Here is a 54540-nt window from a genome sequence, read left to right on the forward strand (position 1 = left end):
CGCGACAAGCTCGCAAGGCCTTGCGCCCTCCCCTGCGACGGAACCCCCAAATGCTGCCCCACGCACGAACCGACGTCGGAAAGTCGCCGCTGAAAAAACGCAGGGCGTTGAAAGGGCAAAGAAAGACGGGAGAAGTCGTCAGGACTTCGTACCCCATTGCGCCGCATCGGAGCGCGGACCTCCAGGTCCGCGTGCTGCGGTCGAGAGGGCTTCGCGGACCTGGAGGTCCGCGCTCCTTTGGGCGCCTGGAAAGAACGGGCAGCGCTTCAGCCCCTCTCCCGCCGGGAGAAGGAAGGGTGGGCCGGTGCGCCGGCCATGACGTCACTTCATGCGCCAGGTCGCGCCGTCGGGGCCGTCCATGACGACGACGTTGAGGGCGTTCAGGCGGTCGCGGATGCGGTCGGCGGCGGGCCAGTCCTTGGCGGCGCGGGCGGCGGCCCGTTCCTGCAGCAACTGTTCGACCTCGGCGCGCAGGGCGTCGTCGACGTCGCCTTCCAGCCAGGCGGCGGGGTCGGACAGGAGCACGCCCAGCAGGTCGGCCGCGGCGATCAGCTGGCCCTTTGCGACGGCGACGGCGGCGTGATCGCCGGAAGTCATGCCGCGCTCGATCTCGCTGGACAGGGCGAACAGGCTGGCCATGGCGCCGGGCGTGTTCAGGTCGTCCTGGATCGCCTTGAGGAAGTCGGCGGGGGGTTCGTCGCCGTCGGCCTGGACCGCGACGGCGCGATGCAAGGCGCCGTAGAGGCGGTCGAGGTTCTTCTTCGACTGGTCGAGCAACGACTGGTTCCAGTCCAGCGGCTGGCGATAGTGCGCCGACAGCAGGGCCCAGCGGACGACCTCGCCCGGCAGGGACTGGACAAGGTCGTGCAGCAAAAGGACGTTGCCGATCGACTTGGACATCTTCTCGGCGTCGACGGTCAGGAAGCCGTTGTGCATCCAGTATCTGGCGTACTCGCCGTGCGCATCCGGCCCGTGGGCGTGGCCGTGGGCGCAGACGCCCTGGGCGATCTCGTTCTCATGGTGCGGGAAGACCAGGTCGATGCCGCCGCCGTGGATGTCGATGGGCAGACCCAGATTCTCCTCGATCATGGCCGAGCATTCGATGTGCCAGCCGGGGCGGCCGTCCCCCCAAGGGCTGGGCCATGAGGGCTCGTCCGCCTTCGACGGTTTCCACAGGACGAAGTCGTGGGCGTTCTTCTTGTAGGGGGCCACCTCGACCCGGGCGCCGGCGATCATGTCGTCCAGGTTGCGGCCCGACAGACGGCCGTAGTTGGGATAGCTGGAGACGTCGAACAGGACGTGGCCCTCGGCCGCATAGGCGCAGCCGGCGTCGACGATGGCGGCGATCTGCTTCACGATCGCGTCCATGTGGTCGGTGACGTGGGGGGCGAGGTCGGGCGGGGCGACGTTCAGGCGCGCCATGTCGTCAAGATAATGCGCCTCGTACTTCGCGGTGATCTGGCCGATCGGCACGCCCAGGGCGGCGGCGCGCTGGTTGATCTTGTCGTCCACGTCGGTGACGTTGCGGGCGTAGATCACCTTGTCCGCGCCATAGGCCCGGCGCAGCAGGCGGACCAGGACGTCGAACACCACCGGCGGGCGGGCGTTGCCGATGTGGGCGTGGTCATAGACGGTCGGGCCGCAGACGTAGAGCGTCACCCGGTTCGGGTCGCGCGGTTCGAAGACGCGCTTTTCGCGGTGCAGGGTGTCGTAGAGGACCAGCGACATATTGTTGCGACGATCGTGGGTTTTCTTGCGGGACGGAGGGGGTCGCCCATATAGCGGTCCAGCGTCGCCGACCGAAAGGGCGGGCGACGCCTTCTTTGAGGGAGCGCGGCACGCGTCATTTCCGGGACCTTCGTCCCGGCGCCACTAGGCCGCTGAAACGATCCATGAGCTCAAGCCCCGTCGTCCCCGCTCTGGTGAGCGTCAACGACTCGCCCGCCCGCCCCAGCCGCGAGGAGGCCCTGAAGGCCGTGCGGACCCTGCTGGCCTGGGCCGGGGACGATCCCGACCGCGAGGGGCTGAAGGACACGCCCAAGCGCGTGGTCGACGCCTATGCCGAGTGGTTCGAGGGCTATGACGCCGATCCGGGCAAGGAACTGAGCCGCACGTTCGAGGACGTGCAGGGCTATGACGACATGGTCCTGCTGCGCGAGATCGAGGTGGAGAGCCACTGCGAGCACCACATGGCGCCGTTCCTGGGCAAGGCCTACGTCGCCTACATGCCGGACGAGAAGGTGGTCGGCATCTCCAAGCTGGCGCGGGTGGTGGAGATCTTCTCCAAGCGGCTGCAGACGCAGGAAGTGCTGACGAATCAGATCGCCGAGGCGATCGAGACGCATCTGGCGCCCAAGGGCACGGCCATCCTGATCGACGCCGAGCACCAGTGCATGACGACCCGCGGCGTGCACCATCGCCACGTTTCGACCATCACCACGCGGTTCACTGGCGTCTTCAAGGACGACCCGGCCCTGAAGGACCGGTTCCTGCGCCTGGCGCGCGGCTGAAAGTTCGCCCCTGGGGGTAAACCGGTCGAAGGGAACCGACGGAGACCCGAGACCGCTTTACAAGCGGCGCCGGGTCGGCCAAAGCCGTCCGGAAGTTTCAGCACGCCCCTTCGCGGGGCACGACATGGAGACGCGACGCATGGGCGCGAAACTGGCCGGACCGACCGGCGGCAAGACGGTCGATCAGAACAGCGACATCAACGTCACGCCGTTCGTGGACATCATGCTGGTGCTGCTGATCATCTTCATGGTGGCGGCTCCGCTCGCCACCGTGTCGATCCGTCTGGACCTGCCGCCGCCGAACCCGAGCGTGGTCGAGGACTTCGAAGAGCCGGTCTACATCACCATCCAGGAATCCGGCTCGCTGTTCATCGCCAGCCAGCAAACGACGCTGGAGACCCTGCCCGCCGACGTGTGCGCGGCCCTGGGCGGCGGGAACTGCCGCGAGGAGCGCCTGTTCATCCGCGCCGACGCCGAGGTGAAGTACAACAGCTTCATGGAAGTGATGAACAATCTGCAGGAGAACGGCTTCTTCAAGGTCGGCCTGCTGAACGAAGACATCGAATAGGATCGGGCCGACGCCTGACCGACCAAGGGCCGCTTCCCGCACGGGCAGCGGCCCTTTTCGCATCCGGAGACCGGCATGACGGCCGAGGAGATCGACGCCCTGATCATGGCCTTGCCCGGGGCCGAGCAGAGCACGGCCTATGGCCAGCCGTGCTGGCGGATCGCCGGGAAATTCTTCACCCGGCTGAGGTCCGAGGACGACAGTCTGGCTGTGGACGTGGGCTCCATCGAGCGGCGCGACATGCTGGTGGAAATGGAGCCGACCACGTTTCACCTGACGGATCACTATCGCGGCTACGCCTATGTGCTGATCCGCATCGCCGAGGTTGATCGGGGCTGGCTGGAAGCGGAACTGAAGACGCGATGGCGCAAGGTCGCGCCGGCGGCGCTGCGCAAGGCGCATCCAGACTTGACCTGACGCCGCGTCATGCGGGCATAAGAGTTCGTTGCTGAAAAGGACGGCCCCATGCCGCCGCAACCTCAAGACCTGACGATCCCGGCTCGAGACGGGTTTCCGCTGGCGGCGCGGCTGTTCCCGGCGGAGCGGCCGCGGGCGGCGGTGATGATCAGTTCGGGCACCGGGTTTCCGCTGGGGTTCTACGACCGGTTCGCGCGGCACATGGCCGGGCGCGGGCTGACGGCGCTGACCTACGACTTTCGCGGCATCGCCGGGTCGCGGCCGGACGATCTGGCGGCCATGGAGATGGACTATCCGGACTGGGGCCGGCTGGACATGCCGGCGGCCCTGGACGCGCTGGCCGAGGCGGCGCCGGGACTGCCGATCGGGCACGTGGGGCACAGCGTGGGCGGACACTTCGCGGGGTTCATGGACAACCACGCCCGCATCGACCGGCACGCCTTCGTCTCGGTGGGCTCGGGCTACTGGGGCAAGCACCACCGCAGCTACAATCCGCTGGAGCTGTTCTTCTGGTTCGGGTTCGGGCCGCTGGACCTGGCGCGCCGCGGCTATGTGAAGAGCGGGCGGCTGTGGCGGGGGGCGGACCTGCCGCGCGGGGTGTTCGAGACCTGGCGGCGGTGGTGCCTGAACCCCCGCTATTTCGCCGACGAGCTGGAGGGGCGGCTGGCGCCGAACCGGTTCGCGGAGGTGACGGCGCCGATCCGCAGCTGGATCTTCACCGACGACCCGATCGCCAATCCCCGCACGGGGCCGGACATGCTGGCGATCTATCCGCACGCGCCGAGCGAGATCGTGCTGCGAAGGCCCGGCGACTACGGGGTCGCGCGCATCGGGCACGAGGGCGCGTTCCGGCGCGGGCTGGAGCCGCTGTGGGACGAGATCGCGGACTGGCTGGTTGAACCGGCGGAGCGGCGTCCCACCTGAGGCGTTCCCCTCCTCTCCCCGATCCGGAGCGCCCCATGACCGACCAGCCCGCCGCCCACGTGGACGGCCACGACATCCCCCTGCTGGGGTTCGGCACCTGGATGCTGGAGCCGGACGACGCGCGGCGGATGGTGCGCGCGGCGCTGCGGATCGGATACCGCCACATCGACACGGCCTGGATCTACAGGAACGAGGCGGCGGTGGGGGCCGGCATCCGCGACGCGATCGACGAGGGTCTGGTCCGGCGCGAGGACGTCTGGCTGACGACCAAGATCTGGACGGCGCATTTCGGGCACGACGCCCTGCTTCGCCAGGCGGAGGAGTCCGCCGCCAGCCTGGGGACGACGCCGGACCTGTTGCTGCTGCATTGGCCCAAGACCTCGCCGGCGTGGGAGGAGACGCTGGGGGCGCTGAACGCGGCCAAGGCGCGGGGGCTGACGCGGTCGATCGGCCTGTCGAACTTCCCGTCGGCGGAGTGGCGGCGGGCGCAGTCGCTGTCGGAGGCCCGGCTGGTCACGAACCAGGTCGAGCACCACCCCTATCTGAAGCTGACGAAGCTGCTGGAGACGGCGCGGGAGCTGGGGTCGTCGATCACGGCGTGGTCGCCGCTGGCGCAGGGTCAGGTGGCGGACGACGCCACCTTGATCGAGATCGGCCGCGCGCACGGCAAGACGGCGGCGCAGGTGACGCTGCGCTGGCTGATCCAGCAGGGCGTGATCGCCATTCCGCGCACGACCAAGGAGAGCCGGGCGGCGGAGAGCTTCGACGTCTTCGACTTCGAGCTGTCGCCTGAAGAGATGGACCGCGTCCACGCCCTGGCGCGGCCGGACGGGCGATTGGGCGACTGGCTGGACAAGGACTTCCGTTGGGACGACGAATGGGCATGAGCTCGAAACCGGGGACCGACGTCTTTCTGAGAGCCCTGAGGGCCGGGCTGCGCGACGGTCGGCGCGACCGCCGCGCGCTGAAGGTCGGAGCGTGGGCCGGCGTCGCGGCGGGCGTGGCGGTCTGCGTGGCATGGCTGGCGGGCTGAAAGCCGGCGCGATCTGGCGCGGGGCGTTCGCCGGCCTGGGCTGGGCGACGCTGGGGGCACAGTACGTCCTGATGATCGACGGCGTGCCGCCGGCTGAGGTCGCGGGACGCACGCTGAACTTCTTCAGCTATTTCACCATCCTGACCAACCTGCTGGTGGCCTTGGCGATGACGGCGCCGCTGGTGGCCGGGACGGCGGTCGGGCGTTTCGCGGCTTCGAATTCGGTGCGGGCCGCGATCACCCTGTTCGCGGTGGTGGTGGGGGTGGTCTACCATCTGCTGCTGGCCGCGACGTGGAAGCCGACGGGGCTGCAGTGGTGGGTCGATCAGGGCCTGCATACCGTCATGCCGCTGGCCATGCTGGTCGACTGGCTGGTGCTGACGCCGCGGACCCGGCTGGGCTGGCGGGAGCCCCTGAGGTGGCAGATCTTCCCGCTGGCCTACGGCGCCTGGACGCTGTTGCACGGGTCGATCAGCGGGTGGTGGCCGTACTGGTTCGTGGACGTGGACGCCTTGGGAATGGCCGGCGCGGCGGTGAATTTCGGAGGCCTGCTGGTCTTCTTCGCCCTCGTGGGCCTTGCCGTCGTGGCGATCGACCGCAGCCTGGCCGGGCGTGACAGGACGCGCGCCCCCGCCTAAGCCGGGCCATGGCCTATTCGTCCCTGCGCGACTTCATCGACATGCTGGAAGCCGAGGGCGAGCTGGTGCGCGTGCGCGAGCCGGTGTCGACCCATCTGGAGATGACCGAAATCCAGACCCGGCTGCTGCGCAACGGCGGGCCGGCGGTGATGTTCGAGCAGCCGGTGATGCCGGACGGGTCGATCAGCCCCATCCCCTGCCTGGCCAATCTGTTCGGCACGGTGAAGCGCGTGGCCATGGGCGTGACGCTGGAGAAGAAGCGTCGCACGACGCCGGAGGAGCTGCGCGAGGTCGGCGAGCTGCTGGCCTTCCTGCGCAATCCGACGCCGCCGCGGGGGCTGGGCGACGCGATCGAGATGCTGCCGCTGGCGCAGACGGTCATGGCGATGCGGCCCAAGGTCGTGAAGCGCGCGCCGGTGCAGGAGGTGGTGCTGAAGGGCGACCGGATCGACCTGACCCAGCTGCCGATCCAGGGCTGCTGGCCCGGCGAGCCCGCGCCGCTGATCACCTGGGGGCTGGTCGTCACCAAGGGGCCGTCGGAGGCGCGGGAGGACGACTTCAACCTGGGCATCTATCGCATGCAGGTGCTGGGCAAGGACCGGGCGATCATGCGCTGGCTGGCCCATCGCGGCGGGGCCCAGCATTATGCCCGGCACAAGAAGGCGGGCAGGCGCGAGCCGCTGCCGTGCGCCGTGGTGCTGGGGGCCGATCCGGGCACGATCCTGGCGGCGGTGACGCCGGTGCCGGACACCCTGTCGGAGTATCAGTTCGCCGGGCTGATGCGCGGGGCCAAGGCCGAACTGGTGCCGTGCAAGACCGTGCCGCTGATGGTCCCCGCCCAAGCCGAGATCGTGCTGGAGGGCCACGTCCTGCTGGACGAACACGCGCCCGAGGGGCCGTATGGCGATCACACCGGCTACTACAACTCGGTCGAGACCTTCCCGGTGTTCCAGGTCAGCGCGATCACCATGCGGCGCGACCCGATCTATCTGACCACCTTCACCGGCCGGCCGCCGGACGAGCCCAGCGTGCTGGGCGAGGCGCTGAACGAGGTGTTCATCCCCCTGCTGCAGCAGCAGTTCCCCGAGATCGTCGACTTCTGGCTGCCGCCCGAGGGGTGCAGCTATCGCATCGCCGTGGTGTCGATGAAGAAGGCCTATCCGGGTCACGCCAAGCGGGTGATGCTGGGCGTCTGGAGCTATCTGCGCCAGTTCATGTACACCAAGTGGGTCATCGTGGTGGATCACGACGTGAACGCCCGCGACTGGAAAGACGTGATGTGGGCCATCTCGACGAAGATGGACCCGGCGCGGGACGTCACGGTGATCGAGAACACGCCGATCGACTATCTGGACTTCGCGTCGCCGGAGAGCGGGCTGGGCTCCAAGATCGGCCTGGACGCCACCGACAAGCTGGAGCCCGAGACCAAGCGCGAATGGGGCGAGGTCATCCGCATGGACGCGGACGTCGTGGAGCGGGTGTCGGAGATGTGGGACCGACTGGGATTGCCGGGCGACGCAACGCCGATCTGGGAATGACTCGCGCGAGGGTTGATTTTTTGCCGAACGCCGGTCTCTAGTGTCCAGGACACGGAGGGACGCATGCACACACGAAACATTTTCCTGGCTTGCGCCGCGCTGACCGCGGCATCGTGCGCGACCGCGCCCGATGCCCAGCTCGAGGCGATCGACATTCCCGAAGAAATGGCGGTCGAGTCGCAAGCCTTGGTGCAGACCGCCGCCTACACGGCGACGCCGGACACCTATGTGTACCTGTCCGTGGAAATGGACTTCGGCGGAGCCAACGGAAAGAGGCTGCAGCTTTGTCCTGAACGCGGCGCCGGCATCGACTGGCGCAATTTTCTGCAAGGCGACCGACGCGCCACCGTGGGGTTCAGCGTCACCGGACCCGACGGCGGCGCCCCGATCCGGTTCGAGCCGTTCGTCATCGACAGCAAGGACGCATGGGGAAGACGGGACTGCACGACGGAATTCTATCGCGAAAGCTATCGCTCTCCGCTCCATCTCGTTCGCGTGGGCGACTCACGAGCCTTCCAGGTCCGGACCGCCTCGACGTCGAGGATTCAGCCCACAGCGTCCACGGTCGATCTTCTTTCACGAGCCGGTCGATTGATCGTCGGCGCCAGCAGCACCACCGCGCCGTTCGCCGAGAGGGCGTCGGAGGAACTGAAGACGCAACTCCAGACCACGGGAACCCTGACCAGCCACACCGACGGAGGGCCGCTTCGCCTGGACGGTTCCACCACCTTGGCGCCCATCAAGCACGAGATCGTTTTCCGAAGAACGACCGTATCCGTGACCATCACACCAAGGCTGGTTCAGCGGGCCAGCCTTTTCGTTCAAGGAGCCACCTTTCCGACCACAGGGGCCGTGGCCCCCCGAGCCGACGCCATCCTCAGCACGACGATCATCCCGTCCTCGGAGGGGCAAAGCGCCAGGACCGTCGCGGGCTTCCTCAATGACGAAGCCCGGCCGGCGCTCGATCAAATTCGCGCGGCAGGCGACGCGGGCGCCCTGAACAATCCCTGTCAGGTCATCGCGGGCGAACTCACCGGCAAGGGGCTCACCTCGGTGGATCAGGCGCTGATCCTCTGGGCCGTCATCTCGGAGAACGCCAGCAGAAGCCTGACGGCGGCGGTGCGTGATCAAACGGGCTGCCTGCAATCCCGAAAAGACCTGCTGAAGCGCGCTGGAGTCACGTTGAGCGACCCGCCTGCGGAACCCGAACCCGACCCGATCCAACCGGCGAGCAAGGCCGACTTCGCGGCGGCGATCGCGCCGCTTCCCGAGGACGCGGAAGAGACGAGCTACGACAAGCTGGTGCTGTTCCTGAAAATGCGTCCCGGCTTGGATTCGATCGCCCGGACCCTGTTCCATTATCCGCTTACGGTGTCGGACCCAGACGGACGCATCGTGCGAAGCGGAACCTCCAAGCTGGAACATCCGGATTCATGGATGGCCCGCTGGGCGGCGACGCCGGGGGCGGCGCCCTTCACGAATTTCGGCTGTCACCGCTATCACGATGCGCCCGCGCGCCCGGGCATGGTCCGCTCCACGGCGCGTGCGACCTTCGCCGACGGCTTCCAGGACTACGAAGTCCGGATGACCTACGCGCGGGTGAACGGTGAGACGCGGATCACGGGAATGGAAGTCTTGCGCATCCCCAACCTTGAGGGAGAATTCCGCTGTCGTGACTACCCAGCGCTGGTGCAGGCGCCGTAAATCACAGGGGACGGTGGGGCAGCGAGCGTGAAAGCGCCTTCCGCAGCGGGGGGGCCTGTGAGCGACTTCGAGTTCTTCTTCAGCTTCTACGGCCTGCTGCTGGGCCTGTCGGTGGCGGAGCTGACCGGCGGGTTCGCCCGGCTGCTGCATGAGCGGCATCGGGTGCGGTTCGGCCGGCTGACGCCGCTGCTGGCGCTGTTCGTGGCGCTGGATCTGGCGACGTTCTGGAACCAGGCGTGGCGGTTCTTCCGAGACGCACCTTTCAATCCGGCCCTGCTGCTGGTCGGGCTGACGATCGCCGCCACTTTTTACGTCGCCGCCAGCGTGACCTTTCCGCGCGTCACGGCCGAGGGGGTCGAGACGCGCATCGACCTCGACGAGCACTTCTGGGCGCATCGCCGCGTGGTGTTCGGCTGCGTGCTGGCGGCCAACGCCATGGTCTGGATCCTGTTGGGGCTGCTGTCGCTGAGCGACCCGGCGTGGGCCGCGTTCTGGACGCCGCGGATCGTCATGGGCGTGATCCTGTTCGCCGTCTGCACGGCGACGGCGGCCTTCGCGCCGTGGCGGGGGGCGGTGATCGGAGCGCTGGTGGTCGTGCTGCTCTACACTCTGTGGAACATGGTGCGGGCGGGGTCGCAGCTGATCGCGGCCGGCGCATGGTCGCCGCCCGGCGGCTGACCCTTGCCAGACGGCCGCGTTCGGCCGACGAAGACGCATGCGTGTTCTCCTGATTTCCGCGGCGCTGGCCGCCCTTGCCAGCGCGAGCCCCGCCATGAGCCAGTCCGCTCCGAACGCCGCCCCTTGGGACCAGGACTTCCTGCCGCCCGCGCCGGAGTGGAACGGGGCCAGCCGGTCGCTTATCCGAAGGTCCACCGATCCCTGGGCGACGGATTTCGAGAAGGATCCGGAGCTGAATTTCAGCCCCGATCATGCCGCGACGCGGGCGTGGTTCGACCGGCTGGACGCCTCATCCGACCTGATCCGCATCGAGGCGTTCGGCGTCTCGCCTGAGGGGCGGCCGATCTATGCCGTCATCGCGTCGAAGGACGGGGCGACGCTTGATCCGGCGAAGCCGGTGTTGATGGTCCAGGCGGGCATCCACCCCGGCGAGATCGACGGCAAGGACGCCGGCATGATGCTGCTGCGGGACATCGCCCATTACGGCAAGGCGCACCTGCTGGACGAGGTGAACCTGATCCTGATCCCGATCCTGTCGGTCGACGGTCACGAGCGGGCCGGGCCCTACAGCCGGCCGAACCAGCGGGGCCCGCGCATCCAGGGCTGGCGCAACACGGCGACCAATCAGAACCTGAACCGCGACTACATGAAGGTCGATCAGGAAGAGACGCGGGCCGTGCGCGGCCTGATCCTGAAGTACCGGCCGGACCTGTACGTCGACGTGCACGTGACCGACGGGATGGACTACCAGTACGACATAACCTTCGGATTCAACGGAGAAAGCGGGGCGTACAGCCGCTCCCCGCACAGCTCGGCCTGGCTGAACGACGCCTTCAAGCCGATGATGTACGCGGCGCTGGAAGACGAAGGGCACATCCCCGGCGAGCTGGTGTTCGGGATCGACGGCGAGAACCCGAGGGCCGGGATGTCGGACGGAGGGCTGGGCGAGCGCTTCTCCAACGGATGGGGCGCCGCGGCGCACGTGCCGACCATCCTGATCGAGAACCACAGCCTGAAGCCGTATCGCCAGCGGGTGCTGGGAACCTATGTCTTCATCGAGACGGCGATGCATCTGCTGGAGAAGGACGGCGACGCGCTGCGGGCGGCGATCCTGTCCGACGCGGCGCTGAGGCCGGCGGAGATTCCGGCCAATTTCGAGCCCGATCCGACGCCGCAGCGGACCGTCGCCTTCAAAGGCATCCGCTATGAGACCTATCGATCGGAGTCGTCGGGCCGAGAGGAAATCAGATGGCTCGGCATGCCCGATCCGGAGGCATGGTCCCTGCCCTTCTACGGCTCGCGCCCGACGCTGACGCTGAGCCGGCCCGAGGCCTATTGGGTCCCAGGCCACCGGGCGGACCTGATCGACAGGCTGGCCATCCACGGCGTGCGGATGGAGCGGATCGAGGCGCCGCGGACGGTCGACGTCGACATGCTGCGCCTGATCGATCCGGCGGTCGCGGGGCGCACCAACGAGGGCCACGTGCCGATTTCGGTGAAGACGGTCGAGGTGGAGCGGCGCGACTGGACCTTCCCCGCAGGCTCGGTGCGCGTGCCGACGGACCAGCCGCTGGGCGACGTGGTGGTGCTGCTGCTGGAGCCGCAGTCCAATGAGAGCTTCTTCGCCTGGGGCCTGATCCCCGAGGTGCTGAACCGGGTCGAGTACATCGAAGGCTACGCCATCGCGCCGCTGGCCGACCGCATGCTGGCGGCCGATCCCGCGCTGAAGGCGGAGTTCGAGGCCAAGCTGGCGGCGGAGCCGGAGTTCGCGGCGAACGGCGACGCGCGCCTGCAGTGGTTCTATGAGCGGACGCCCTTCTTCGACGACCGCTTCCGCCTGTATCCGATCGCGAGGGAGACCCGATGAGCGCGCTTCAAGCCGCCGGCCTGTGGGCCGCGCTTCTGATCCTGTGGCTGGTCGCCCTGTCGCTGCGGGTCATGATCGGCCGTCGGACGATGCGGATCGCGCTTGGTGACGGCAAGGCGGGCGAGCTGACGACGCGGTCGCGCGCCTTCGGAAACGCGGCGGAGTATGCGCCGCTGATGATCGGGGCGCTGATCCTGATGGCGCAGCTGGGGGCCAGCCCGACGGAGATCCACGTGGCGGGCGGCGCATTCCTGCTGGGTCGGCTGCTGCATGCGCCCGGCATGGCGATGAAGGCGCCCAACCTGCCGCGGGCGGCAGGGATGGTTCTGACCTGGCTGTCGCTGATCGGCGCGGCGGCCGTGATCCTGATCGCGGTCGCGGGAATGGGCTGAGACCGGTTGCCGGTCGGCCCGCCCCCGTCCATATCGGGGCATGTTCGACGCCGCCCCCGACGACCTTCTGCCCGATCTGATCGCCGCCGCCCGCAAGGCCGGCGCCGACGCCGCCGAGGCCGTTCTGGCGCAGCGGGCGTCGCTGTCCGTCGGCGTGCGCAACGGCGCCCTGGAAGAGGTGGAGCGGGAAGAGAGCCGCGACCTGTCGCTGCGGGTCTTCGTCGGCCGGCGGCAGGCGACCGTCAGCTCGTCCGACCTGTCGCCGGGGACGCGCACGCGGCTGATCGAACGCGTCGTGGCGATGGCGAAGCTGGCGCCGGAAGACCCTTATGCCCGTCTGGCGACGACCGACGAACTGGCGCGGGGCGCCCTGCCCGACCTGGAACTGTTCGATCCTTCGGAGCCGACCCCGGCCGAATTGGAGCGCGCCGCAGTGGAGGCCGAGGCGGCGGCGCTGAGCGTGGAAGGGGTGGCGAAGTCCGAGGGCGGGCACGCCTCGATCAGTTCCAGCCGGTGGCGGCTGGTGACGTCCGAAGGCTTCGACGGCGTGCACCGGGGCAGCGTGTTTTCGCTGGGCGCCTCGGTCATCGCAGAGAAAGACGGGGCGATGGAACGCGGTGGCGAGCACCGCGCCATGAGATGGCTGGCGGACCTGCCCTCGGCGGAGGAGATCGGTCGCGAAGGCGGGCGGCGCGCCGTGCGACGCGTGGGGGCGCGCAAGATCGCCTCGACCACCGCGCCGGTGATCTTCGAGAACCGTGTGGCGACGCAGGTGCTGTCGCCGCTGATCTCGGCCATGGCGGGACCATCGGTGGCGCGGGGCATGAGCTTCGTGAAGGACCGGCTGGGCAAGGCCGTACTGCCGACCGACCAATCAATCATTGATGACCCTTTCCGCCCTCGCGGCCTGGGCTCCACTCCGTTCGACGACGAGGGTCTGCCGGTGACGAGGCGGGCGCTGATCGACGACGGCGCGATCACGACCTGGCTGATGAACCTGTCGTCGGCGGCGCAGCTGGGGATGACGTCCACCGGCCACGCCTCGCGCGGCGGGGCCGGGCCGGCCGGCGTGTCGGGGCACAACCTGCACCTGGCCCCGGGCGCGCGGGATCTGGACGGGCTCATGGCCGACGCGGATCGCGGGCTGCTGGTGACCAGCATGTTCGGGCCGTCGCTGAACGCCGACACCGGCGACTGGTCGGCGGGCGTCTCGGGCTTCTGGTTCGAGGCCGGCGCGATCGCGCATCCGGTGAACGAGGTGACCGTGGCGGGCAATTTGCTGGACCTGTACGCCCGCCTGATCGCCGGGTCGGACCTGGAGTTCAGAGGCAGCTTCAACAGCCCGTCCCTGATGTTCGACGCGGTGGCCATCGCCGGGAAATGAACGGGTTGCGGGCCGATCTTGATCTGATCGTCGAGGCGGCGCGCGAGGCGGGCGAGCTTGCGCTGAGCGAGCGGGCCAAGGGGCTGAACGTCCGGTCCAAGACCGGCGGATCGCCGGTGACGAACGCCGACATGGCCGTCGACGCCCTGCTGAAGGCGCGGCTGCTCGGCGCGAGGCCGGACCATGGCTGGCTGTCGGAGGAGACCGCCGACGGACCGGAGCGGCTGTCGAAGCGGCGCATCTTCGTGGTCGATCCGATCGACGGCACGGTCGCCTACATGAAGGACCGGCCGTGGTGGTGCGTGCCGATCGCGATCGTCGAGGACGGGCGCCCGGTGGCGGCGGTGGTGCATTCGCCCGCGCTGGACGAGACCTTCACCGCGACGGCGGGCGGCGGCGCCTTTCTGAACGGCCGGCCGATCACGGCGTCGGACACGGCCGATCTGGACGACGCGGCGGTGCTGGGCGACGCGCGGCTGTTCGGCGACGCGGCCCTGTGGCCCGAGCCGTGGCCGGCGATGCGGTGGGAGAAGCGCAACGCCCTGGCCTATCGCCTGGCGCTGGTGGCGGCGGGGGCGTTCGACGCGGCCATCGCGCCGACGCCGAAATGGGACTGGGACGTCGCGGCCGGCGCCCTGATCGCCGCGGAGGCCGGGGCGAAGGTGTCGGATCATCACGGACGACTTTGGGTCTTCAACCGCCCCGACCCGCGCCAGGCCGGCCTGGTCTGCGCCGCGCCGGCCCTTTGGCCGTTGATCGTGCGCCGCACGCGGTCCATACCCCTGCCCGCCGACCTCCCCTGACGAGACGCCCGATGACCGAAGCTTCCGACTCCCCCGATCAGCTGCTGCACATCGTCATCGGCGGCGAGCTGCGTCATCTGGACCAGCCCGTGTTCCGCGACCTGTCGCAGGTCGAATTCGTCGGCGCCTTTCCGAACTATGCCGAGGCGCGCAAGGCTTGGAAGGCGCGGGCGCAGGCGACGGTCGACAACGCCCATATGCGGTATTTCATCCTGCACGCGCACCGGCTGATCGACCCGCGCGGCGACGCGCACTGATGGAGCTGTTCGGCCGCACCTTCGACGCCCAGCAGGTGGCCGGTCTGGTCTTCCTGCTGATGGCGCTGGTGTACTGGGGGTTCGTTCTGCGCGGGCAGATGCGCGAGCGGCGGGAAGACAAGCGGCGCAAGGCCGAGATGAGCGGCGAGCGGCGCGCGCCCCAGGGGCCGAGCCACGGCGGACCCTGGGGCTGATCCCCTACTCGCGCCGGAGCAGCTTCTCGGTCAGCAGCGTGCCCCACCACTGGGCCTTGAACTCCGCGCGGATGGCCTTGGGGTCGTAGGCGGGGGAACTGATCCATTCGAGGAAGCCGACGCCGGTCGGCTCGACCTCGTTGAGGTACTTTTCCAGCGTGAAGTCCAGAACGCCGGTCAGGCCCTCGCGGTGGTGCAGGTATTTCTTGTCGAGCTGCTTGATCGCCTCGGAGATCGGCTCGCCGAGGTGGAAGTGGCGATAGAGCACCGCCATCATGCCGGCCCGGTCCGCGCCCGACTTGCAGTGGATCAGGGCCGGGTATTCGATGGTGCGGAACAGCTGACGCGCGCGGTGGATGCGGTCCGGCTGGGGCGGGTCGCGGCTGTCCAGCGGGGCGTCGATCAGGGTCAGGCCGAGGCGCGCGCAGGCGTCCTTTTCCAGCGCGTAATAGGCCTCGTCCCGGGCGCCGCGCAGGTTGACGACCGTCTTGATGCCTTTCGCCTTCCAGTCCGCCAGCTGACGCGGCGAGGGCTGGTTGGTGCGGACCAGGTCGGGGCCCAGCCAGTGGGCGTTGCGGAACCATCGCCGCAGAAAGGCGTGATCGCCCCAGACGTAGTCCCAGTGCGCCCTGAACCGGCCGGCGCGGGTGGAGAGGTCGTAGCGCGACATGGGGCGGAGATAGAAGTGAACGCCCACGAAATCCATCGCCGATGAGGTGGACATCGACGACCACAATTCAGGGACATTCCTGACCACCCGGGCGCGACATGCGGCAGAAGTCGGACATTCACAGCGGTTGACGGACCACGTCGCGGCAACCCCCAAGCCCTGGGGCCGTTCCTAAGCGAACCCATGTGGAGGTTCCGGCCATGCGCGGCGTCGTCTCTTTCGTATTTCTTCTCTCGTCGGCCTGCGCGGCGAATGCGCAGGACGCGGACCCGCCGTCCGCCGGCGCGATCATCCGCCAGAGCGACCAGACCCTGACCTGCGAGCAGATCGTCGCCGCAGGCGCCGAGATCAGCCAGGCGCTGGGCGAGACCCGCGAGCAGAGCATGTTCGGTCGGTTCGGCGGCGTGGTGAAGGCCGGAGCGTCGATGCTGGTTCCGGGCGCCGGCCTGGCCATCGCCGGGGTCGAGGCGATGGGCGAGGACGAGCGGCAGGCGGCGCTGGCCGAGGACCTGGCCCGCATGAACCGCTGGTACTATCTGAACGGCCTGTATTTCGGGAAAGGCTGCGGCACGCCGGCGCTGGCGGGGGAATAGGTCGAGCCGAGGCGCGCGCCCATTGAAGTTGTCCATGATGTTGTACATATTGGGCCCGAGGAGCATGTGATGGACGTCACCACCTATTCGGAAGCCCGGGCGAATCTGAAGTCGTTGATGGACCGCGTCATCGCGGATCGCGATCCGGTGGTGATCGCGCGCCGTCGTGGACAGTCCGTGGTCGTCGTCGCACTGGACGATTGGAACGCGATGCAGACGACCACCCGCCTGCTGTCCAGCCCCGAGAACGCCGAGCGCCTGCGGCGTTCCATCGCCCAGATGGATGCGGGCAAAGGGGTGGAACGCCAGTTGATCAAGCCTTGATCGTCGCCTTCTCGGACGATGGCTGGGAAGACTATCTGCACTGGGTCGATCAAGACCGAGCGGTTCTGGACAAAATCAATCAGCTCATCGAGTCGTGCCGACGAACACCTTTCGGAGGCGTCGGAAAACCCGAACCCCTGAAGAACGAGCTCAAAGGCTGGTGGTCGCGACGGATCGCCCAGGAACACCGCCTGATCTATCGGGTCAGCGGGAAAGGTCGCGACCAGACATTGGAGATCATCCAATGCCGCGGCCACTACTGATCGCGGTCGCTTGACTTCGCTGCCCGGCCGTCCGACCTCGGACCGATGACAGTCGCCGCCGACACGACCGCGCGCCGTCCCCTGATGGGGCGGATCTGGCGCGAGCATCTGTCGAAGAGGAAGAGCGCGCTGGCGGTGTCGATCCTCTGCGCGGTCGTCGTCGGCGTCATGGCCGCGACGGTGCTGCAGCTGCTGGAGCCGGCGATCGACGGGCTGTTCCTGCAGCGGCCGGTGACGGTCTGGGGCCTGATCCGCATTCCGCCGGAGGGGGCGCTGGTCACCATTCCGCTGCTGATCGTCGGGCTGGCGGTGATCTGGACCGTCGCGGCGCTGGGACAGGCGGCCCTGGTCAACCGGATCGGTCATGGGATCGTCGGCGACATCCAGGTGCGGCTGTTCGGGTCGATGATCCGGGCGGATCTGGCGCGGCTGCGCAGCAAACACTCCGGCAGCTTCGTCTCGTCGGTGCTGTTCGACGCCAATCTGGTGCGCGAGGCCTTCACCAACGGCGTGGTGAACTACACCCAGCACAGCCTGACCCTGATCGCCGTGCTGATCTACATGGCGGTCACCGACTGGCGGCTGACGCTGATCGTGCTGCTGGCCGTGCCGGTGATCAGCTGGGTCATGCGGCGCTTCTCGAAGCGCATGCGCAAGGCGACCACGGGGGCGATGGTCGAGACCGAGAACCTGTCCACCGCCCTGATGGAAAACCTGGACGGGGTCCGGCTGGTCAAGATCGAGAACCGCGAGGCGGTGGAGGAGGCGCGCGTCGGCGAGGTGGTGGAGCGGCGCCAGCGGCACGTGATCAAGTCGGCCGACAGCCGGGCCTTCGCCGGGCCGTTCTCCAATCTGGTGGCCATGATCGTGGTGGCGGCCGTGATGGCCTATGCCGGGTGGCAGGCGCGCGAGGGGCAGATGACCGTGGGGGCGTTCGCGGCCTTCATCGGCCTGTTGATGGCGGCGGGGCAGAGCCTGCGGCAGGTGACCAATCTGCAGACGGTGATGGCCGAGGGGCTGACGGCCGCCGAGCGGCTGTTCGACGCCCTGGACATTCAGCCGGAGATCCGGGAGGCGGCGGCGCCGACTGCCCTGCCCGACGGGCCGCTGGAGGTGGCGTTTGAGGGCGTGGAGTTCGCCTATGCGGGCGCGCCGTCGCCCACCCTGTCGGACGTGACGCTGACGGTCCGGCCGGGACAGACGGTGGCGTTGGTGGGCCCGTCGGGAGGCGGCAAGAGCACGATCCTGAGCCTGCTGCCGCGCTTCTACGACGTGACGAATGGCCGAGTGACGGTGGGCGGCGTGGACGTGCGCGAGGCGTCGCTGAGCGCCCTTCGCGACCGGATCGCGCTGGTGACGCAGGAGCCGTTCCTGTTCGACGACACGATCCGCGCCAACATCGCCTATGCGCGGCCTGACGCGACGGACGATCAGATCGAGGCGGCGGCGCGGGCGGCGGCGGCGCACGACTTCATCGCCGCCCTGCCGGACGGCTATGCCACGCGGGCGGGCGAGGCGGGGGCGCGGCTGTCCGGCGGACAGAGGCAGCGGATCGCCATCGCCCGCGCCTTCCTGAAGGACGCGCCGATCCTGCTGCTGGACGAGGCGACCAGCGCGCTGGACACCGAGAGCGAGGCGCTGGTGCAGGCGGCGCTGGAGCGGCTGATGGCCGGGCGGGCGACGCTGATGATCGCGCACCGGCTGTCCACCGTCATGAAGGCCGACGCCATCCACGTGCTCGAGGCGGGCCGCATCGTCGAGAGTGGGACGCATGCCCAGCTGGTGCGTAAGGGCGGCCTGTATGCCCGGCTGGCGCGCAGCCAGTCGCTGGACGGGACGCCCGCGGTCGAGGAGGTCGTCTGATGGGCGGTCTCGATTTCCTTCCCCGCTCGCCGGGGAAGGTGGCTCGCGGAGCGAGACGGATGGGGTGGCTCGAATGGCCACGCTCATCGTTCGCAGTTCAGCGTGTTGAAACAGCCACCCCATCCGACCGACGCTGTCGGCCACCTTCCCCGGCAAGCGGGGAAGGACGATGAGGCCGCTTCGGAATCCGGTGATCCAGGGGATTCTGGCCTGGACCCTGGCGCAGTGGATGCGGTTCTGCTTCGCCACCATCCGCTGGACGCGCGAGGGCGAGGCGGAGGTCGAGGCGATCTGGGCGCACGGCGGAGGGGTGATCCCGATCTTCTGGCATTCCCGGCTGGCCCTGGCGCCCGCGTCCTGGCCGCTGGACCGGGCGACGCCCAGCAAGGCGCTGATCTCGCTGAGCCCCGACGGGCAGTTCATCGCGCGGGCGATGGGCCGGATCGGCTTCCCGGCGGTCCGCGGCTCCAGCGCCAACAAGGACAAGGCGCAGGCGGCCAAGGGCGGGTCGCAGGCTCTGCGCGACGGGCTGCGCCAGCTGAAGGTCGGCGGGCTGGCGGTGACGCCGGACGGGCCGCGCGGCCCGGCGAACATGATGGGCGAGGGCGTGCCGCTGATGGCGAAGCTGTCGGGTGCGCCGGTGGTGTTTCTGGGCCTGTCGTGCCGACCCGCCATCCGGCTGGGCAGCTGGGATCGGGCGCTGGTGCCCCTGCCGTTCGGGCGGGGGGCGATCGTGTACGAGACGGCGACCTATCCGGAGGACGCGGAGCCCGCGGACGTGGCGCGCGACTGGGCTGCGCGGCTGACGGCGGTCGAGGCGCGGGCGGACGCGATCACCGGGCTGGAGCGGGCGTGAGGTGAGCGTCGCGCTGTGGACCTATCGCGCCGCGACGCGCCTGCTGGAGCCGCTGGCGCCGCGTCTTCTGGACGGGCGCGCGCGGCGGGGCAAGGAGGACGCCGCGCGGGTGGACGAGCGGCTGGGCGCCGCCTCGGCCGCGCGGCCGGAGGGCGATCTGGTCTGGCTGCACGGCGTCAGCGTCGGCGAGACGCTGTCGCTGCTGCCGCTGGTCGACCGGCTGCGGCGGGAGCGGCCGGATCTGACGGTGCTGGTGACCTCGGGCACCGTGACCTCGGCGCAGCTGTTGGCGCGTCGACTGCCGGCCGCAGTGATCCATCAGTACGCGCCGGTTGACGGACCGCAGGCGACAGCGGCCTTCCTCGATCACTGGCGGCCGACGCTGGGGGTGATGGTCGAGAGCGAGCTGTGGCCGAACCTGCTGCTGGCGGCGCAGGCGCGCGGCGTGAAGCTGGCCCTGGTCAGCGCGCGGATCACGCAGAAGACGGCGGACGGCTGGGCGCGGTTTCCGGCGGCGGCGCGCAAGGTGCTGGCGGCGTTCGACCGGGTGCTGCCGCAGGACGACGCCTCGGCGGAGCGGCTGGCGGCCTTGGGCGCGCGCGTGGACGGCCGGGCCAACCTGAAGCTGGCGGGCGAGGCGCCGCCGCATGATCCGGCGGCCTTCACCGCGATGTCGGCGGCGGTGGGAGATCGCCCCGTGATCGTGGCGGCCAGCACCCATGAGGGCGAGGAGGCGGCGATCGTGCGGACGCTGGACCGCCTGACGGGACGGGTGTGCCTGATCCTGGTCCCGCGCCATCCGGAGCGGGGGCCGGGCGTGGCGGCGGCGCTGGAGGCCGAAGGATGGCGACTGGCGGTGCGGTCGCGCGGTCAGAGGCTGGACGGGGGCACGGACCTGTATCTGGCCGACACCCTGGGCGAAATGGGGCTGTTCCTGCGGCTTGCCGACGTTGTGGTCATGGGCGGGTCGTTCCACGCGGCGGTCGGGCAGCCGCCGGTGGGCGGGCACAATCCTCTGGAACCGGCGCGGCTGGGCAAGCCGGCCTTCACCGGGCCGGACATGACGAACTGGGCGGCGGTGACGGAGATGCTGACGGCCGGAGGTGGGCTGCGCGTCGTGGAGACGCCCGACGCCTTGCCCGAGGCGATCGGGCCGCTGCTGACCGATCCGGCGGCCGCCAAGCGGATGGGCGAGGCCGGGCGGCGCACGGCGACCGAGGTCGGCGCCGTGGTCGATCAAGTGACGGCGGCGCTGGGGCCGCTGCTGCCCGCGCGGACCAAGAGATGAGCGGCCTTTGCCTTCCTTCTCCCCTCGGGGGAGAAGGTGTCATGCGGAGCATGGCGGATGAGGGGGCTGTCGAAAGGATGATCTGGTGGGTGATGAGCGCGGGGCGGCATCCCCCTCATCCGAGCGCCTGCGGCGCCCACCTTCTCCCCCAAGGGGAGAAGGACGCGTGAACCTGAACACGCCGCGCTGGTGGTATCGCCGGGACCGCAAGCACGGGACGGTGCTGAGGATGCTGCTGACGCCCGCCGGGTGGGCGTGGGCGGCGGCGACGAGGCGGCGGCTGGCGCGGGGGGCGTGGGAAGACGTGGGCGCGCCGGTGATCTCGGTCGGCAATCTGACGGTCGGCGGATCGGGCAAGACGCCGGTCGCCATGGAGACGCTGCGGCTGCTGCGCGCGGCGGGGGTGGAGGCGCAGGCGCTGTCGCGCGGATACGGCGGGCGTCTGGAGGGGCCGCTGCGGGTCGATCCTGCGAGGCATACGGCGGAGGACGTGGGGGACGAGCCGCTGATGATCGCCGCAGCGGCGCCGGCATGGATTTCGCGGGATCGGGTGGCGGGCGCGCGGGCCGCGGTGTCGGCGGGCGCTGAGGCGCTGGTGCTGGACGACGCGCACCAGAATCCGGCGCTGAAGCAGGCGTTGAGCCTGGTCGTCGTCGACGGCGAGACGCGTGACGAGGAATGGCCGTTCGGCGACGGCGCGGTCTTTCCGGCCGGGCCGATGCGCGAGCCGCTGAAGATCGGGCTGGCACGGGCGGACGCGGTGATCGTTCTGTTGCCCACCGACGTCGCGGAGGTCGATCCGGAGCTGGTCGACGTGTTCGGCAGCCTGCCGGTCTTCGTCGCGCGGCTGGCGCCCGAGGGGCCGCCGCCCGAGGGGCCGCAGGTCGGGTTCGCGGGGATCGCCAAGCCGTGGAAGGTGGAACGGGCGCTGAAGGCGGCGGGGTGCGATCTGGTGGACTTCGCCCCCTTCCCCGACCACGCCGCCTATTCGGAAGGCGAGCTGAAGGCGCTGGCCGACCGCGCGGCGGTGTTCGACGCGGGACTGGTCACGACCGAGAAGGACTGGGTGCGGTTGCCGCCGGAATGGCGCGCGCGGGTCACGAACTGGCCGGTGCGGGCGCGATTCGACGACGAGGCGGGATTTGCGGCCCTGCTGAAGGCGGCGCTCTAGGCCGCGTCCTTCGGGCCGTAGCGCAGGCGGGCGAGGAAGTCGGTCGCGGCACGAAGCGGGGCGTAGAAGTCCTTGCCCGCCTTCCATTTCTCAAAGGCCATGACGTTCTCGATCCGCGCGGCGACGAAGGCGTCCGCGGCCTCCCTGCCGTCGAACAGCCGCAGCGTCATGGCCGGGATCAGGATGCCCGACAGGAGGGTGCGCTTGGACTGGTGATTCCAGTCGGTCGCAGTGTCTCCCGCCCAGCGCCAGATGCGGTCGGCGGTGGCCCAGGTCAGGCTCAGGGCCAGGTCGGCGTTGGTCGGCAGGGCCATGAAGCCGGCCACGCGCTTCTCCACCGCCGGGTCGGCGGCGGCCGCCTCAAGCCGGGCGGAGACGGCGCGGGCGATGCGCTCGCGGATCTTCAGCGTCGTCGGATCGACGTCGGCCAGAGAGGCGAAGGCCGCGTCGTCGTTGCGCCGCCACAGCAGGGCCGCCAGATCGCGCGGACCGTTGGGCAGCAGCAGCTCCCGATCCCCGTCGGACAGGCCGCAGGCCTTGCACGCCGAGGCGACCATGCGGGCGTTCCAGCCCAGGGTCGGCGCGCGGTCCAGCGCGGCGTCGAGCACCGCCTGCTCCATGCGGGAGGCCCAGTCGTCGTGCGGCGCGGCGGGATCGCTCATGGCGGACATGATAGGCCCGGAAAAAGGGCGGCGCGAGCCTGTGGAACATGGCGCGACGATCTGGACACGCCCCGGCCGGTCGTGTATCAGCCCGCCTTCATCCGCGGACCCCGTCCGTCGGTGCACGATTTCGTTTTGTCTGCCCGTCTCCCTTTCGAGGTGCGCGGCGGGCGGCCAAAGGAGAGTTGAACCTGGTTCAGATTTTCGTTCGCGACAACAACGTCGATCAGGCGCTGAAGGCCCTGAAGAAGAAGATGCAGCGCGAAGGCAGCTTCCGCGAGATGAAGCGCCACGTGCACTACGAGAAGCCCTCGGAGAAGCGCGCCCGCCAGAAGGCCGAGGCCGTTCGCCGCGCCCGCAAGCTGGCCCGCAAGCGCGCCCAGCGCGAAGGCCTGCTGCCCGCGCCGAAGCCGCGCGTGCCCGGCGGCCGCTGATCCGCTGATCGGTCTAGAGATTGAAAAGCCGCCTCGGGGAAACCGGGGCGGCTTTTTTTGTGGGCCGAAGGTCGGGCGTCAGTCCTGCCCGTCGTAAGTCAGGATGGTCGGGCGACCGGACGCGACCTGAATCCGCTTGCCCGGCGTCGATCCGATGCCGACGGCGCCGGCCATGACGTCGTAGCATCCCGGCGAGATGGTCCAGGTGTAGGACTGACCCGGCCCGACCGCGACGCCGTTCGGCAGCCGATCGAGGCCATAGGACGACGCCTCGCAGGTCGAGATCAAGACCGTGTCGATCACCTGGTTCGAGGTGTTCTGGAAGGTGAACTGCACCGTCGGCTCCCCCGGCCGAACCAAGTCCCCGCCGGTGATCAGCGAGGCGCACCCCGCCAGCGCGGCGGCGGCCCCCGCCATCATCAGCATCGTCGATTTCATCGCGCCCTCCTGTTCCCTTGCGACGGCCGCAGAACAGCGGTTCGCGCGCATATGCGCAATCCGACGAAACCTGATGAACGGCCACGCCTGTCACAGGATCGGGAGCGGCGGAACGGCGGGGGCCGGCCGCGGCTTGTCCCTGCATCACCAACAGGGAGACGCCCCGATGAACAATCCCTTCCGCAACTCCGACCGTGACCGGGACCAGGATCGAAGCCGCTGGACCGAGCAGGGCCAGACCGGCGGCTGGTACGACGGATCGCGCGACCAAGGCCGCCCGGACCAGAACTGGGGGCGCGACCGCTCCGACATGCGCGGCAGCCCCTATGCCCAGGGCCAGGGCGGCCATGCTCAAGGCGCCGCCATGGGCCAGTCGTCCCAGTACGACGAATTCAACCGCTCGGTCGGCGGGCAGCAGTCCGGCTACGGCCAATCCGGCGGCGGTCGCTGGACCGCGCAGTCCGGCGCCGGGTCACAGAGCTCGTGGTACGGCCAGGCCGACATGGGGTCCTCCGGCTACGACCAGGGCCGGTCTCAGGGCATGGACTCCGGCGGCTGGAGCCAGGGCGGCCAGAGCGGATCGCCCTACGTCCAAGGCGGCTACGGCCAGTCGTCGCAGTCCCAAGGATCTCAAGGCAGTTCGTACCAGGGGTCGCGGGGATCGCAGGCTTACGGTTCCCACCACGACTTCGAGCCCGACTATCTGCACTGGCGCGAACAGCAGATGCAGAACTACGACCGGGACTACCACGACTGGCGAAACGAAAAACGCCAGAAATTCTCCTCCGACTTCGAGGGCTGGCGAAACGGTCGCGGGCCGCAGGTCCAGGCCGAGAACTCCGTCGTCGGCGACGTGACCGACGGCGGCACGGGCAGCCAGGCACACGCCAAGGAAGCCCACGGCGACAAGCCCGCCAAGCACTGACGCCACATCGCGGCGTGACGAGGGGCCCGGCTTCCGCCGGGCCCCTTTTCTTTGGCGCGCGGACCTCCAGGTCCGCGAGGGCGGCAAGACGCGGACCTGGAGGTCCGCGCTCCTTGTTACTGCGACCCGGCCGACACCGTGCGCGGCGGGGCGTTCTTCACGTGCTTGTCCAGCCAGCCGACCATTTCCCACAGGGTGTGACCGACCGATTCCCGCGCGCGGTAGCCGTGCGCCTCCAGCGGCAGGACGACGTAGCGCACGGTGGCGCCGTGCCCCTTCAGCGCCGCATAGAAGCGCTCCGACTGGACCGGGAAGGTGCCCTGGTTGTCGTCGTCCTGGCCGTGGATCAGCAGGATCGGCTCGTTGACCTGATCGGCGAAGGTGAAGGGCGACATCTCCGTATAGGTCTCGGTCGCCTGCCAGTAGGTGCGTTGCTCCGACTGGAATCCGAAGGGCGTCAGGGTCCGGTTGTAGGCGCCGGACCGGGCGACGCCGGTGCGGAACAGGTCGGTGTGCGCCAGCAGGTTGGCGGTCATGAAGGCGCCGTAGCTGTGCCCGCCGACGGCGATCCGGTCCGGATCCGCCACGCCGCGGTCGACCACCGCCTTCACCGCCGCCTCGGCGCTCTGGGTCAGCTGCTCGATGTAGGTGTCGTTCGGCTCGGCCCCGTCGCGGCCGACGATCGGCATCGAGGGATCGTCCAACACGGCATAGCCCTGGGTCAGCAGGAACAGATGGCTGGATCCGCCCGGACGAACGAAGCGGTTGGCCGTGTCGACCACCTGGCCCGCCACGGCGGCGTCGGTGAACTCGGCCGGATAGGCCCACATGACCAGGGGCAGGGGGCCGTCGCGGTCCTTGTCGTAGCCGGCGGGCAGATACAGCGTGCCCGACAGCATGACGCCGTCGGCACGCTCATAGGTGATCAGTTCGCGCGTCACGCCGGCCAGTTGCGGCGCCGGATCGGGGAAGTCGGTCAGCGCCGTCAGCGAGGCCGCGTCCAGATCGCGCACGAACAGATTGGCCGGCAGGGTCGGCGTCTCGCGCCGGGTGACCACGCGGCGGCCCGCCTCGTCCAGGAAGCCGATCACGCTCTCATACTCGCCCGGCGCCGAGCGCCAGACGATCTCGGACCGGCCGGTCTCCGGGTCCATCAGGGAGACGAAGGGATATTCTCCCTCGCGCGTCGCGCCGGCGCCGGCCATGACGATGCGGCCGTCGGCGGCGAAGCGGACGCGCGCGCGGCCCCGCTCGTCGGGCTCGGTGACGGGGAAGCCGGGGTCGTTGTACCGGTCCTGATAGTTCCGCTCCAGCAGCAGACGGCCCTGGCCGGGAGTGGACGGATCGACGATCCAGCGCGTCTCGTGCCGGGTGTTGAACCACCGGCTGTTGACCAGCGCGGTGTCCGCGTCGCCCCAGGTGATGCCGGAGAAGCGCTCGTTCAGGTCGATCAGCTTGGTCGGGCGGGCGTCGAAGGGCGCGGCCAGGGTGAAGACCGTGTCCCGGACCTCGGCGGCGTTGCGGGGATCGCCGCCGTCCTGCGCCTCGACCCAGGCCAGGGTGGCGTCCGCGTCGGCGCGCCACTGGACCGAGCGCGGGCCCGGCGCCACCGCGTCGAACGGCGTCGGCACGTCGTCGCGCAGCGGCAGGTCGGCGACGCCGTGCACCACCCGCCCCTGCAGATCGGTGACGAAGACTTCGGCCGGGAACAGGCCGGCGGGCACGACGTAGGACCAGGGCCGCTTGGCGCGCGTCTGCAGCACGTAGCGGCCGTCGGGCGAGACCGAGGCCCCCAGAATGACACCGGGGCCGCCGACGTTGCGGCTGGTCCCGTCCAGGCCGACCAGCGTCAGCTGGCTGGTGAAATAGTGGTCGAACAGGGCCTCGTCGCCCGGCGAGCCCAGCAGGTCCTGATAGGTGCGCACCGGCGCGGCGCGGCCGGCGGTCTCCTCCACGATCGGGCCCGTCGGCGGGCGGGTGACGTCGGGCGCGGCGCCGCGGTTCGCCGGCGTCATGCGGACCAGCAAGCCGGACCCGTCGGGCAGCCAGTCGAAGCCCGAGCCGGTCGCGGCGTTGACCCGCGCCGTGGTCAGACGCCGGGCCGCGCCGCCTTCGGTCGAGGCGACGTACAGAGACATCCCCTCCGACTCGTCGACCAGGAAGGCCACCGACTTGCCGTTCGGCGACCAGGTCGGGCTGGTGTAGCGGACGCCGTCGGGCAGCTGGACCGCCCGCGCGGGGCCGCCGGACACGTCCTGGAAGCTGAGCCCCGTCAGCCAGGACACCCGGCTGTTGGCCGGGCCGTTGTTGCGCGGGTTGATGCGATAGCCCGCCAGTTTGAGCATCGGCTCGGCCAGCTCCTCGATCGACGGCAAGTTGGACCGGTCGAACAGGGCCACGGTCTGGCGATCGGGGCTGAGGCTGGGGGTCGGGCTGGGGTTGGAGTCCAGGATCGCGGCGATCGGCTCGGGCGGCTGCTGATAGGCGGGCGGCGCCCCCGTCTGCTGCGCCAGCGCGGGCCCGGCCGCGGCCAGCAGCGCCAGAACGGAGACGAGGCCGAAGGTCGATGCGCGCATGAGAAACTCCCCCAGAAAGACTGCGGCGCACGCTAGCGACTGGGGCCGGGCGCGCAAGGGTTCGGCGCGGGGCACGACGCCGCGTCCGAAGACCGCCAGACGGAGAGCGGCGGCCATGGGACGGTCGGACGTCGCCCATGGAGAAAGCCGTCATGACCTATCGAATTGAAGCCCTGCCCGTGGAGCCGTTCGCGCCCCTGTTCGACCTGTCCGACGCGGGGCTGGCCGCCGTCGGCGCGCGGCGCTGGACCGCCACCCACCCGGGCATGGCGCCGTGTCGCGTCAGCCTGAGGGACGCGGACGTCGGCGAACGGCTGATCCTGGTCAACCACGCCCACCTGACCGATCCGACCTCTCCCTATCGCGCCAGCGGGCCGATCTTCGTCCGCGAGGCCGCGGCGCGGGCGGAGCCTGAGCCGGAGTGCGTGCCGGAGATGCTGAGCCGCCGGCCGCTGTCGATCCGGGTCTATGACCGGCGCAGCATGATGATCCAGGGCGAGGTGATCGCCGGCGCCGATCTGGACGCCGCACTGCGGCGTTGGTTCGAGACGCCCGAGGTGGAGACGGTGCACGTGCATTTCGCTCCGCGCGGCTGCTATCTGGCGCGCGCCGTCCGACACTGACGCCCTTCCCTTTCGTCCCCGGCTGGGGCTGAGTGGCGGCGTCGGGGAGGACGGTCATGAGCGAAGCGGACGTCGAGCGGTCGGGCATGGGCGCGGGGTCGGCGGGGCTGGCCCCCACCCGACTGGCGGTCGGACTGGCGCAGGGACTGGCGCTGTACGCCCTGTATCGCGCGGCGGAGGCCGAGGCCTGGCCCGCGACGGCGCCGCAGCTGTTCGGCCCGCTGCTGCTGACGGCCCTTTTCCTACCGGTCGTGGTGCTGGGCGGACTGGGCCGGTTGCGGGTCCTCACCCTGGCGGCATGGACCGGGGCGGCGGCGGTGCTGCTGGCGCTGGTGGGGTGGCACGACGTGGCGCGGCAGTCCGCCGAACGGATCGGCGAGCTGGGCCTGACGCCGTTTCCCCTGCCGTTCGTGGCGGCGGCGATCTTCATCCTCCATCACCTGATCGTGCCGGCGGATCAGGAGCGGCGGGCGATCGCGTCATTCCCCCGATACTTCGACACAGCGTGGAAGGCGGGGGTGCAGCTGGCGCTGTCGATCGCCTTCACGGGCGCCCTGTGGCTGCTGCTGTTCCTGGGCGCCGCCCTGTTCGGCCTGATCGGGATCCGCCAGTTCGGCGACCTGCTGCAGGAGCCGTGGGTGGCCATTCCCCTGACCACCGTGACCTTCTCGCTCGCCGTGCACCTGACGGACGTGCGCGACGGGCTGATCCGGGGCGTCCGGTCGGTCGCGCTGATGCTGCTGAGCTGGCTGCTGCCGGTGATCGCGGGACTGACCGGGGCCTTCCTTGTAGCCCTGCCCTTCACCGGGCTGGACGGGCTGTGGGAGCAGGGGTCGGCCACCGCGCTGATGCTGGTCGCCGCGGCGGCGATCATCGTGCTGATCAACGCGGCCTATCAGGACGGGACGCCCGCGACGCGGCCGCCCGCCGCGCTGCGCTGGGCGGCGATGATCGGCGGCCTGTTGCTGGTGCCGCTGGTCGGCGTGGCGACCTGGGGGCTGGCGCTGAGGATCGGCCAGCATGGGCTTACGCCCGACCGGATCACGGCCGCAGCCTGCATCCTGGTGGGGGCGGTCCACGCCGGGGGCTATGCGTTGGCGGCGGCGTCGGGCCTGCGCGGCGGGCCGTGGATGAAGCCGCTGGAGCGGACCAACATCTTCGGCGGCATGCTGGCGGCGGCGCTGATCGTGCTGCTGTTCAGCCCCGTTCTGGATCCGGCACGGCTGTCGGTGATGGACCAGACGGCGCGTCTGGCGCGAGGGGCGGTGAGCCCGGCGGAGTTCGATTACAAGTTTCTCCGCTTTGGAAGCGGGCGCGTCGGCGAAGCGGCGCTGGCGAAGCTGGCGGGCTCGACGAACGCGGAGATCGCGCGGGGAGCAGGAGTGGCGCAGAAAGCAGAGAGTTGGGAGTTTCGCGGCCAGCGCTCGATGGCCCCCACGAGGCCCATCATCGGCGCTTGGCCCGAGGGCGCGGACTTGCCCTCCGATTTTCTTGTTGAGGTAACCCCCGGCGACCCCCGCTGGGAGTGCAGAGACAGCGGAGCCTGCTTGGCTGAAATGCGCGATCTGGACGGCGACGGCACTGATGAAGTGCTGCTCGCGACGGGCGGCGGCGTTGATCTCTTCGCACGTGACTCTCAGGGCAGATGGGCGTTGGAAGGCGCCTGGGACTTCGTCGATTGCAGTCGGGGCGCCGGTCAACCGAACGCTATGGAGCTGATGCGTAGCGGTCGTCTCTCGCAACGAGAGCCTCGCTGGCCGGAACTGAACGTGGGCGGGGAAAGCGTGAACCTGAGGCGCGCTTGCAAAGATTGGATCGACACCGAGGCGGTCACGAAGGCCGGCGAGACCGTCGAGGTTGAACTGATCGAGCCCGCTCGGGCCCCCCAGACCAAACCCCGTTAACCGCCCGCACACCACGCGCGCTGACCCGATCTTCACCGCGTCCGACGTAGAACCGTCCCGAAATGGGTCGGTCCAGCTTGGGCCGGCGGCGACGGTTACGGGGCTTTGACGATGGCCAAGACGGTTCTGGTGGTGGACGACGATCCCACCCAGCGGCGCCTGATCCAGGCGGTGCTGGAGCGTGAGGGGCTGGGCGTCGCCCAGGCCGAGAGCGGCGGCCAGGCGATCGACCGGATGACGGCGGGCGGCGGCGCCGACCTGATCCTGCTGGATATGGTGATGCCGGGCATGACCGGGCTGGAGTGCCTGGCGGAGATGCGCGCGGCGGGCGTGTCGGCGCCGGTGATCGTGCTGACGGCCAACGGCGGCATCGAGACCGTGGTCAGGGCCATGCAGGCTGGGGCCCAGGACTTCTTCGTCAAACCGGTGTCTCCGGAACGCCTGATGGTCGGCGTGCGCAACGCCCTGCAGCTGACCCAGCTGACGGCCGAGGTCGGGCGGCTGAAGAAGCAGGCGGCCAACCGCACCACCTTCGACGATCTGGTCGGCAGCAGCCCGGCGATGCGTCAGGTGAAGGCCATGGGATCGCGCGCGGCCAAGTCGGGCATCCCCGTGCTGATCACCGGCGAGAGCGGCGTCGGCAAGGAGGTCATCGCCCGCGCCCTGCACGGCGCCAGCGACCGCGGCGGCAAGCCGTTCGTGGCGGTGAACTGCGGCGCGCTGCCCGCCAATCTGGTGGAGTCGATCCTGTTCGGCCACGAGAAGGGCAGCTTCACCGGCGCGACCGACAAGCATCTGGGCAAGTTCAAGGAGGCCGACGGCGGCACCCTGTTCCTGGACGAGATCGGCGAGCTGCCGCTGGACATGCAGGTCAAGCTGCTGCGCGCCCTGCAGGAGGGCGAGATCGATCCGGTGGGATCGAAGCGCCCCGTGAAGATCGACGTGCGCATCGTCTCGGCGACCAACCGCGATCTGGCCGAGCAGGTGAAGACGGGCGCCTTCCGCGAGGACCTGTTCTATCGCCTGAACGTGTTTCCGATCGAGGCGCCGGCCCTGCGCGAGCGTCGCGAGGACATTCCGGCGCTGGTGGATCATTTCGTGGGTCGATTCAACGTTGAGGAGGGCAAGCGGGTGATGGGCTGCGCGCCCGAGACCTTGGCCCTGCTGACCGCCTTCGACTGGCCCGGCAACGTGCGCCAGCTGGAGAACGCCGTGTACCGCGCCATCATCCTGGCCGACGCGCCCTATCTGCAGCCGCACGACTTCCCGGCCATCTCGGGCGTCGCCATGCCGGTGCTGGAGACCGCGCCCGCGCCGTCGGGGCCCCTGCCCACGGTCGAGCACACAGGCGTCGAGATGCCGCCCGCCCCGGACGTGCCGATCCGCATCCTGGACGACCGCGGCCACCTGCGGACTCTGGAGGAGATCGAGCGCGACCTGATCCAGCACGCCATCGAGGTCTATGCCGGCCACATGTCGGAGATCGCGCGGCGGCTCGGGATCGGGCGCTCGACCCTCTATCGCAAGGTGCGGGAGCAGGGACTGGAGGAGCAGATCAAGGAGGCGGGGTGAGGCTGAGGTCAGTCTCCGAGGACGTTGACCTCCTTCATCATTCCCGTCCTCGTCGCCACGACGAGCCCTAAGCGCACTGGATCCTTCTCGCCGGTTGAGGGTAACCAGTAGCGCTCTTTGACTACGTAGAGCGTACGATTGTCCGGATCATTCCGGTCAGCCCCTCGTGTCACGCCGGGCGACACGATGATGTCTCCCACCGAGGGAACTACACCTCCAAAATTCTCTATCCCGTAGTCCTCGTACTTGGTCTCATACGTCTCGTAATCGCCGAAGATGCGGATGATCATCGCTTGCTCCCATTTGGAGAACAAAACCAGCACATCTTGCTGATTCCTTCCATCGCTCAGCGACGTTTAGTCCCTTCCCCCTTCGCCTTCTTCGCAATCTCTTTCAGCTTGCGCCCCTGCATCGCCGACAGCGCCTGACCCGGCGCGCCCTTCTCGGGGTCGGCGAAGGCGCGGCCGTGGGTCTTCACGCGCTCGCCGACCGACTGGAGGAACTCGCCCTCCCATTCGGAGAGCGTCACGCCGGCCTTGTCGGCGGCGCGTTTGGCGCGCTTGAGGGCGTTGAGGGCGGCGCGTTTGGCCGCCTCGCGCTGGGCCTGAAACCGATCGGCAGGGGGTTTCCGCTGCATCCCACCTCCCGCTCATCCCCGCGAAAGCGGGGAACCAGTGACTTGGGCGATGGCCGAGTGAAGGCGAGGCGCCGACGGTTGTCCAGCGGCAGGCGCCTCAAGCGTTAAAGGACTGGGTCCCCGCTTTCGCGGGGATGAGCGGATCAGAAAAACTCAGATCTCGCCGAGGGCCGAGAGGTAGAGGTCCAGGATGGCCTCCTCCTCCTGGCGCTTGGCCTTGTCCTGCTTGCGGATGCGCAGGACCTTGCGCAGCGTCTTGACGTCGTAGCCCTCGCCCTTGGCCTCGGCGAAGACCTCCTTCATGTCGCCGGCGATGGCGGCCTTGTCCTCTTCGAGGCGCTCCAGACGCTCCACGAGGGTGCGCAGTCGGCCCTGAGCGGTCGAGGTCAGGACGTCGGGCGAGGAATCGAAGGCGGCGTCGTCGGGCATCATGTTTCCTTAGCGCTAACGCTCGCGACGCGGTCGCTCGCTGCTTTAGCGCGATCAGAGAAGAGGTCGAACAGGCTTAATCAGCGCGGCGATCGCGCTCAACCGCGGGCAAGCAAAAGGCCGCGGACGAACGCCCGCGGCCTGTGGATGCTTTGTCGCCTTCAGGCGGAGGCGCGTCGCCTCAGCCCTGCTTGGCCTTGAAGCGCGGGTCGGTCTTGTTGATGACGAAGACCTTGCCCTTGCGGCGCACGACCTTGCAGTCGCGGTGGCGGGTCTTGAGCGACTTGATCGAGCTGCGGACTTTCATGGAAGTCTTCCTTAGTGGCGCTACCGCTCGCCACGCGGTGGCTCGCTGCTTGAGCGCGCCCTCGTGAAGCGAAATGAAATGGCCGCGGGCACGGGGGCTCGCGGCGGGAACGGGGCGTATAGAGGCGACGCACGGAAACGTCAACCGGGGTGGGGCCGCAAAGCCACGCCGCGCCTCGGTTTGGCCCAAGTCGTGCAACGCTTTGTTCGTCCGCACCGCTTAGCCCGGAACCATGACTGAAAAAACCTTCCGCCCCGCCATGCGCCTGACGTCGAAACTTCTGCTGGTGCTCACCGTCGCCGCCTGCGCGCCGATGGTCGAGACGCCGCCCATGCCGGTGGCCCTGCCGCCCGAGCCGCAGCCGGAACGGCCCGCGCCCCCGCCCGCGCGGCCCGAGCCGCAGCGCCCGGTCGAGCCGGCGGTGGATCAGGCCGGGTTCGACGGCTGGAAGGAAGGCTTCCTGTCCCGCCACGGCGGCGCCCGGCGTGGCGAGTATGCGCGGGAACTGGAGGGCCTGTCGCCCGATCCGTCCGTCGTGCGGCTGGACCGCAACCAGCCGGAGTTCAGCCGCCCCGCCGGCGCCTATGTCCAGAACGCGGTGACGCCCGCGCGAATCGCGCAGGCCAAGCAGCGCGCCGACCGGGTGCCGTGGGAGGTGGTGCAGCGGTTCGGCGTGCCGACCGAGATCCTGCTGGCCATCTGGGCGCAGGAAAGTTCGTTCGGCCAGGTGCAGGGCGACATGGACGTGATCCGCTCGCTGGCGACCCTGGCCTATGACGGCCGGCGCCGCGACTGGGCCGAAGCGCAGCTGAAGAACGCGCTGGACATCGTCGTCGACGGCCGCCGCTCGCGCGCGGGGCTGAAGGGCAGTTGGGCGGGGGCCATGGGCCAGACCCAGTTCATGCCGGATAACTATCTGCGCCTGGGCGTGGACCAGACCGGCGACGGCCTGGTGGACATCTGGGGCTCGGACGCCGACGCCCTGGCCTCGGCCGCCAACCTGCTGGCGCAGGCGGGGTGGAAGCGCGGCCAGTCCTGGGGATACGAGGTGATCCTGCCGCCGGGCTTCGACTACGCCTTGGCCGAGGGCGAGCGCCGGCCGTGGAGCTTCTGGGCCCAGCAGGGCGTGCGTCTTGCCGGCGGTGGGGCGCCCACCGAAATGGAAGCGCTGGAGGAAGCGACCATCCTGCTGCCCCAGGGCGCGCGCGGGCCGGCCTTCCTGGCCCTGCCCAATCACTATGTGATCCGGCGCTACAACAACTCCGTCTCCTATGCCCTGGCGATCGGGCTGACGGCCGACGGGGTGGCGGGCAAGCCGGGGCTGGTGACGCCCTGGCCGGAAGAGGCGCCCATCAGCCGCGACCAGCGCATCGGCGCGCAACGCGCGCTGACGGCGCTGGGCTACGACACCCAGGGCATCGACGGCGTCGTGGGGGCCAACACGCGGGCGGCGCTGCGGCGCTGGCAGACGGCCACCGGGCGGCTGCCCGACGGCCACCTGACGGCCGCGCTGGCCGACGAGCTGATCGCACTGGCCGCCGGCCGCTGAACCTGGAGGGAGCGCGGACCTCCAGGTCCGCGACTTTCGAAACTGCGTGATCTCGCGGACCTGGAGGTCCGCGCTCCAACTCGACGAGCCCTTCAGCCCACCAGTCGCGGCGCGCCCGAGCGGCAGTCGAGGCCGGCGATCCGCACGTCGGCCTCGCCCAGCCGAACGCCCAGCAGCGACAGCAGCGGGTTCAGCAAGCCGTCCAACGTCGCCCCGACCGGGGCCAGCAGGGCGGCCAGCTTGTCCTCCAGCCCGCCGAGCCCGAGGCCGAGACCCAGCGCCGACACGGTGACGTCGAGGTTCCGCAGCAGGCTGGCGACGAGCGATTCCCCGATCGTGGTCGTCGAGACGGACTTGCGGGCCCGCGCCTGAACCTCCGCCCGGTCGAAAGTCAGGGGCCGGAAGGTCGTCTGCGCCGCTTCGACCTCGGCCCGGGCGCGGACCGTCACCAGGCCGGCGACGGACAACAGGCGCGCCTCCTCCACCGTCAGATCGCGCGAGAAGTCGTCGAAGTCGCCGGAGGCGGCGCCGACGGCCGCGCGGGCCAATCCCGGACGCGCCTCGACCGTCACGGCCCCGGCGCCGCAGTCCACGCCGGCCAGGCGGGCCTCGGCCGGGGCCAGCTCGACCATCAGCGGCAAATCCACCTGGGCCAGCCCGGCGAGCTTGGTGGAGGTGCGGGCGCGCACGATCAGCCGCGTCTGGCGCGTGCGGATGACCGGGTGGCCCGTGCGGGTGATCGTCAGCCAGGCCGAGGACTGGGCCGGCTCTCCGATCGCCAGGTCGGCCGTGACCGAAGCCAGACCCACGTCGGCGCCGAGGTCGAGCGCGACCTGTCGATCGCCGCCGGCGACCTGGGCCGTCGCCATGACCAGGTCCAGGGCGGCGACGCCCGCGTTCAGCCCACCTTCCAGCAGGCCTTCGGCTCCCGGCTCCAGCGCGATCAGGTCGCCGACGCGGATCTGGCGCCCCGCCATGGCCTGCGACAGGGCCGTCAAGGCGGAGCGCGACGACCCGTCCAACAGCGGCTCGGCCAGTTCCAGGGCTCGGCCGGCGTCGATGCGGGACGTCAGCACGCCGTCGAAGTCGGCGGCCGAGACGTTCGCTTCCGTCGCCAGCGCCGACCACCACGACAGCAGATCGACGTCGGCGGCGGCGAGAGCGTTGTAGTCCATCAACGACAGCGACACCTGCGATCCGGTCAGCCCCGTCAGCAAGACGTTCGCCACGCCGCCGTCCAGCCCCGCCAGACGGGAGCCCAAGGAAAAGACCGCGCGCGGCTGCATCGGGCGGGCGGCGCGGGCGGTGCGGGTCAGGGTGAAGGTCGGTCGGCCCAAAAGCACGGCGCCGAAGAACAGCGGCGTCTCCTTCGTCAGGGTGACGCGGACGGCGTTCGGGGTCTCGGCCCCCGGCTGGAACCTTGCGGCGGGCGCCAGCGCGGGATCGGGGACGTAGAGCCCGATCTCGGTCACGGCGGCGGTCAGGTTCGGCGCGTTCGCGACGGCCGTTTCGGCGGCGATCGTCTGGGCGCGGGGCAGGTCGGCCGCGGCCGACAGGGCGGCGAGGTCGGCCGCGCCCTGCAGACGCCGCGCCTCCAGCGCCACTGAGCCGACGTCGATCGCGGCGGCCAGGGCGCAGACCAACCCCGCCGAGGCCGCAGCCATGACGGCGACCCCGCCCCGGCGGTCGCGCCACAGGCTCATGGCGCCCCTCCCCCCGCCGCGACCACGGCCGAGCGTTCGATCACCGGCGGCGGCGAAGGGATCAGGTTCTTCAGGGCCATGACGGGGTGATCCGACGCGTCGAAGCGAACCGTCACGCGGGTGCGGTCCGCATCGACGTCGATCGTCTGGGACAGACGGGTGGAAGGCAGACCGGCGTCGGCGGCATGGGCGGCGACGTAGGCCTGGGCCAGCGCCCGGCGTTCCGCGTCGTCCAGGCCGCCCAGCGAGGCCCGTGCGCTTTCCGTCGCCAATGACTGCACGGAGATCGCCAGCAGGAACCAGACGGCATAGACGCAGATGCCGCACAGCAGCAGCACGAACAGGGGGGCGACGATGGCGAACTCCACCGCCGATGCCCCGCTGCGGTCGCGAAGGAGATCGGCGGGCGAGGGTCTCACTTCTTCCCCCTGCCCGCCGAGGCCAGTCGACGGGCATGCTCGGCCGCCGGGCCCGCACCCTTCGCCAAGGACTCACCGTGCCGCCGATGATCGGAGAGCATCATGTGAACGACGCGCCATTCCTCGGGGGAAAGGTCGCTGATGATGGGCACGATGGGCGGCGGAGCTCGGCGCGCCGGCTGTGGGCGTTGGGCGGGATCGAAGTCCTCGGGGCGAAGACGGAACAACATGGCGACTTCCCGTGGCGAACACGGGCAGGTTGCGCCATACGCAATGCCGGGCGATGAAGCGTCGTTCCGATCGGGATCGTCGCGCCGGGGGATCGCCTCAGATCGGAATGGAGCCGAGCTGCGACAGTCGGCGCGTGAAATCACTCAACGCCGCCTGATCGAGACCGTCGGCGAGGCGGTTGAGATCGTCGAGAAGGCCCTCGATCAGGGCCTTGCCGACGACGGTCAGGACGATCTGGTTGATCCGTCGGTCGTTCGGGTGCGGCTCACGCCGAACCACGCCCCGCCCTTCCAGGGCGTCGATCAGCCGAGTCGCACTGGAAGGGGACATGCGCAACAGGCGGGCCAGTTCGACCTGGGGCAATCCCCGCCGCCCCGCCACAGCGAGCTGGCGCAGGGCGAACGGGGTGAAGGCGTGTCCGTCCATCCCCGGCACCCGGGCGTCGAAACGTCGCGTCAGGGTCTCCGCGGCGGCGACGATGCCGTACAGGGCGTCGAGCACCAGGTCGGGCGACAGGGCTTCGGCGTTCGGTTCGGGACGGAAGGCGATGCTGGCGACCATGCGCTGACTCCGCGAATCACGAAGTCAGAATGCACTACTTAAGATTGCTCGTCGATACGCACTCAGCGACGTGTGGCGGCGCTGCGGTCCCGCACCGGTCCGAACTCCGACGTCGGCGACCACTGCGGCCAATCGCGCGAGAAGGCCAGGTCGCGGCCGACGGCGTAGACGGCCTCCAGATCCTGGACGGCGCCGCGGAAGTCCATGACCGGCAGCCATTCGTCCTGCGCCTGGTGGTACCGACGGGCGCCGTACTCGCTGCGGGCGGCCTCGCGCTCGGCGACGGGCGCGTCCAGGAAGTCGCCGGAGCCCTTGGGATAGGCCATCGGCACGCCGCGCTTGGCCAAGGGGAAGTGGTCGGAGCGGAAATAGGTCCCGGCGGCGTTGTTGGCGTCCGGCACGATCACCCGGCCCTGCGTGCGGGCGACGGCTTCCAGCCGTCCGTCCATGTCGGCCGACTGGCCGTGGCCGGTGACGCCCAGGCCCGAAAGGCGACCATAGACGTTCATGGCGTCCAGGTTGAACCCGGCCACCGTCGTCTCCAGCGGATAGAGGGGATTGGCGGCGTAGTATTCCGAGCCCAGCAGGCCGGATTCCTCGGCCGTGAAGGCGATGATGACCACCGACCGCTCCGGCGCCGGGGCGTCGCCCCAGGCGTGGGCCAGTTCGATCAGGCCGGCGATGCCCGAGGCGTTGTCGACGGCCCCGTTGAAGATGCGGTCGCCCTCGGCGTCGGGATCGCCCATGCCGATGTGGTCCCAGTGACCGGTGTAGAGGATCGTCTCGTCCGGGTGCGTCGTGCCCGGCAGGCGAGCGACGATGTTGTGCGTGGTGATGGTCGAGGTCGAGACGTCGAAGCGGGCGGCCAGGCTGACCCCGGACAGCTCCACGGGCCGGAAGTCGCGGCCCCGCGCGGCCACCTTCTGCGCCTCGAAATCCAGACCGGCGCGGCGGAACAGGTCGACGGCCAGGTCGCGCTGGATCCAGCCCTCCAGCGGCACGCGCTCGGCCGCCGCGTTTTGGCGCACGATGTCGAACTGAGGCGTGGTCCAGCTGTTCTTGACGGTGGCCCAGCCGTAGGAGGCCGGCGCCGCCTCGTGGACCACCAGGACGCCGGCGGCGCCGCGACGGGCGGCCTCGTCGTATTTGTAGGTCCAGCGACCGTAATAGGTCATGGCCCGGCCGTTGAAGGTGTTCAGCTCCGGCTGCTCGAAGTCGGCGTCGTTGACCAAGACGACGATGATCTTGCCGCGCACGTCCACGTCCTTGAAGTCGTCCCACTGACGCTCCGGCGCGGTCGTGCCGTAGCCCACGAAGACCAGCGGCACGTCGTCCAGCGTCTGGCGCGCGGCCGGCAGGCGGGTGGAGATGACGATCTGCTCGCCCTGGGTCACCGGCACGGACTCGGCGCCGGCGGTGAAGACGGCGGTCGGGTTCGACACGGTGAAGCGGTTCAGCGTGACCGCCTGGGTCCAGCCGCCGTTTTCCCCGCCCGGCTGGAAGCCGGCGACGGCGAACTCGCGTGACAGATAGTCGATGACCTTGGCCTCGGCAGGCGTGGCGATGCCGCGTCCCTCGAACGAGTCGTCCGACAACGCCTTGACGTGATCCGACAGCCGCTGGGGATCGAAGACGGCGGCCTCTTCCCCCGCCCCGCCCATGGAGGCGCAGGCGGACAGGAGCAGCGCGCAGGCGGCGGCGGTCAGGGACGTCAGGCGCATCGGGAACCCTCTTGTGGACGCGAAGAGGGCCGGACGTTAGGAGGCGGGCTGCCGCCTGTCGAGACGATCAGCGCGGCGACACGGCTCCCGCGCCAGGCCAGTCGGTGTCTCCGACGCGCGTCAGGCGCATCTCGATGTAGCGGCGCGGCGGTTGCCCCTCGGCGACGTAGTCGCCGACCTCATGCCAGACGCCGTCCTTGACCGTGGCCACATAGTCGATGCGGGCGTTCGGACCGGCGGGCGTGGACCAGCGGAAACCGTCCTCGGTCGGTTCGAACGGGTAGTCGCCGGAGAAGCCCTGGGCATAGCTGCGGAAGCCGTATCGCCCGGCGCGTTCGTCATAGGAGATGACGGCCAGGGCGTTGAACTGCGTCGTGCCCTCGGCGTCGTAGCCGCGCCCCTCGATCACCTTGACCGATCCGCCCAGATGGGAGCCCACGCGCTCCGTCTGGGTCAGTTCCGTGCGCCCCTGCGGGCCGGTGATCACCGCCGTGCCCCGCCACTCCCCGTCCATGAAGTCGAGGCGCGAGACGGCCCCGCGCTGGGCCTCGGACCCGTTGGCCGACGGCATGGGAACCTGGGCTTGGGCGGCGGAGGCGAGGAACAAAACAGCGGACGCGACGAGAATGGTGCGGAGCATGATGCCCTCCCTGAGTTGCTTTGTTTAGCAAAGCACTTTTTATTGGCGTACGCAAGCCACGAAAAACCCGCCGGGCCGAGGCCGCGGCGGGTCGATCGTCTCGGCCGTCAGGCCGAACGAGACGTCAGTGCGCCACGCCCTTCCAGATGCGGCGGTAGCTTGCGTAGGTCAGGCCCAGGAACAGGAACAGGAAGATCAGCACGCCGATGCCGGCCTGCTTGCGCTCCACGGCGTGGGGCTCGGACGCCCAGGCGATGAAGGCGGCCACGTCCTTCGCGTACTGGTCCACGGTCTCGGGCGCGTCGTCGTCATAGGTGATCTGGCCGTCCATCAGCGGCGGCGGCATGGCGATGAAGCCGCCATACGGCACATGCTCCGGATCGCCCGTCCAGAACGGCGTCATGTCGCCGGCCATGTACGGGTTGTAGTATTGGCCCGGATTGATCTGCAGGCCCGCCGGCGCCTCCTCATAGCCGCTCAGCAGGGAGTAGATGTAGTTGGCGCCGTCGTGGCGGGCCTTGGCCATGACCGAGAGGTCGGGCGGATAGGCGCCGCCGTTCGCGGCCGTGGCGGCCGTGACGTTCGGATAGGGGCTGGGGAAGCGGTCGGCGGCAGTGGCCGGACGCATGATCGGGTCGCCCGTCTCGGAGTCGATGTCGGCGACCTGAACCTCGGCGGCAAGGGCGCGGACGTAGCGGTTGGTCGCCGGGCTTTCGGCTTCCGGATCCCAGAAGGGGCCGCCGCGCTGACCCAGGGTCCGGAAGGACATCAGGCTCATGCTGTGGCAGGCGGCGCAGACCTCGCGGTAGACCTTGTAGCCGCGCTGCAGCTGGCCCTGATCGAAGCGGCCGAAGGGGCCTTCGAACGAGAAGCCGCCTGGGCGGGGGTGCTTGGACTCGCCGCCGGCCGCCAGGGCGGGGGCGGCGGACAGGGCCACGGCCGCGGCCAGAGCGGCGACCAGGGTCTTGAAGAGGGTCATCGAACGATCCATCGGGGTCAGCCCTGCTTCTCGGCCTGGGCCGGAACGGCCGCCGGCATCGCCCCGCCCGACAGCACCGGCTCCGACACCGAGGCCGGGACCGGCAGGGGCGTCTCACGCAGGCCGACGATCGGCATGATCAGCAGGAAGAAGGCGAAGTAGTAGAGCGTGGCCAGACGGCCCAGCCACAGGAAGCTGTTCAGGTCGCCGTCGATCAGGGTGAAGGTCGAGAACTCGCCGATCACCGGCGCGTCGGGCAGTTTGGCGCCGCACAGGCCCAGGATGAAGGCGTTCACGACGAACAGGATGAAGAACACCTTCATGATCGGGCGATAGCGCATCGACCGCACCTTGGACGTGTCCAGCCACGGCAGGACGAACAGGATGCCGATGGAGGCGAACATGGCCAGGACGCCGCCGAACTTGTCCGGCACGGCCCGCAGGATGGCGTAGAACGGCAGCATGTACCACTCGGGCACGATGTGCGCCGGCGTCACCAGCGGATTGGCCGGGATGTAGTTGTCGGCGTGACCCAGGGCGTTCGGCATGAAGAACACGAACACGGCGAACATGATCATGAAGGCGATCAAGGCGACCCCGTCCTTGACCGTGTAGTACGGGTGGAACGGCAGGGTGTCCTTGGCGGTCCGCTCCTTGGGGATCAGGACGCCGACCGGGTTGTTCTGCCCGGCTGTGTGCAGCGCCCACAGGTGCAGCACCACGACGCCCAGGATCACGAACGGCAGCAGATAGTGCAGCGAGAAGAAGCGGTTCAGCGTGGCGTTGTCGATCGCCGGGCCGCCGCGCAGCCAGATCAGAACCGGCTCGCCGATCAGCGGGATGGCGCCGATCAGATTGGTGATCACCTCGGCGCCCCAGAACGACATCTGGCCCCACGGCAGGACGTAGCCGAGGAAGGCGGTGGCGATCATCAGGAAGAAGATCAGGCAGCCCAGGATCCAGATGATCTCACGCGGCGCCTTGTAGGAGCCATAGTAGAGGCCGCGCAGCATGTGGATGTAGACGGCGATGAAGAACATCGACGCGCCGTTGGAGTGGACGTAGCGGATCAGCCAGCCGCCCGGCACGTCGCGCATGATGCGCTCGACCGACGCGAAGGCCAGGTCGACGTTGGGCGTATAGTGCATGGCCAGCACGATGCCGGTGACGATCTGCGTCATCAGGCAAACCATCAGGATGGCCCCGAAGGTCCACCAGTAGTTCAGGTTCCGCGGCGTCGGCAGCGACATGTAGTCGGCGCCGAAGCGGACGATCGGAAGCCGCGTGTCCAGCCACTTCTCGATGCCCGTCTTGGGGACGTAGGTGCTTTCGTGGTCGCTCATGTGTGTCCTGCCCCCCGCTCAGCCGATGCGCACGGTCGAGCCGGCGGTGAATTCATAGTCCGGCACCACTAGGTTCAGCGGCGCGGGACCTTTGCGGATGCGGCCCGAGGCGTCGTAGTGCGAGCCGTGGCACGGGCAGAACCAGCCACCGAAATCGCCGGCGTTGAAGGTCGGGACGCAGCCCAGGTGGGTGCACGAGCCGATGACGACCAGCATGTTCTCATGGCCCGGCTTGGTGCGCTCGGCGTCCGTCTGCGGCTCCTTCAGATCGGAAGCACGATCGTCTGCCTTCACCCGCTGCAGTTCCGCCGCAGTGCGGTTGCGCACGAAGACCGGCTTGCCCTGCCACTTGATGACGACCTGCATGCCTTCCATCACCTTCGACGTGTCGAACTCGATGGTCGACAGCGCCAGGGTGTCGGCGGCGGGGTTCATCTGATTGATCAGCGGCCAGGCGGCCATGACGCCCGCGCCGACGGCGGCGGCGCCGGCGGCGATGTGGATGAAGTCGCGGCGCGTGGCCTCGCCCTCTTGGGAATGATCGACCGTCTCGGTCACGTCTCACCTCTGTCGGGCCGCCTGAAATGGCGGCGAAAACGCATGCGCGAAGGGCCGCGACAGACCCCCGGCCCGCGCGTATGGGTGGCCTTAGAATGCGTCTCGCCCTTTTTCAACCGGCCATCCCACAGAACGTCGGCGCGTGCATACGCCTGTCGGCCTGTTTCGGGCTGGAGCTCGACGTCGTCGGTCCCACCGCCTTTCGCATGGACGACCGTGCCATGAAGCGCGCGGCTTTGGACTATGGCCCGCTGTCGCACCTGACGGTCCATGCCGACTGGGACGCCTTCCAGGCCGCGCGACCGCCTGGGCGGTTGATCCTGTTCACGACCAAGGGCGCGACGCCCCTGCCCGACTTCGCCTTCCGGTCCGGCGACGTGCTGCTGTTCGGGTCCGAACCGACCGGGGCGCCGGACTTCGTGCACCAGGCCGCGGACGCCCGCGTGGTGATCCCCATCCGGCAGGGGGCGCGGTCGCTGAACCTTGCGGTCAGCGCGGGGATCGCGGTGTATGCGGCGACTACGGCCGCTCCAGCCCCGGGCGCTGATCCCGTTTGCGCGCCGCGACCGCTTCAACCTGACGCATGACGCGCAGGACGTTTTCGCCCAGCAGCTTGCGCACGTCGGCGTCGGTCCAGCCGCGGCGGTACAGTTCGGCGATCAGCGCCGGATAGGTCTCCACCCCGCCCAGGCCGTCGGGCAGGGCCGAGACGCCGTCGAAGTCGCCGCCCAGGCCGACGTGGTCGACGCCGGCGACGCGGCGGACGTGGTCGATGTGGTCGGCGACGTCGGCGATGTCGGCGCGCGGCGGCGGATTGGCGGCGACCCAGGCGGCGAGACCGTCGGTCACGGCCTGCGGCGCGCCGGGATTGAGGGATTTCAAGCGGGCGTCCTCGGCCGCGCGGGCGGCGCCCCAGGCGCGGACGTCCTCGGCCACGAAACTGGGCACGAAGGTGATCATCACCACCCCTCCGTCCTCGGGCAGCAGGCGCAGGACGGAGTCGGGCACGTTGCGCGGGTGGTTCGTCACGCCGCGCGCCGAAGAGTGGGAGAAGATCACCGGCGCCTCCGACACGCGCATGGCGTCCAGCATGGTCTCCTCAGAAACGTGGCTGAGGTCGACCATGATGCCAAGGCGGTTCATCTCGCGCACCACCGCCTCGCCGAACGGCGACAGGCCGCCCCACTTCGGCGCGTCGGTGGCCGAGTCGGCCCAGGTCGTGGTCGTGGAGTGGGTCAGGGTGATGTAGCGCACGCCCATGGCGTGGAAAACGCGCAGCAGGCCGAGCGAATCGTTGATCGAATAGCCGCCCTCGATGCCGATCAGGCTGGCGATCTTTCCGCCGCGATGGATGCGGACGACGTCGTCGGCGGTCATGGCCAGCTCGAACGCTTCGGGATGGGCGGCGACCATGCGGCGGACCACGTCGATCTGCTCGAAGGTGGCCTGGGCCGCCTCGACCGGCGGCAGGGAGGCGGGGACGTAGACCGACCAGAACTGGCCGCCCACGCCGCCGGCCTTCAGGCGGGGGATGTCGGTGTGCAGGTCGGTCGTGGCGTCCAGATTGGTCGCCAGGTCCACGGCGTGCGGATCGGACCCGTGGTTCTGCCGCAGGGCCCACGGCAGGTCGTTGTGGCCGTCGATCAGCGGCGTGCGCTGCATTACCCGGCGCGCCCGTTCCTGCAGCTGGGCGTCCGTCGGGTCCTGGGCCAGGACGGGCGTGGCGAGCAGCAGCGACAGGGCGGCGGATGACAGGACGGCGCGGATCATGAACGGTCTCCCCTTGCTGCGCCGATGGTGGCAGAGCGCCGCCCGCCGCGAAAGGCGCCGCTTGGGGTTACAAGCCCCGGCCGCCGTGCTTAATCACGGTCATGCTGGACGATCGCAAAGACCGCGCGCGGGCCTGGTTCGAGACCCTTCGCGACCGCATCCACGCCGGGCTGGAGGCGCTGGAGGACGAGGCGCCGGAAGACCTGTTTCCCGGCGAGCCGGCGCGGTTCGTCCGCACCGCCTGGGAGCGGCCGGAGGGGGGCGGCGGCGTCATGGGCATGATGCACGGCCGGCTTTTCGAGAAGGTCGGCGTCCACGTTTCGACCGTCCACGGCACATTCCCCGCGGACTATGCGAAGAACGTCCCCGGCGCGGAGGAAGACCCGCGTTTCTACGCCACCGGGATCAGCCTGATCTGTCACCCGGTCAGCCCCAAGGCGCCGGCCGTCCACATGAACACCCGCTTCATCGCGACGACGAAAAGTTGGTTCGGCGGCGGCGCCGACCTGACGCCGGTGCTGGACGTCGAGCGGACCCAGGAGGCGCCCGACACGATCGCCTTCCATGCCGGCATGCGTGCGCCCTGCGACGCCCACGACCCCAGCTGGTATGCGAAATACAAGGCGTGGTGCGACGAGTACTTCTTTCTGCCCCACCGCAACGAGATGCGCGGCATCGGCGGCATCTTCTACGACCACCACGACTCCGGCGACTTCGAGAAGGACTTCGCCTTCACCCGCGACGTCGGCATGGCCTTCCTGGACACCTACTCCGCCATCGTGCGTGGACGGATGCATGAGCCGTGGACCGAGGCCGAGCGGAATGAGCAGCTGGTGCGCCGTGGCCGTTACGTCGAGTTCAACCTGCTCTACGACCGCGGCACCACCTTCGGCCTGAAGACCGGCGGCAATGTGGAGTCGATCCTCAGCTCCATGCCGCCGGTGGTGAAATGGCCCTGATCCGACCGCCACGGATCAGCCGATTTTCGTCGCCATGGAGCCGGTCATGACACGTAACCTTCTCTCCGCCCTGGGTCTAGTCGTGGTGCTGACGGCGGCCGGATCGGCCCTGGCGCAGAACCCCGAGATCCCGGCCACGATGGACCGCGCGCCGCAGGGGCTCGCGCCCGCGGGCTCCCCGCGCGAGGTGGCCCAGGCGGCGGCCGACGCGATCGGCCTCGACTGTCAGGTCGAGGACGCGACCATTCGTGGACGCGACGTGTCCGGCGCGATGCAATGGGAGGTGGCGTGCGCCGCCGGAGACGGCCATGTCGTGATCGGCGCACCGGAGGCCCGTGCCGTCGACTGCCTCGCCCTGGTCGGGGGCGCCGCCGCGCCGTGCCGCCTTCCCGGCAACGCCGACCCGGCGCGGGCGGTGGCGCGACTGGCCGCGAACGCCGGGCTCGCCTGCCCTGTGAACGAGGGTCGTCTGGTGGGACGCACCCCGTCGGGCGGGATCATCTATGAGGCCGGATGCGCCGACGAAGCCGGGGCCTGGATCGAGCGCCTTGGCGACGGCTGGACCGTGACCGAATGTTTGAAGGTCGTGGGGCGCGGCGGCGAGTGCCGGTTCACCGACCTCGCCGAGGCCGACGCCGCGCTGGTGCGACGCCTCGCCCCCGTATGCGTGGCGAATCGGGCGCGATGGATGGGCTCCAGCGCGAGCGGCGACTGGTACGAGGCCGCCTGCGCGGACGGCTCAGCGCAGGTCGCGCGCTTCGACCCCGAGGGCCGGCTGGCCGAGACTCTGCCGTGCGCGCAGGCGATGCGCATCGGCGACGGCTGCCGTCTCTCGGACACGGACTGAGCCGCGCCTTCGGGCGTCAACGGGGACGTGTCGAGCGGTCGAGTCCGAGGAAGGCGCGCAGCCAGGCGCCGACGAGGTCGCGGTCGTTGGGCTCCGCCAGCGACGTCAGTGCGCGGTCGACCATCGGCGGGTCGATGCGGCCGCGTCGGCTCTCCGCCAGGTCGGCGGCGTAGGCGGGCGTGAATTCGGGATGGAACTGCATGCTGACCGCGTCGTCGTCCCAGGCCAGGCCGCCGAAGGGGGTGAAGGCGCTGGCCATCGTCACGCGTGCGCCGGGCGGCAGGGTCTGTACCTGGTCCTGATGCGAGGCGGGCACGGCGACGCTGCGGTGCGGCGGGACCATCCACGGCTCCGCGGACAGCACGTCGTAGCGGTGCAGGCCGACGCCCCAGCCCTTTTCCGACTTGCGCACCTCGCCGCCCAGGGCCTGGGCCAAGGCCTGGTGGCCGAAGCAGACGCCGACCAGCCGGGTCCGGCCCTTCGCCGCCCTGATCCAGTCGAACAGGGGCGGCAGCCAGGCGTGGTCCTCATAGACGCCGGCGGAAGAGCCGGTGATGACGGCGCCGTCGAAGGCGGCCGGGTCGGGCAGTTCACCCGCCTGGACGTCGAACGTCGTCAGGCCTTCACCCAACACGGAGCCGAACATGGCCGGATAGTCGCCGTGGACCTCGGCCAGGGCGGGCGGCGGGGCGCCGGTCTTCAGGATGGCGATCTTCGTCATGGAGCGAAGGTAGGAGCCGCGCCCGCCGCGCGCTATACGGCGCGTCCATGAGCGAGCCCGTCGTCCTGATCAACGTCTTCAAGTGCGCGCCGGAGCGTCAGGACGAACTGATGGAACTGGTCACCGCCCTGGCGCGGGCGCAGCGGGAGCTGGAGGGCTTCGTCTCCGCCGCCCTGCACCGCGGCGTGAACGGCAAGGTGGTCGCCAACCACGCCGTCTGGCGCTCTCGCGAGGACTGGAAGGCGATGACGCGCCATCCTTCAGTCGTCGCGGCGATGGACCCGATCATGGCCATCGCGACGTTCGAGCCGAACCTCTATGAGCCCGGCGAAGTGATCGAGGCGTGATGTCTTGAGGGAGCGCGGACCTCCAGGTCCGCCCTTGACGGTCGCTGCGCGAGTGCGGACCTGGAGGTCCGCGCTCCTCAGGCGGTCCAGACTTCCGCGCTTGCTCCGGGGTCGCCCAGCGCCCCGGCCACCCAGCCGCAGACCTCCCGCGCCGCCGCCTCGATCCCGTCAGGCGGGTTCAGGAACACCATGGCGCAGCCGTTCATCTTCATGGGGTTGGTCAGAGGCCGCAGGCGAGCCTCGGCCACAAGAGGCGCAGGGGCGCCTGCCGAGGCCAGGCGACGCAAGAAACCGTCGAAGGTCTCCAGATCCTTCAGAGGGGTCCAGACCGCGACCGTGGCTGTGGGATCGGCCTTCACGACGGCGGCGGCGAGGTCGGCGGCGCGCAGATAGTCGTCCGGCCGCTCGAACGGCGGGTCGATCAGCACGACGGCGCCCGGCGCGGCCTTCGCTGCCTCCAGCGCCTGATCATAGCCGTCGCCGCCGAGGGCACGCGCGCCGGTAGCCTCGACCAGCGCAGCCCGCAGCAGCTCCATCACCGGCGGGTTCATCTCGAAGCCGACGTAGCGGTCGTCCGGGCGCATGTCGTCCACCACCAGTCTGGGCGATCCCGGATAGAAGCGCGCGCCGCCTTCGGGATTCAGCGTACGCACCCGCACGGCCAGGACGCCGACCGCGGGCGGCAGGGCGTCGGCGGCCATCAGGCGGGCGATCCCGGCCTCCGCCTCCTTCGACCGCGCCGCGTCGCCGGACAGATCGTACAGCCCCGCGCCGGCGTGGGTGTCGATCACCGTCACCGGCCCCCCCGCGCGCCGCAGCTCCAGCAGGCGCAGCAGCAGGGCGTGCTTGACGACGTCGGCGAAGTTCCCGGCGTGGAAGCTGTGGCGATAGTTCATGGGCGACGTGTCGCAGGCCGGGCGTGGGGGTCAAGCCGGAACCGGCGGGCGCGGGCGCCGTTGCCGAAATCCCAACCGGAGACGACCCACTTGCCCGACGGCGCGGCGAACCTGGCGCAGACGCTGAAGGCCCCGCCGGGCTTGACGTGGTGCAGCGACGAGCACGCCGGGCTGACGCGGCGCAGGTCCGGCACGGGATTCACCTATCTGGACGCCAAGGGCGCCAAGGTGAGAGATGAGGCGACGCTGGCCCGCATCCGCGCACTGGCCATCCCGCCGGCCTGGACGGACGTCTGGATCTGTCCGCGCGCCACCGGCCACATCCAGGCCACCGGCCGCGACGTGAAGGGGCGCAAGCAGTACCGCTATCACGCCGACTGGACGGCCCACGCCTCGGGCGACAAGTTCGACCGCCTGCCGGCCTTCGCGCGCGCATTGCCCCGGCTCCGCGACCAGGTCGAGGCCGACCTGGCGCGACGCGGCATATGCCGGGTAAAGGTGACGGCGACCGCGGTCCGCCTGCTGGAGATCACTCTGATCCGCGTCGGCAACGCCCAGTATGCGAAGCAGAACCGGTCCTATGGCCTGACCACCCTTCACAAGCGGCACGTCGCGGCGGGGGCCACGGCCCTGACCTTCGCCTTTCGCGGCAAGAGCGGCGTGGAGCACGAGGTGCGCGTGCGCGACCGGCGCCTGGCGACGGTGATCCGGGCGGTGAGGGAACTGCCTGGGCAACAGCTGTTCAAGTGGCGGGCGGTGGACGGCACCCTGTGCCCGCTGACCTCGGACGACGTGAACGCCTACGTGCGCGAAGCGATGGGCGAGGACTTCTCCGCCAAGGACTTCCGCACCTGGGCCGGCACGGTCTCGGCCGCGCGGGCCCTGCGTGAGATGGAGCCGCCGACCAGCGCCACGGACGCGAAGCGCAAGATCACCACCTGCGTGAAGGCGGTGTCCGGCCTGCTGGGCAACACGCCGACGGTCTGCCGCTCGTCCTATGTGCACCCCAAGGTGTTCGAGGCGTTCGAGGCGGGCCGGTTGCCGGAGCTGCTGCCGGGGCCGGACGCCAAGGCGTTCGAGATGAAGCTGATCCGGATGCTCGAAGCCTAGGTCTCCGCCCAGCGGCGCAGCAGGGCGCCGATCGCCTTGTCGAGCGTCAGGCGCGCCGACGCATCGGCCTCATCCGGCCAGGCGGCGCGCACGCGCTCCAGATCCCACAGCACCTCGCGTGCCGACGCGTCGCGGACGTGGCTCTGGATCCAGCCGACGCAGACCAGGCGCGTGCCCCGCGTCACCGGCTCGACCCGGTGCGGGGCGCCGGAGGGATAGAGGATCAGGTCGCCGGCCGGCAGGCGCACGGTGCGGTCCTCCAGCGCGTCCTCGATCGTCAGGCCGCCGCCGTCGTAGGCGTCGGGCTCCGACAGGAACAGGGTGAAGCTGAGGTCGGTGCGCAGGCGCGCGCCCTCCGGCCCCATCAAGGCGTTGTCGACGTGGTCGCCATAGCCGCCGCCCACCGGCGTGCGGCTGATCAGCAGGCGGCTGACCTTATGCGGCCGGGCCGCCGAGGCGATCACCGGATGGGCCAGGATGCGCTCGCGCAGCAGGGTCTCCAGCCCCTGCCCCGCGCGGGTCGACAGGTCGGCCTGTTCGTTGCGCTTGACCCCGCGCGCGGCCGGGCCGGCGGTCGTGGCTCCGTCGCGCCAGGACAGGACGTCGATCTGGGCGCGGGCCCAGGCCAGCGTCTGGGCGTCCAGCACGCCGCCGGCGATCAGCCGCATCGTCCGCTCCAGTTGCGATCAAGTTGCAAGCGCATGTCCCGCCCTATAGACCAGTCGCACACTTCGCAGCGAGGATTTCCGATGTCGACCCTGAAGCGCTGGACCGCCCTTGGGCTGGGCGCCGCCCTGATCGCCGGCTGCGGCCAGCCCGCCGATGCCGACAAGGCCGCCGACCAGCCCCAGGCCCGTCAGATGGGCGCCGGCCCCGGCGAAAGCGGCGAGGGCGAAGGCGGCGAGTCCGGCGAGGGCGGCGTGAACGTCGCGGCCGCCGCGACCGACGCCACGGTCTACCTGTCCGCCCTGGCCGTGGTCGAGGCCCACATCCGCGCCGCGTCGGCCGCCGCCGAGGCCGGCGAGCGTCAGGCCGCGGGAGAGATGTTCGCCCACCCGGTCAGCGAAATTCTGATCGACATGGCGCCGACGTTTCAGGCGCTGGGCGTCGCCCCGTTCGACGCCCAGTTGATGGCCGCCTCCACCGCCACCTTCGAAGGCGCGGACGCCTCCGCGCTGAAGACCCGCGCCGACGGCATCCTGACGACGCTGGACCAGGCCGCGGCCAAGGCCCCGGGCGGCGCCGCGAGTTCGGCGGTGCTGGCGGGCGTCATCGCCGACCAGATCGACCGCGCGGCGATGCAGTACGGCACCGCCAAGGGATCCGACGCCTATGAGCCCTATCTGGACGGCTACGGCTTCTACGTGACCGCCAGGGCCATGCGCGACGAGCACGCCGCCCTGCTGGGTCGCGAGCAGCCGCAGGCGCTGGCGGCGATCGATCAGGCGCTGCAGCTGCTGGCCGCCGCCTATCCGACGGCGAAGCGGCCGCAGGCCTTGAGCCACGACGCCGGCCCCCTGGTCGCCGCCGCATCCAAGGCGAAGCTGGCGGTCACGCGTTAGGCGCGCCGCCACATATCTGATGGTCAGGCCGCCTTCGACCAGTCCAGCACGACCTTGCCCGACTTGCCGGCCTTCATGACCTCAAAGCCTTCGCGGTACTGGTCATAGGGGAACTGGTGGGTGATCAGCGGGGTCAGGTCCAGGCCCGCCTTCAGCAGACCCAGCATCTTCCTCCAGGTTGTGAACATCTCGCGGCCGTAGACGCCTTTGATGGTCAGGGCCTTCAGAATGATGGCGCCCCAGTCCGTCTCCATGGGCTTGGACGGAATGCCCAGCAGCGCCAGGCCGCCGCCCATGATCAGGGTGTCGACGCACTGCCTGAAGGCGATTGGGCTGCCCGACATCTCCAGCGCCACGTCGAAGCCGACCTTCAGACCCAGCTCGTGCATGACGTCGTGCAGGTCCTCGCGCGTGGTGTTCACCGTGCGCACGCCCGGCGCGACCTTCTGGGCCAGCTCCAAGCGGAAGTCGTTGATGTCGGTCAGGACGACGGTACGCGCGCCGGCGTGACGCGCCACGGCGGCGGCCATCATGCCGATGGGCCCGGCCCCGGTGACCAGCACGTCCTCGCCCAGCAGGTCGAACTGCTGCGCCGTGTGCACCGCGTTGCCGAACGGATCCAGGATCGAACCGATCTCGTAGGGCACGTCGTCGGGCAGTTCGATCACGTTGAAGGCCGGAGCCACGACATATTCGGCGAAGGCGCCCTGGCGGTTCACGCCGATGCCCTTGGTGGCCGGATCCAGATGGAAGTGGCCCGCCCGCGCCGCCTCGGAGTTCAGGTCGATCACATGCCCCTCGGCCGAGACGCGCTGACCGACCTTCAGGCGGCGATCCACCTCCTTGCCGATCGCGACGATCTCGCCGGAGAACTCGTGCCCGGTGATCATCGGCACCGGCACGTTCTTCTGGGACCACTCGTCCCAGTTCCAGATGTGGATGTCGGTGCCGCAGACGGCGGCGCGGTGCACCTTGATCAGCACGTCCTCGTCGCCCGGCTGGGGGATCGGCGCGGTGATCAGCTCTAGGCCTTCGGCCGGCTTGGTCTTGGCCAGGGCCTTCATTGTGTCGGTCATCAGATTACTCCCAGTTCCTTGCCGGCCGTCGTGAACGCCGCGACCGCTTGATCGATCTGTTCGAAGGTGTGCGCCGCCGACATCTGGGTGCGGATGCGGGCTTGGCCGCGCGGCACCACGGGGAAGCTGAAACCGATGACGTAGACGCCGAGCTCCAGCATGCGCGCGGCCATGTCCTGCGCCAGTTTGGCGTCGCCCAGCATGACGGGGATGATCGGGTGCTCGCCGGGCAGCAGGTCGAAGCCCGCCTCGGTCATCGCCGCGCGGAAGCGGCGGGCGTTGGCGAACAGCTGGGTCCGCAGGGCGTCGCCCTCCTCCCCGCTCGCGATGCGGATGGCCTCCAGCGACGAGCCGCAGACCGCAGGGCTGAGAGCGTTGGAGAACAGATACGGCCGCGCCCGCTGCTTCAGCAGCTGCACGACCGGCCCGGTGGCGCAGATGAAGCCGCCCATGGCCCCGCCCAGCGCCTTGCCGAAGGTGCCGGTCACGAAGTCGACCTTGACCCCGCAGTGCGAAAACGAGCCGCGCCCCCGCTCGCCCATGAAGCCGGTGACGTGGCAGTCGTCGACCATGATCAGGGCGCCGTACCGGTCGGCCAGGGCGCGGATCTTGGCCAGCTTGGCGACGTAGCCGTCCATGGAGAAGGCGCCGTCGGTGGCGATGACGATCTCGCGCACGCCGTCGGCCCGGGCCTGCTTCAGCTGGGCCTCCAGATCGGCCATGTCGGAGGTGGCGAAGCGGTACCGCTTGGCCTTGCACAGCCGCACCCCGTCGATGATCGAGGCGTGGTTCAGGCTGTCGGACACGATCGCATCCTCGGCGCCGAACAGGGGTTCGAAGATGCCGCCGTTGGCGTCGAAGGCGGCGGCGAACAGGATGGCGTCCTCGAAGCCGAGCCAGTCGGCGATCGCGCGCTCCAGCTCCTTGTGGATGCCCAGGGTGCCGCAGATGAAGCGCACCGAGGCGGTGCCGGCGCCCCACTGCTGCTGCGCCTTGATGCCCGCCTGAACGACGCGCTCGTCGCCGGCCAGGCCAAGGTAGTTGTTGGCGCAGAAGTTCAGCACCTGACGCCCGCCCACCTCGATCACCGGCCCCTGGCGGGACTGGATCACGCGTTCGGGCTTGGTCAGGCCCTGGGCGTCGATGTCGGCCAGTTCGGCGGCGATGCGGTCATGGAAGGTCGCGGTCATGGCGGCATCCGCTACGCGCTTTCGCCGCCGGTTTGAAGCCCGGGAGATCACGCCGCGTTGCCGCGCGAGTAAGCAATGGATTTGCCGGCGGCCTAGTATGGAAGACGATCGCGTCTAGAGGCCTCAGCCGAACGCCGTCGGTCCGCGGGGAAGCGGCTTCATGCCGCGTGTGGCGTCAGCATGGCCCGCCCAGCTCAACGCCAAACCCACGAGACTGAAAGCCAGCACCACAGCGGCGTACCTTCTGGCCTCATCGGTGCGGGACAGGACGACCCCGAAGGAGATGAATGCGCTCACAGCAGCGATGATCATCAAGGTCACCCAGACCTTTGCGCCGATCATTTTGCGGTCTCCGCGAACGGCGCGACAGCCATCCATGACTTACAGTTCGGGACGACAGAAACCCGCTTCCTTTCAAACACGAGCACCATGGCTTGTCCTTGGAGATCTTCAGGCGGTGAGTGTCGCCGAGAGGTTATTCCGGGATCGTCGATTGAATGTCCAGCCGACGCCCACGGTTCTCTGCGCAGTCTGCCTTCAGCGAGCCTCGGCCGAAAGGTCGGGGCGCAGAACCGTGATCCGGACACGGTCGCCGCAGGGCGTCAGCGTCTGATCCACAAAAACCGGAGAGGTGTCGCTAGGCGCCGTCACTGAGACGCGCGTGGCCGTCGGGCAGGTCCGCTGCCCCGACGCCTCGTTCGGCACGACGTTCCAGCGCAGCCCGAAGAAGGCCTTGCCCTGCGGCGGCAGGACGACAGGGGCCGCCGTTCCCGGGAATGAGCCGCCGCCGGCGTCGATGCGATCGGTCCGCACGGCGGTCAGATTGCGGCCCTGAGCGTCCTGCAGCGTCAGCCCGACATGGCCCTGAAGGGTGCAAGCCTGGGTTCCGACATTCCTCAGAGAGAAGACGGTTTCGCGACTCCCCGCCCCGGCGTCCGACGCCTCGGCGGCCAGTTGAAGCTGCGGCCCGCGGCAGGGCGCGCCGGCGACGGGCGCCGGTCTGGGCAGGCCCGGCGCGGCCGGCTGTGGCCCCGGCGGCGATCCGCCCGAGGTCGGGCGGGTGCAGCGCTCCAGGATGGTGACGCCAACCTCGGTGTTGGGCCCGACGCGGCCCAGCGTCGCTTGCTCCTGCCCGTCGCGGCTGGCCGACCACCACTCCCACTCGGCGCCGGAATAGCGCGCGCCGCTGCCCGACGGCGTCAGACGCAGATCCGCCGTCGCGCCTTTGTAGCTCACCCGGGCGGTGGCGTCGTCGGTGTACTGGACATTCACGGTCTGGCCGCTCTCACAGGCGTAGCCGACCACCGGCACGGTCGAGGGCGCCGGCTGTGTCGCCGACGGCTCGACCGGTGCGACCGTCGGCTCCTCGGCGGGCTGGCTGCAGGCGGTCACCAGGCCCAGAGCGGCCGAAACGGCGGTTAAACGACGAAAACTCATGGCAGGATCCGGGATGATGCGGTCGGCCGATCAACGTCCGCTGACGCTAATGGCTCCGCTTGGCGGCGCAATCGTCGGCGAGGGGGCAACGACCACAATCTGGACCCACGGGTCGACAGTGGGTCTGACCCAGGTTTTTCAACTGAACATGAAAATTCGCCAAGTCCCGTGACGTCCAATGTTCCGGAAGCATTTCCATCAGACTTCCCCATGCCGATCGGATGTCCGCATCACGGGCGACCAGTCCGTAGCGAGCCGTGACCCTCAGGACATGAGTGTCGATCACCATCGACCGGCGCTCGAGAGTGCTGAAGTTCAGAACCGCCGCCGCCACCTTCGGCCCGACGTTCGGCAAGCCTTCAAGCCAGATGTGCGCGGCCTCGATCGGCCACGTCGACAGAAACTCCAACGACAATCCGCCGGTCCGCGCCTTGATCATCCGAAATGCGGAGACCAGATGCCGAGCCTTGTCCTCAGCG

At 69.7% G+C, this 54540-nt stretch carries 61 protein-coding genes (1 of these 61 only partly in view); 35 read left to right on the top strand and 26 right to left on the bottom strand.

Features of this window, described 5'->3' with window-relative positions; genetic code table 11:
* Positions 1–321 precede the first annotated feature (321 nt).
* Positions 322–1728: a cysteine--tRNA ligase gene (gene cysS / locus VGN45_RS13030; RefSeq protein ID WP_327463174.1), complete on the bottom strand. Its 1407-nt coding sequence runs from the start codon at positions 1726–1728 to the stop codon at positions 322–324.
* Between the two features lie 164 nt (positions 1729–1892).
* Between cysS and folE the strand changes: the two genes are divergently transcribed.
* From folE to VGN45_RS13110, 16 genes are all read left to right on the top strand, one after another.
* Positions 1893–2510, top strand: coding sequence for a GTP cyclohydrolase I FolE (gene folE, locus VGN45_RS13035; RefSeq protein ID WP_327463176.1), 618 nt, complete (start codon positions 1893–1895; stop codon positions 2508–2510).
* Between the two features lie 139 nt (positions 2511–2649).
* Complete coding sequence (locus VGN45_RS13040; RefSeq protein ID WP_327463706.1) at positions 2650–3078, top strand: biopolymer transporter ExbD; 429 nt, start codon at positions 2650–2652, stop codon at positions 3076–3078.
* Positions 3079–3153: 75 nt separating this feature from the next.
* Positions 3154–3495: an MmcQ/YjbR family DNA-binding protein gene (locus VGN45_RS13045; RefSeq protein ID WP_327463178.1), complete on the top strand. Its 342-nt coding sequence runs from the start codon at positions 3154–3156 to the stop codon at positions 3493–3495.
* 48 nt (positions 3496–3543) lie between these two features.
* On the top strand, positions 3544–4419 hold the full coding sequence (locus VGN45_RS13050) for a serine aminopeptidase domain-containing protein (RefSeq protein ID WP_327463180.1): 876 nt from the start codon (positions 3544–3546) through the stop codon (positions 4417–4419).
* 35 nt (positions 4420–4454) lie between these two features.
* A complete protein-coding gene (locus VGN45_RS13055) occupies positions 4455–5306 on the top strand; it encodes an aldo/keto reductase (RefSeq protein ID WP_327463182.1) in 852 nt (283 codons plus the stop codon).
* Entirely contained in the window at positions 5303–5452 is a 150-nt protein-coding gene (locus VGN45_RS13060) for a hypothetical protein (protein ID WP_327463184.1), read from the top strand. Before VGN45_RS13055 ends, VGN45_RS13060 begins: the two co-directional genes overlap by 4 nt.
* Positions 5437–6090: a Pr6Pr family membrane protein gene (locus VGN45_RS13065; RefSeq protein ID WP_327463186.1), complete on the top strand. Its 654-nt coding sequence runs from the start codon at positions 5437–5439 to the stop codon at positions 6088–6090. Before VGN45_RS13060 ends, VGN45_RS13065 begins: the two co-directional genes overlap by 16 nt.
* A gap of 8 nt (positions 6091–6098) precedes the next feature.
* Positions 6099–7628, top strand: a complete 1530-nt coding sequence (locus tag VGN45_RS13070; RefSeq protein ID WP_327463188.1) for a UbiD family decarboxylase — start codon at positions 6099–6101, stop codon at positions 7626–7628.
* Positions 7629–7691: 63 nt separating this feature from the next.
* Entirely contained in the window at positions 7692–9332 is a 1641-nt protein-coding gene (locus VGN45_RS13075; RefSeq protein ID WP_327463191.1) for a hypothetical protein, read from the top strand.
* Between the two features lie 57 nt (positions 9333–9389).
* Positions 9390–10010, top strand: coding sequence for a hypothetical protein (locus VGN45_RS13080; RefSeq protein ID WP_327463193.1), 621 nt, complete (start codon positions 9390–9392; stop codon positions 10008–10010).
* Between the two features lie 37 nt (positions 10011–10047).
* Positions 10048–11877, top strand: coding sequence for a M14 family metallopeptidase (locus tag VGN45_RS13085; protein ID WP_327463195.1), 1830 nt, complete (start codon positions 10048–10050; stop codon positions 11875–11877).
* Positions 11874–12269: an MAPEG family protein gene (locus VGN45_RS13090; protein WP_327463197.1), complete on the top strand. Its 396-nt coding sequence runs from the start codon at positions 11874–11876 to the stop codon at positions 12267–12269. Before VGN45_RS13085 ends, VGN45_RS13090 begins: the two co-directional genes overlap by 4 nt.
* Before the next feature lie 40 nt (positions 12270–12309).
* Positions 12310–13653 carry a TldD/PmbA family protein gene (locus VGN45_RS13095; protein ID WP_327463199.1) on the top strand — a complete coding sequence of 448 codons (1344 nt, stop codon included), beginning with the start codon at positions 12310–12312 and terminating at the stop codon, positions 13651–13653.
* The gene (locus tag VGN45_RS13100) at positions 13650–14456 is read left to right on the top strand and encodes a 3'(2'),5'-bisphosphate nucleotidase CysQ (RefSeq protein WP_327463201.1); all 807 of its coding nucleotides are present in this window, start codon (positions 13650–13652) and stop codon (positions 14454–14456) included. The genes VGN45_RS13095 and VGN45_RS13100 overlap by 4 nt, the downstream gene beginning before the upstream one ends.
* Positions 14457–14467: 11 nt before the next feature.
* The gene (locus VGN45_RS13105; protein WP_327463203.1) at positions 14468–14713 is read left to right on the top strand and encodes a DUF4170 domain-containing protein; all 246 of its coding nucleotides are present in this window, start codon (positions 14468–14470) and stop codon (positions 14711–14713) included.
* Positions 14713–14907, top strand: a complete 195-nt coding sequence (locus VGN45_RS13110; RefSeq protein ID WP_327463205.1) for a hypothetical protein — start codon at positions 14713–14715, stop codon at positions 14905–14907. The genes VGN45_RS13105 and VGN45_RS13110 overlap by 1 nt, the downstream gene beginning before the upstream one ends.
* Before the next feature lie 4 nt (positions 14908–14911).
* Here VGN45_RS13110 and VGN45_RS13115 read toward each other — a convergent pair whose 3' ends face one another.
* A complete protein-coding gene (locus VGN45_RS13115; protein ID WP_327463207.1) occupies positions 14912–15577 on the bottom strand; it encodes a fused DSP-PTPase phosphatase/NAD kinase-like protein in 666 nt (221 codons plus the stop codon).
* A gap of 200 nt (positions 15578–15777) precedes the next feature.
* Here VGN45_RS13115 and VGN45_RS13120 point away from each other — a divergent pair, with 200 nt between their 5' ends.
* The 7 genes from VGN45_RS13120 to lpxK all read left to right on the top strand — a co-directional run bounded on the left by VGN45_RS13120 (position 15778) and on the right by lpxK (position 21935).
* On the top strand, positions 15778–16170 hold the full coding sequence (locus VGN45_RS13120; RefSeq protein ID WP_327463209.1) for a hypothetical protein: 393 nt from the start codon (positions 15778–15780) through the stop codon (positions 16168–16170).
* Between the two features lie 69 nt (positions 16171–16239).
* Complete coding sequence (locus tag VGN45_RS13125; RefSeq protein WP_327463212.1) at positions 16240–16494, top strand: type II toxin-antitoxin system prevent-host-death family antitoxin; 255 nt, start codon at positions 16240–16242, stop codon at positions 16492–16494.
* Positions 16491–16757, top strand: a complete 267-nt coding sequence (locus VGN45_RS13130; protein ID WP_327463214.1) for a Txe/YoeB family addiction module toxin — start codon at positions 16491–16493, stop codon at positions 16755–16757. Before VGN45_RS13125 ends, VGN45_RS13130 begins: the two co-directional genes overlap by 4 nt.
* A 45-nt stretch (positions 16758–16802) precedes the next feature.
* A complete protein-coding gene (locus tag VGN45_RS13135; protein ID WP_327463216.1) occupies positions 16803–18620 on the top strand; it encodes an ABC transporter ATP-binding protein in 1818 nt (605 codons plus the stop codon).
* A 169-nt stretch (positions 18621–18789) separates the two neighbouring features.
* The gene (locus VGN45_RS13140; protein WP_327463218.1) at positions 18790–19476 is read left to right on the top strand and encodes a lysophospholipid acyltransferase family protein; all 687 of its coding nucleotides are present in this window, start codon (positions 18790–18792) and stop codon (positions 19474–19476) included.
* Position 19477: 1 nt separating this feature from the next.
* Positions 19478–20764: a 3-deoxy-D-manno-octulosonic acid transferase gene (locus VGN45_RS13145; protein WP_327463220.1), complete on the top strand. Its 1287-nt coding sequence runs from the start codon at positions 19478–19480 to the stop codon at positions 20762–20764.
* Positions 20765–20930: 166 nt separating this feature from the next.
* Positions 20931–21935, top strand: a complete 1005-nt coding sequence (gene lpxK / locus VGN45_RS13150; RefSeq protein ID WP_327463222.1) for a tetraacyldisaccharide 4'-kinase — start codon at positions 20931–20933, stop codon at positions 21933–21935.
* Here the strand turns inward: lpxK and VGN45_RS13155 are convergent.
* Complete coding sequence (locus VGN45_RS13155; RefSeq protein WP_327463224.1) at positions 21932–22597, bottom strand: COQ9 family protein; 666 nt, start codon at positions 22595–22597, stop codon at positions 21932–21934. The two genes, lpxK and VGN45_RS13155, sit on opposite strands and share 4 nt — an antisense overlap.
* Positions 22598–22788: 191 nt before the next feature.
* Here VGN45_RS13155 and rpsU point away from each other — a divergent pair, with 191 nt between their 5' ends.
* Entirely contained in the window at positions 22789–23031 is a 243-nt protein-coding gene (rpsU, locus tag VGN45_RS13160; protein WP_087120183.1) for a 30S ribosomal protein S21, read from the top strand.
* Positions 23032–23109: 78 nt separating this feature from the next.
* Here rpsU and VGN45_RS13165 read toward each other — a convergent pair whose 3' ends face one another.
* On the bottom strand, positions 23110–23469 hold the full coding sequence (locus VGN45_RS13165) for a hypothetical protein (protein ID WP_327463226.1): 360 nt from the start codon (positions 23467–23469) through the stop codon (positions 23110–23112).
* Positions 23470–23635: 166 nt separating this feature from the next.
* Between VGN45_RS13165 and VGN45_RS13170 the strand changes: the two genes are divergently transcribed.
* On the top strand, positions 23636–24394 hold the full coding sequence (locus VGN45_RS13170) for a hypothetical protein (RefSeq protein WP_327463228.1): 759 nt from the start codon (positions 23636–23638) through the stop codon (positions 24392–24394).
* A 116-nt stretch (positions 24395–24510) separates the two neighbouring features.
* Here the strand turns inward: VGN45_RS13170 and VGN45_RS13175 are convergent, their stop codons facing one another.
* Positions 24511–27087: a S9 family peptidase gene (locus VGN45_RS13175; protein WP_327463230.1), complete on the bottom strand. Its 2577-nt coding sequence runs from the start codon at positions 27085–27087 to the stop codon at positions 24511–24513.
* 35 nt (positions 27088–27122) lie between these two features.
* Here VGN45_RS13175 and VGN45_RS13180 point away from each other — a divergent pair, with 35 nt between their 5' ends.
* The 3 genes from VGN45_RS13180 to VGN45_RS13190 all read left to right on the top strand — a co-directional run bounded on the left by VGN45_RS13180 (position 27123) and on the right by VGN45_RS13190 (position 31069).
* Entirely contained in the window at positions 27123–27593 is a 471-nt protein-coding gene (locus VGN45_RS13180) for a DUF1203 domain-containing protein (RefSeq protein ID WP_327463232.1), read from the top strand.
* 56 nt (positions 27594–27649) lie between these two features.
* Positions 27650–29497 carry a DUF4153 domain-containing protein gene (locus VGN45_RS13185; protein ID WP_327463234.1) on the top strand — a complete coding sequence of 616 codons (1848 nt, stop codon included), beginning with the start codon at positions 27650–27652 and terminating at the stop codon, positions 29495–29497.
* Positions 29498–29608: 111 nt separating this feature from the next.
* Positions 29609–31069 carry a sigma-54 dependent transcriptional regulator gene (locus tag VGN45_RS13190; protein WP_327463236.1) on the top strand — a complete coding sequence of 487 codons (1461 nt, stop codon included), beginning with the start codon at positions 29609–29611 and terminating at the stop codon, positions 31067–31069.
* 8 nt (positions 31070–31077) lie between these two features.
* Here the strand turns inward: VGN45_RS13190 and VGN45_RS13195 are convergent, their stop codons facing one another.
* The 4 genes from VGN45_RS13195 to ykgO form a co-directional block, all read right to left on the bottom strand.
* Entirely contained in the window at positions 31078–31359 is a 282-nt protein-coding gene (locus VGN45_RS13195; RefSeq protein ID WP_327463238.1) for a hypothetical protein, read from the bottom strand.
* Between the two features lie 56 nt (positions 31360–31415).
* Entirely contained in the window at positions 31416–31706 is a 291-nt protein-coding gene (locus tag VGN45_RS13200) for a hypothetical protein (protein ID WP_327463240.1), read from the bottom strand.
* A 153-nt stretch (positions 31707–31859) separates the two neighbouring features.
* A complete protein-coding gene (locus tag VGN45_RS13205; RefSeq protein WP_327463242.1) occupies positions 31860–32135 on the bottom strand; it encodes a DUF2312 domain-containing protein in 276 nt (91 codons plus the stop codon).
* A 181-nt stretch (positions 32136–32316) separates the two neighbouring features.
* Positions 32317–32442 carry a type B 50S ribosomal protein L36 gene (ykgO, locus tag VGN45_RS13210; RefSeq protein ID WP_125256569.1) on the bottom strand — a complete coding sequence of 42 codons (126 nt, stop codon included), beginning with the start codon at positions 32440–32442 and terminating at the stop codon, positions 32317–32319.
* A gap of 259 nt (positions 32443–32701) precedes the next feature.
* Here ykgO and VGN45_RS13215 point away from each other — a divergent pair, with 259 nt between their 5' ends.
* The gene (locus VGN45_RS13215) at positions 32702–33991 is read left to right on the top strand and encodes a lytic murein transglycosylase (protein ID WP_414643437.1); all 1290 of its coding nucleotides are present in this window, start codon (positions 32702–32704) and stop codon (positions 33989–33991) included.
* A gap of 92 nt (positions 33992–34083) precedes the next feature.
* Here VGN45_RS13215 and VGN45_RS13220 read toward each other — a convergent pair whose 3' ends face one another.
* The 8 genes from VGN45_RS13220 to petA form a co-directional block, all read right to left on the bottom strand.
* Entirely contained in the window at positions 34084–35694 is a 1611-nt protein-coding gene (locus VGN45_RS13220; protein WP_327463247.1) for a TadG family pilus assembly protein, read from the bottom strand.
* Positions 35691–36113, bottom strand: coding sequence for a TadE family protein (locus tag VGN45_RS13225; RefSeq protein ID WP_327463249.1), 423 nt, complete (start codon positions 36111–36113; stop codon positions 35691–35693). The genes VGN45_RS13220 and VGN45_RS13225 overlap by 4 nt, the downstream gene beginning before the upstream one ends.
* 327 nt (positions 36114–36440) lie before the next feature.
* Positions 36441–36905, bottom strand: coding sequence for a MarR family transcriptional regulator (locus tag VGN45_RS13230; protein ID WP_327463251.1), 465 nt, complete (start codon positions 36903–36905; stop codon positions 36441–36443).
* A 62-nt stretch (positions 36906–36967) separates the two neighbouring features.
* Positions 36968–38626 (bottom strand): M28 family metallopeptidase, encoded by a 1659-nt coding sequence (locus VGN45_RS13235; RefSeq protein WP_327463253.1) that lies wholly within the window; start codon positions 38624–38626, stop codon positions 36968–36970.
* A 67-nt stretch (positions 38627–38693) separates the two neighbouring features.
* Positions 38694–39266, bottom strand: coding sequence for a DUF1579 domain-containing protein (locus VGN45_RS13240; protein WP_327463255.1), 573 nt, complete (start codon positions 39264–39266; stop codon positions 38694–38696).
* Positions 39267–39390: 124 nt separating this feature from the next.
* Entirely contained in the window at positions 39391–40245 is an 855-nt protein-coding gene (locus VGN45_RS13245; protein WP_327463257.1) for a cytochrome c1, read from the bottom strand.
* A 17-nt stretch (positions 40246–40262) separates the two neighbouring features.
* On the bottom strand, positions 40263–41588 hold the full coding sequence (locus VGN45_RS13250) for a cytochrome b/b6 (RefSeq protein WP_327463259.1): 1326 nt from the start codon (positions 41586–41588) through the stop codon (positions 40263–40265).
* A gap of 18 nt (positions 41589–41606) precedes the next feature.
* Entirely contained in the window at positions 41607–42146 is a 540-nt protein-coding gene (petA, locus tag VGN45_RS13255) for a ubiquinol-cytochrome c reductase iron-sulfur subunit (RefSeq protein WP_327463261.1), read from the bottom strand.
* Between the two features lie 95 nt (positions 42147–42241).
* Between petA and VGN45_RS13260 the strand changes: the two genes are divergently transcribed.
* Complete coding sequence (locus tag VGN45_RS13260) at positions 42242–42733, top strand: tRNA (cytidine(34)-2'-O)-methyltransferase (protein WP_327463263.1); 492 nt, start codon at positions 42242–42244, stop codon at positions 42731–42733.
* Here VGN45_RS13260 and VGN45_RS13265 read toward each other — a convergent pair.
* A complete protein-coding gene (locus tag VGN45_RS13265) occupies positions 42666–43916 on the bottom strand; it encodes a dipeptidase (protein ID WP_327463265.1) in 1251 nt (416 codons plus the stop codon). The genes VGN45_RS13260 and VGN45_RS13265 overlap by 68 nt on opposite strands.
* A 101-nt stretch (positions 43917–44017) precedes the next feature.
* Between VGN45_RS13265 and hemF the strand changes: the two genes are divergently transcribed.
* Entirely contained in the window at positions 44018–44875 is an 858-nt protein-coding gene (gene hemF, locus VGN45_RS13270) for an oxygen-dependent coproporphyrinogen oxidase (protein ID WP_327463267.1), read from the top strand.
* 46 nt (positions 44876–44921) lie between these two features.
* Positions 44922–45722, top strand: coding sequence for a hypothetical protein (locus tag VGN45_RS13275; RefSeq protein ID WP_327463269.1), 801 nt, complete (start codon positions 44922–44924; stop codon positions 45720–45722).
* 16 nt (positions 45723–45738) lie between these two features.
* Here VGN45_RS13275 and VGN45_RS13280 read toward each other — a convergent pair whose 3' ends face one another.
* Positions 45739–46443 carry a type 1 glutamine amidotransferase gene (locus tag VGN45_RS13280; RefSeq protein WP_327463271.1) on the bottom strand — a complete coding sequence of 235 codons (705 nt, stop codon included), beginning with the start codon at positions 46441–46443 and terminating at the stop codon, positions 45739–45741.
* A gap of 47 nt (positions 46444–46490) precedes the next feature.
* Here VGN45_RS13280 and VGN45_RS13285 point away from each other — a divergent pair, with 47 nt between their 5' ends.
* Positions 46491–46790 carry an antibiotic biosynthesis monooxygenase family protein gene (locus VGN45_RS13285; protein WP_327463273.1) on the top strand — a complete coding sequence of 100 codons (300 nt, stop codon included), beginning with the start codon at positions 46491–46493 and terminating at the stop codon, positions 46788–46790.
* 77 nt (positions 46791–46867) lie between these two features.
* Here VGN45_RS13285 and rlmJ read toward each other — a convergent pair whose 3' ends face one another.
* Positions 46868–47686: a 23S rRNA (adenine(2030)-N(6))-methyltransferase RlmJ gene (rlmJ, locus tag VGN45_RS13290; RefSeq protein ID WP_327463275.1), complete on the bottom strand. Its 819-nt coding sequence runs from the start codon at positions 47684–47686 to the stop codon at positions 46868–46870.
* A gap of 90 nt (positions 47687–47776) precedes the next feature.
* Between rlmJ and VGN45_RS13295 the strand changes: the two genes are divergently transcribed.
* Positions 47777–48796, top strand: a complete 1020-nt coding sequence (locus VGN45_RS13295) for a DNA topoisomerase IB (protein WP_327463277.1) — start codon at positions 47777–47779, stop codon at positions 48794–48796.
* On the opposite strand, the gene VGN45_RS13300 is transcribed toward VGN45_RS13295, so the two are convergent.
* The gene (locus VGN45_RS13300; RefSeq protein WP_327463279.1) at positions 48793–49464 is read right to left on the bottom strand and encodes a Fe2+-dependent dioxygenase; all 672 of its coding nucleotides are present in this window, start codon (positions 49462–49464) and stop codon (positions 48793–48795) included. The genes VGN45_RS13295 and VGN45_RS13300 overlap by 4 nt on opposite strands.
* A gap of 81 nt (positions 49465–49545) precedes the next feature.
* Between VGN45_RS13300 and VGN45_RS13305 the strand changes: the two genes are divergently transcribed.
* On the top strand, positions 49546–50358 hold the full coding sequence (locus VGN45_RS13305; protein WP_327463281.1) for a hypothetical protein: 813 nt from the start codon (positions 49546–49548) through the stop codon (positions 50356–50358).
* A 23-nt stretch (positions 50359–50381) separates the two neighbouring features.
* Here the strand turns inward: VGN45_RS13305 and tdh are convergent, their stop codons facing one another.
* The 5 genes from tdh to VGN45_RS13330 form a co-directional block, all read right to left on the bottom strand.
* Positions 50382–51422 carry an L-threonine 3-dehydrogenase gene (gene tdh / locus VGN45_RS13310; RefSeq protein WP_349256091.1) on the bottom strand — a complete coding sequence of 347 codons (1041 nt, stop codon included), beginning with the start codon at positions 51420–51422 and terminating at the stop codon, positions 50382–50384.
* A gap of 11 nt (positions 51423–51433) precedes the next feature.
* Entirely contained in the window at positions 51434–52624 is a 1191-nt protein-coding gene (locus VGN45_RS13315) for a glycine C-acetyltransferase (protein ID WP_327463285.1), read from the bottom strand.
* A 123-nt stretch (positions 52625–52747) separates the two neighbouring features.
* On the bottom strand, positions 52748–52966 hold the full coding sequence (locus tag VGN45_RS13320) for a hypothetical protein (protein WP_327463287.1): 219 nt from the start codon (positions 52964–52966) through the stop codon (positions 52748–52750).
* Between the two features lie 195 nt (positions 52967–53161).
* A complete protein-coding gene (locus VGN45_RS13325; RefSeq protein WP_327463289.1) occupies positions 53162–54061 on the bottom strand; it encodes a DUF4232 domain-containing protein in 900 nt (299 codons plus the stop codon).
* A 46-nt stretch (positions 54062–54107) separates the two neighbouring features.
* Positions 54108–54540: the 3' portion of an endonuclease III gene (locus tag VGN45_RS13330; protein WP_327463291.1), read on the bottom strand. The gene runs 263 nt beyond the window's last position; the window shows 433 of its 696 coding nt (coding positions 264–696); its start codon lies beyond the right edge, outside the window; it ends in the stop codon at positions 54108–54110.

Origin of the sequence: Brevundimonas sp. (genome assembly GCF_035999125.1) — a bacterium.
Lineage (GTDB): Bacteria > Pseudomonadota > Alphaproteobacteria > Caulobacterales > Caulobacteraceae > Brevundimonas.

Bases quoted from the DNA above. Each gene is read 5' to 3' on its own strand.
- VGN45_RS13185 (WP_327463234.1), top strand. From the start codon at position 27,650: ATGAGCGAAGCGGACGTCGAGCGGTCGGGCATGGGCGCGGGGTCGGCG.
- VGN45_RS13055 (WP_327463182.1), top strand. From the start codon at position 4,455: ATGACCGACCAGCCCGCCGCCCACGTGGACGGCCACGACATCCCCCTG.
- VGN45_RS13045 (WP_327463178.1), top strand. From the start codon at position 3,154: ATGACGGCCGAGGAGATCGACGCCCTGATCATGGCCTTGCCCGGGGCC.
- VGN45_RS13315 (WP_327463285.1), bottom strand. From the start codon at position 52,624: ATGACCGCGACCTTCCATGACCGCATCGCCGCCGAACTGGCCGACATC.
- VGN45_RS13240 (WP_327463255.1), bottom strand. From the start codon at position 39,266: ATGCTCCGCACCATTCTCGTCGCGTCCGCTGTTTTGTTCCTCGCCTCC.
- ykgO (WP_125256569.1), bottom strand. From the start codon at position 32,442: ATGAAAGTCCGCAGCTCGATCAAGTCGCTCAAGACCCGCCACCGCGAC.
- VGN45_RS13100 (WP_327463201.1), top strand. From the start codon at position 13,650: ATGAACGGGTTGCGGGCCGATCTTGATCTGATCGTCGAGGCGGCGCGC.
- VGN45_RS13155 (WP_327463224.1), bottom strand. From the start codon at position 22,597: ATGAGCGATCCCGCCGCGCCGCACGACGACTGGGCCTCCCGCATGGAG.
- VGN45_RS13220 (WP_327463247.1), bottom strand. From the start codon at position 35,694: ATGAGCCTGTGGCGCGACCGCCGGGGCGGGGTCGCCGTCATGGCTGCG.
- VGN45_RS13300 (WP_327463279.1), bottom strand. From the start codon at position 49,464: ATGCGGCTGATCGCCGGCGGCGTGCTGGACGCCCAGACGCTGGCCTGG.
- VGN45_RS13115 (WP_327463207.1), bottom strand. From the start codon at position 15,577: ATGTCGCGCTACGACCTCTCCACCCGCGCCGGCCGGTTCAGGGCGCAC.
- VGN45_RS13135 (WP_327463216.1), top strand. From the start codon at position 16,803: ATGACAGTCGCCGCCGACACGACCGCGCGCCGTCCCCTGATGGGGCGG.
- VGN45_RS13105 (WP_327463203.1), top strand. From the start codon at position 14,468: ATGACCGAAGCTTCCGACTCCCCCGATCAGCTGCTGCACATCGTCATC.
- VGN45_RS13180 (WP_327463232.1), top strand. From the start codon at position 27,123: ATGACCTATCGAATTGAAGCCCTGCCCGTGGAGCCGTTCGCGCCCCTG.
- VGN45_RS13215 (WP_414643437.1), top strand. From the start codon at position 32,702: ATGCGCCTGACGTCGAAACTTCTGCTGGTGCTCACCGTCGCCGCCTGC.
- VGN45_RS13275 (WP_327463269.1), top strand. From the start codon at position 44,922: ATGACACGTAACCTTCTCTCCGCCCTGGGTCTAGTCGTGGTGCTGACG.
- VGN45_RS13040 (WP_327463706.1), top strand. From the start codon at position 2,650: ATGGGCGCGAAACTGGCCGGACCGACCGGCGGCAAGACGGTCGATCAG.
- VGN45_RS13260 (WP_327463263.1), top strand. From the start codon at position 42,242: ATGCGTCTCGCCCTTTTTCAACCGGCCATCCCACAGAACGTCGGCGCG.
- VGN45_RS13095 (WP_327463199.1), top strand. From the start codon at position 12,310: ATGTTCGACGCCGCCCCCGACGACCTTCTGCCCGATCTGATCGCCGCC.
- VGN45_RS13285 (WP_327463273.1), top strand. From the start codon at position 46,491: ATGAGCGAGCCCGTCGTCCTGATCAACGTCTTCAAGTGCGCGCCGGAG.
- VGN45_RS13305 (WP_327463281.1), top strand. From the start codon at position 49,546: ATGTCGACCCTGAAGCGCTGGACCGCCCTTGGGCTGGGCGCCGCCCTG.
- VGN45_RS13050 (WP_327463180.1), top strand. From the start codon at position 3,544: ATGCCGCCGCAACCTCAAGACCTGACGATCCCGGCTCGAGACGGGTTT.
- VGN45_RS13140 (WP_327463218.1), top strand. From the start codon at position 18,790: ATGAGGCCGCTTCGGAATCCGGTGATCCAGGGGATTCTGGCCTGGACC.
- VGN45_RS13235 (WP_327463253.1), bottom strand. From the start codon at position 38,626: ATGCGCCTGACGTCCCTGACCGCCGCCGCCTGCGCGCTGCTCCTGTCC.
- VGN45_RS13110 (WP_327463205.1), top strand. From the start codon at position 14,713: ATGGAGCTGTTCGGCCGCACCTTCGACGCCCAGCAGGTGGCCGGTCTG.
- folE (WP_327463176.1), top strand. From the start codon at position 1,893: ATGAGCTCAAGCCCCGTCGTCCCCGCTCTGGTGAGCGTCAACGACTCG.
- VGN45_RS13175 (WP_327463230.1), bottom strand. From the start codon at position 27,087: ATGGCCGCCGCTCTCCGTCTGGCGGTCTTCGGACGCGGCGTCGTGCCC.
- VGN45_RS13125 (WP_327463212.1), top strand. From the start codon at position 16,240: ATGGACGTCACCACCTATTCGGAAGCCCGGGCGAATCTGAAGTCGTTG.
- rlmJ (WP_327463275.1), bottom strand. From the start codon at position 47,686: ATGAACTATCGCCACAGCTTCCACGCCGGGAACTTCGCCGACGTCGTC.
- hemF (WP_327463267.1), top strand. From the start codon at position 44,018: ATGCTGGACGATCGCAAAGACCGCGCGCGGGCCTGGTTCGAGACCCTT.
- VGN45_RS13075 (WP_327463191.1), top strand. From the start codon at position 7,692: ATGCACACACGAAACATTTTCCTGGCTTGCGCCGCGCTGACCGCGGCA.
- VGN45_RS13205 (WP_327463242.1), bottom strand. From the start codon at position 32,135: ATGCCCGACGACGCCGCCTTCGATTCCTCGCCCGACGTCCTGACCTCG.
- VGN45_RS13060 (WP_327463184.1), top strand. From the start codon at position 5,303: ATGAGCTCGAAACCGGGGACCGACGTCTTTCTGAGAGCCCTGAGGGCC.
- VGN45_RS13200 (WP_327463240.1), bottom strand. From the start codon at position 31,706: ATGCAGCGGAAACCCCCTGCCGATCGGTTTCAGGCCCAGCGCGAGGCG.
- VGN45_RS13190 (WP_327463236.1), top strand. From the start codon at position 29,609: ATGGCCAAGACGGTTCTGGTGGTGGACGACGATCCCACCCAGCGGCGC.
- VGN45_RS13265 (WP_327463265.1), bottom strand. From the start codon at position 43,916: ATGATCCGCGCCGTCCTGTCATCCGCCGCCCTGTCGCTGCTGCTCGCC.
- VGN45_RS13120 (WP_327463209.1), top strand. From the start codon at position 15,778: ATGCGCGGCGTCGTCTCTTTCGTATTTCTTCTCTCGTCGGCCTGCGCG.
- VGN45_RS13250 (WP_327463259.1), bottom strand. From the start codon at position 41,588: ATGAGCGACCACGAAAGCACCTACGTCCCCAAGACGGGCATCGAGAAG.
- VGN45_RS13170 (WP_327463228.1), top strand. From the start codon at position 23,636: ATGAACAATCCCTTCCGCAACTCCGACCGTGACCGGGACCAGGATCGA.
- VGN45_RS13280 (WP_327463271.1), bottom strand. From the start codon at position 46,443: ATGACGAAGATCGCCATCCTGAAGACCGGCGCCCCGCCGCCCGCCCTG.
- VGN45_RS13085 (WP_327463195.1), top strand. From the start codon at position 10,048: ATGCGTGTTCTCCTGATTTCCGCGGCGCTGGCCGCCCTTGCCAGCGCG.
- VGN45_RS13245 (WP_327463257.1), bottom strand. From the start codon at position 40,245: ATGACCCTCTTCAAGACCCTGGTCGCCGCTCTGGCCGCGGCCGTGGCC.
- VGN45_RS13195 (WP_327463238.1), bottom strand. From the start codon at position 31,359: ATGATCATCCGCATCTTCGGCGATTACGAGACGTATGAGACCAAGTAC.
- tdh (WP_349256091.1), bottom strand. From the start codon at position 51,422: ATGAAGGCCCTGGCCAAGACCAAGCCGGCCGAAGGCCTAGAGCTGATC.
- VGN45_RS13325 (WP_327463289.1), bottom strand. From the start codon at position 54,061: ATGAGTTTTCGTCGTTTAACCGCCGTTTCGGCCGCTCTGGGCCTGGTG.
- VGN45_RS13090 (WP_327463197.1), top strand. From the start codon at position 11,874: ATGAGCGCGCTTCAAGCCGCCGGCCTGTGGGCCGCGCTTCTGATCCTG.
- VGN45_RS13320 (WP_327463287.1), bottom strand. From the start codon at position 52,966: ATGATCGGCGCAAAGGTCTGGGTGACCTTGATGATCATCGCTGCTGTG.
- cysS (WP_327463174.1), bottom strand. From the start codon at position 1,728: ATGTCGCTGGTCCTCTACGACACCCTGCACCGCGAAAAGCGCGTCTTC.
- VGN45_RS13065 (WP_327463186.1), top strand. From the start codon at position 5,437: ATGGCTGGCGGGCTGAAAGCCGGCGCGATCTGGCGCGGGGCGTTCGCC.
- VGN45_RS13230 (WP_327463251.1), bottom strand. From the start codon at position 36,905: ATGGTCGCCAGCATCGCCTTCCGTCCCGAACCGAACGCCGAAGCCCTG.
- VGN45_RS13070 (WP_327463188.1), top strand. From the start codon at position 6,099: ATGGCCTATTCGTCCCTGCGCGACTTCATCGACATGCTGGAAGCCGAG.
- VGN45_RS13165 (WP_327463226.1), bottom strand. From the start codon at position 23,469: ATGAAATCGACGATGCTGATGATGGCGGGGGCCGCCGCCGCGCTGGCG.